Source organism: Psychromonas sp. B3M02 (assembly GCF_003318165.1).
In the GTDB taxonomy this organism is placed as follows: domain Bacteria; phylum Pseudomonadota; class Gammaproteobacteria; order Enterobacterales; family Psychromonadaceae; genus Psychromonas.
Genome location: NZ_QOCB01000060.1, coordinates 1 through 46,352 on the forward strand (window position 1 = coordinate 1; position 46,352 = coordinate 46,352).

The following is a 46,352-nucleotide window of genomic DNA, read 5'->3' on the forward strand; positions in this document are numbered from 1 at the left end:
TACTAGATACTAGATGCTAGATGCTAGATGCTAGATGCTAGATTGTGAAATTGGCTTTGTCCCTTAATTGGAAATATAACTAAACACGGTTATAAAACTCACTAGAAAAATGAATTCTTGTATTCAGTTACTCCCTTTTCTATAGACAATAACTCAGCCTATATTTTTATGTAAATAAACTGTAATTATTTTTGTTAATTTTGTTGCCTTATTGTAATTACAGCAACATTTTCCTGAATAACAATCTTTCACTGTTTAATTTCCCAGTAAATATAACTTCACATAACTTCTCCAGAAGCCTATTAAATAAGCACATTTGCGCTTACGCGTACAATCCCTTCTGAAAAGACAATAACCTTATTTTTCATAAATATGCTTGTTGTTTAAAAAACTAAAATTGTAATAACGCATTTATAAAACAACAAAATCGATTTATTCTTTGATCTGTTCTACCCTGATCAAGTTTCCTATGACTGTTTAAATTCTCACCATCCTTTTTAGATACAAACTAAAGTGTCAGTAAATTAATCAATTAAACTTATTTTTCAATCACATTCAATGCAATTGATTCGCTTTTTAAAGGTAAATTCGACACAATATAACGACATTAATTACGGGTAAATAATATGAATCAAGTATCACCAAGCCTTTTATGGCATGACTATGAAACCTTTGGCTTAAATCCAGGCACAGATCGTCCTTCACAGTTTGCCGGTATTCGCACCGATCTTGATTTAAATATTATTTCAGAACCTTATCAATGGTACTGCCGACCACCCAATGATTATTTACCTGCACCTGAAGCTTGTTTAGTCACCGGCATTACACCGCAATACGCACTTCAGCACGGTGAATTTGAAAACCAATTTATTTTTAATATTTTACAACAATTTCAACAGGCTAATACCTGTGTTGTGGGGTACAACAATATTCGTTTTGACGATGAAGTCACTCGCTTTACCTTGTATCGAAACTTTCATGATGCTTACCAAAGAGAATGGCAAAATGGTTGTTCACGTTGGGATATTATCGATATGGTAAGAGCGTGCTATGCCTTAAGACCTGAAGGTATTGAATGGGTATTTGATGAAAATGATGTTCCCTCTTTTAAGTTAGAGTTATTAACTAAAGCCAATGACATAGTGCATCAACAGGCACATGATGCAATGTCCGATGTTTACGCGACTATCGCCATGGCTAAATTGATCAAAGAAGCTCACCCTAAACTTTATGAATACTGCTTTAACTTAAGACAAAAGAATAAAGTAAAAGACGTATTAAAAATGGGAAGTTTTTCCCCTTTGGTACATATATCAGGCATGTTCCCAGCCTTACAAGGTTGTTGTTCTTATATTTTACCTATTGCACAACACCCCACTAACAGCAATGCAGTGATCGTAGTTGATTTAAATAAAGATTTATCGCAATTATTATCATTAGATATCGATCAAATTCAATCCTATTTGTATACCGCAACGGACAATTTACCAGAAGGAATCAATCGTCCACCGATTAAACTTATTCATATAAATAAATGCCCGATTGTTGCCAGTGCAAAAACCTTAACCGCTGAACGCGCAAAAGAGTTAGGGGTTGATGCGAAACAATGTCGCGAATCAATGAATTTATTCCTCGCTAATAAACAACTAGTAGAAAAACTAACCGCAGTTTTTGACACTGAAGTAAAAAGCACTGGGCAGCAACAACCAGAACAAAAACTGTATTCTGGTGGTTTTCCTTCGGCAAACGATAAAAAACAAGCCAAAGAGATCACCCAATTATCGCCACAACAGATAGAATCTTACCAAGTACACTTTGATGATCCTAACCTTGAAATGTTATGGCACCGCTATAAAGCGAGAAATTACCCACAAACCTTAACTAGCGAAGAGTCACAAAAATGGAATCGTCATCGTGAAGCGTATTTCATTGAAAATGTTGATAACTACATCGCTCGTTTAGAGATGCTTGCTATTGAACATCAACATAATGAAGAGAAGATTGCGATTTTACAAAAACTTGGACACTACTTAGAGTTTGTAACCAATAACTGATTAAAAAACAGCATACAAATTGCTAGAGAGATGATCTATTTTCTCTAGCAATACCACCTTTCACTTATAAACAAGTCATTTAAAATCAACAATCAATAAAACAAAAATGTAAATTCATTTAGTAAACAATTACTTTAAAAAAGTGTGATATTCCAACATATGGTAAAAACCTATATGGTATAACAAAATTTCACTTCCGCATTTTAAAACATTGGATATGCTATTAGCCTATCTATAAAAAACACCCAACCAATAGGAACAATATGATGAGTAAGATTTTTAGCGATAATTCACAAGCAATTGGTAACACTCCACTAGTACGTTTAAACAATGTAACTACAGGCAATGTATTTGCAAAAGTTGAAAGTCGCAACCCAAGCTTCAGCGTAAAATGTCGTATTGGTGCAAACATGATCTTAGCTGCTGAAAAAGACGGTACGTTAACAAAAGATGTTGAATTAGTTGAAGCAACTAGTGGTAATACAGGTATCGCGCTTGCTTTTGTTGCTGCAGCTCGAGGTTACAAAATCACCCTAACTATGCCTAACACAATGAGTGTTGAGCGTCGTAAACTATTAAAAGCATTGGGTGCAAATTTAGTACTTACTGATGGTGCTCTTGGTATGAAAGGTGCAATCAACAAAGCTGAAGAATTAGCTCAGTCTGAAACTAAAAAATACCTTGTAATGCGTCAATTCGAAAATCCAGCAAACCCTGAGGTTCACGTAGAGACAACTGGCCCAGAAATCTGGAATGATACAGACGGTGAAATCGATGTATTTGTTGCAGGTGTTGGTACAGGCGGTACTATTTCAGGTGTAAGTCGTTACATTAAAGAAATCCAAGGTAAAGCAATTACAAGTGTTGCCGTTGAACCTACAGATTCACCAGTCATTTCACAAACGTTAGCCGGTGAAGAAGTTAAACCTGGACCACACAAAATCCAAGGTATTGGTGCTGGCTTCATTCCTAAAAACTTAGATATGTCATTAATAGACCGTGCAGAGCAAGTAAGCAACGAAGATGCTATTGCAATGGCTCGTCGTTTAATGGAAGAAGAAGGTATTCTAGCCGGTATTTCTTCTGGTGCGGCAGTCGTTGCTGCAGCACGTTTAGCAGCAGAGCCGGAATACAAAGATAAGAACATCGTTGTTATTTTACCAAGCTCTGGTGAGCGTTACTTATCAACAGCTCTTTTTGCAGGTGTTTTTGAAGGTGAAAACTTCGCTTAATTTACCTCATAAATAGCTTAAAAAAGGTGCTTTTTAGCACCTTTTTTTATATCTAAATATTGGAAAAACTGAGCTTTGCTTAAAAAACACTCAAAAACAACAATAATACATAGTTTTCCCCTTTAAAGAGGAGAAAATCGTTGACCTAGTACGTCATATTTAGGATCATTAAATATGATATTGAACGTTTTAATAACGGGTATTTAAAGATAAGTAAGGTGAGAGAAAAACTTAATATTTAGTTAATCGCTATTATCAATTTTTTCTTTTATTCCTACCTCTCATTTTTAAAGTTTATACGCTGCATTTTAACAATTTCAATGTCGTTCAATAGCAATTTTTTTTTACATCAATTAAAATTTGCTATCATTACAAATTTAAATTTATTAAGGTGTTACCATGTATCAAAAAACAGTAACTATCACGGCTCCAAACGGTCTTCATACTCGCCCTGCAGCACAATTTGTTAAAGAAGCAAAATCATTTGCATCTGACATTTCTGTTGAAGTAGGTAGCAAATCTGCAAGTGCAAAAAGTCTTTTCAAACTACAAACTCTTGGTTTAACTCAAGGCACATCAGTGAACATTAAAGCTGAAGGCGCAGACGAGCAAAAAGCTGTTGATACGCTTGTTGAGTTAATGGCAACATTAGTTTAATACATATATCTTTCAATAAGATAAATATTTAGTAGTTTTAAGGATAGGTTATGATATCTGGCATACTGGCATCCCCTGGTATTACGTTTGCAAAAGCATTGTTATTACAAGAAGACGAAATTTCTCTCAATACTGAGAAAGTAAGCAATATTGAACATGAAATTACTCGATTTCTTGACGGCCGAGCAAAAACTTCAGCTCAACTAGAAGTAGTTAAGCAAAAAGCTCTTGAGACATTTGGTGAAGAGAAAGAAGCTATCTTTGAAGGGCATATAATGCTACTTGAAGATGAAGAGCTTGAAGAAGATATCATCACCTATATCAAGAAAAACAAAGCAACTGCCGACTTTGCTGTTAACGCAGTCGTGGAAGAAAATGCACAAATGTTACAAGAGTTAGACGACCCTTACTTGCGTGAACGTGCAGCTGACTTCCGTGACATCGGTAACCGTTTATTAAAGAACGTATTAGGCATTGACATTGTTAATCTAAGTGATATTTCAGAAGAGGTTGTGTTAATTGCAAATGATTTAACACCTTCTGAAACGGCACAAATTAACCTAGATAAAGTATTAGGCTTTATTACAGACATTGGTGGCCGTACTTCACATACGTCTATCATGGCTCGCTCACTAGAGATTCCAGCCATTGTTGGTACTAACGATATTACTCAAAAAGTAGAGAATGGCGACCTAGTTATTCTTGATGCTTTAAACAATAAAGTAATCATCAACCCAACTGATGCAGAAATGGAAGAAGCTAAAGCTGTACGTGAAGAGTTCTTACACGAAAAAGCTGAGCTAGCTAAATTAAAAGATTTACCAGCTACAACGACTGATGGTCATCAGGTTGAAGTTGGGGCAAACGTTGGTTCTGTAAAAGACACTGACGGTGCTAAGCGCAACGGCGCAGAATGTGTTGGTTTATACCGCACAGAATTCCTATTCATGGATAGAGATCAACTTCCTACTGAAGAAGAACAGTTCCTTGCTTACAAAGATGTTGTAGAAGCAATGGAAGGTAAAGCATGTATTATCCGTACTATGGATATCGGTGGTGATAAAGACCTACCTTACTTAGACTTACCAACGGAATTAAACCCATTTTTAGGATGGCGTGCAATCCGTATCTGTTTTGATCGTCCAGAGATCATGAATCCACAATTACGTGGTTTATTACGTGCTTCTGCCTTTGGTAAAATCCGTATCATGTTCCCAATGATCATCTCAGTTGAAGAAGTTCGTAAATTAAAAGCTATCCTAGAAACATTAAAAGCTGAATTAAGAGATGAGAATCTTGCTTTTGATGAAGAGATTGAGATTGGTGTAATGATCGAAACACCAGCGGCTTCTGCAATTGCGCACCACTTAATTAAAGAAGTAGATTTCTTCAGTATCGGTACTAACGATTTAACACAGTACACACTAGCTGTGGACCGTGGTAATGAATTAATTTCTGATCTTTACAACCCATTAACACCTTCTGTTTTAACTATCATTAAAACAGTAATCGATGCATCTCATGCAGCGGGTAAATGGACTGGTATGTGTGGTGAGTTAGCAGGTGATGAACGTGCAACTCTATTACTACTAGGTATGGGCTTAGATGAATTCTCAATGAGTTCAATTTCAATTCCTACGGTTAAGAAAGTTATCCGTAGCACTAGCTTTGCAGATGCCAAAGCGCTAGCTGATAAAGCATTATCAATGGCGACTGCGGGAGAGATAGAAGCCTTAGTTAACGACTTCAATAAAGCTAAAGGTATTAGTTAACTGATTGATAAGAAAGGTAGGTTATCGCTTACCTTTCTTTTTATTTTATAAAATTGGAGTTTAGTTATATGGGTTTTTTTGATTCTTTAAAAAAAGCAGTAAGCGGCAATACACAAACAGCAAACACCATTGATATTATTGCACCACTATCAGGTGAGATCATTGCTATTGAAGATGTGCCAGATGTCGTTTTTGCTGAAAAAATTGTTGGTGATGGCATTGCGATTCGCCCTACCGGAAATAAAATGGTTGCACCATGTGATGGTGAAATTGGTAAGATTTTCGAAACTAACCATGCCTTTTCACTAGAGTCTGCAGATGGTATTGAATTATTTGTTCACTTTGGTATTGATACAGTTGAGCTAAAAGGCGAAGGTTTTACTCGCGTTGCTCAAGAAGGTCAAAAAGTAAAAGCGGGTGATACTATCATCGAGTTCGATCTTGCTTTATTAACTGAAAAAGCTAAATCTATTTTAACGCCTGTTGTTATCTCTAACATGGATGAGATTAAAGAGTTACAGAAAATGTCTGGTACTGTTGAAGTAGCGTCAGATCCTGTGCTTAAAATCGTTAAATAATGATAAACAAGTTCCAATATAAAAAGTCGCTTAGGCGGCTTTTTTCATTTTAGCCCTCCTTGTTCTTAACTTCTCTTTCTTGTTACAATCATGCATCTTTTTATTTAATAATAGAAGCATTTCAATGACAACAACTATGTACGGTATCCCAAATTGCGATACTATTAAAAAAGCGCAAAAATGGCTTAAAGAAAACGACATTGCCTTCACCTTTCATGACTACCGTAAAGATGGGTTAGATGAAGATTTATTAGCTCAGTTTTATGCTGTTTCTTCTTGGGGTGAGCTGTTAAATAAACGTAGCACTAGCTATCGTGCACTAACGGAGCAACAAAAAGAGACCTTAGATGAAACAACAGTTAAAGCACTGTTCATCGATTCCCCTACTTTAATAAAACGTCCGCTAATCATTCATAACGGCGCTGCAATCGTCGGATTTAATGTTAAAAAATACCAATCTTTTTTTGCAGTATAAGGAAATACAATGAGCCATTCACCAGTCGTATCACTATTACAAGATTTAATCAGTCGTCGTTCAGTCACTCCTGAAGATGCAGGTTGCCAAGACCTTCTTATTTCACGTTTAGAAAAAATGGGTTTTGTATGTGAAACAATGGAATTTGAAGATACCTTAAACCTTTGGGCAAGACGTGGTACGGAAGCCCCCCTATTTTGTTTTGCAGGTCATACTGATGTGGTTCCACCGGGTCCAGAAAGTAAATGGAACACTCCGCCCTTCGAACCAACTATTGTTGATGGCATGTTGTATGGACGTGGTGCAGCAGACATGAAAAGTGGTATTGCTTGTTTCATGCTTGGCTTAGAAGCATTCATTGAAGAGCACCAAGAACATAAAGGCTCAATTGCGCTATTAATTACTAGTGATGAAGAAGGCCCTTTTATCAACGGTACAACACGTGTGATAGATGTATTAGAAGCGCGTAATGAGAAAATTGATTACTGTATCGTTGGTGAACCTTCAAGTACTAACCATGTAGGTGACATTATTAAAAATGGTCGTCGTGGTTCATTAACCGCTGATATCACTTTTAAAGGTACACAAGGACACGTTGCTTACCCGCATCTAGTTAATAACCCTATTCATTTAGCTGCCCCTGCTTTAACAGAGCTAGTACAAACAGAATGGGATAAAGGTAACCAGTACTTCCCTGCAACCAGTTTTCAAATTACTAACTTTAATTCAGGTACTGGTGCGAGTAATGTTGTTCCTGGTGATGCGGTTGTACAATGTAACTTCCGTTATTCAACTGAACTGACAGCGGACATGTTAACTGAAAAAGTGGAAGGGATATTAAATAAATCCGGTTTTGAATACGATATTAAATGGACTTATAACGGCCAACCATTTATTACGGAACCAGGTTCGCTAACAGATGCTGTTGCTGATGCTATTTTAGCAACAAACGGCATTACTACTGAGCTATCAACAAGTGGCGGTACATCCGATGCGCGCTTTATTGCGCCTACTGGCGCACAAGTGGTGGAACTAGGCCCAATTAATGCCACCATCCATAAAGTAAATGAATCAACTAACATTGCCCAATTAGATGAATTAGTTGATATCTTTAAGCTAACACTTAAAAACTTACTGGCATGAACCCATTAGAATTGACCGGACAAGCGCAAACTCATTTGGTTGAGTTTGCACCGAATAGGTTACTGCATAAGCAAGTCATCGCAGACTTTACAGCGTTACAAAGTAGCGCTAAAAGTGCAGGCTTTACGCTACATGTTGCTAGTGCTTTTCGTAGCTTTGAACGTCAATTACATATATGGAATAACAAATATTCCGGTGTTACTGCGATATTAGATCAGCTAGAAAAACCTATTGATATCAACAAAGTGAGCGAACGGGAAAAACTGTATCACCTGTTGCATTGGTCTGCCCTACCAAGTGCTAGTCGCCATCACTGGGGAACAGATATCGATGTATACGACCCGAGCTTATTACCACAGGGCCAATCATTGCAGTTGCAGAAAAGTGAGTATTTGAATGGTGGTTATTTTAGTGAGTTAACGGCTTGGTTAGGTGAGAATATTCAAGCATTCGGTTTTTGTCGTCCTTATCAAAAGGATCAAGGTGGAGTTGCTGAAGAGCCATGGCACTTAAGTTATTTTCCCATTGCAGAAAACTGTTTAGTACAACTAGATCTCGATTTAATTCGTGACACAATTCAATCTCATGAGATTTTAGGTAAAGAATTGATCCAACAAGAGTTAGCACATATCTATCAGCAGTATGTCTGCAATCTAACACCAAGATAAAAATCTAACTTATACCAATCACACTAAATAACTGATCTATTTTACTGGTTAAAATGACTTACTTCTTCGTTGTCATTTTTCCTGCGCAAAATTTAGCTCGCTTACTTAATGCAATTGGTATTACTTTAAAAGTAAAAAGCCAAGTACATGTATGTACTTGGCTTTATTTTTTAGAAACTATCCAACAAAAACTAGTCTTTAAAGTTATTAAACTGGAAACCCATTCCTAAATCACACTCTTTTACTAAGCGCATCGTTTGCTGAAGGTCATCACGTTTTTTACCGGTTACACGTAATTGATCACCTTGAATAGATACCTGTACTTTCATTTTGCTATCTTTAATGTGTTTTACTAACTTCTTAGCCGTTGGCTGATCAACACCTACTTTAAATTTCACATTTTGTGACCAGAATTTACCAGACTGCTCGTATTTATCAGGGTCCATAGAGCGAGTATCAACACCACGTTTTACTAAGTTAGCACGTAACATATCGCGCAATGCATTGATTTGCATTTCCGCTTCTGCTTCTAATTTAACCACTTCTTTGTTTAGTGTAATAGATGCTTTTACACCACGAAAATCATAACGAGTACCGAGTTCACGGCTAGTGTTATCAACGGCATTTTTAACTTCTACTAAATCAATTTCTGATACGATATCAAATGAAGGCATCTTTGTTCCCTTTTAAAACTATAAAATATTCTAGGGTATGAATTTACCAGAAAACGCAGTGATCATCTATGACTAAGCATTGCCATAGTGTGTTTTGTCTCTTGTAACTAAATCAGCAAATTAGCATAATAGATGTTTATGTTAATGATCATAGTCATTTAACGGTATAGGACACAGTATGATACAAATAATTGGTGCGGGTGCAATTGGTTGCTTATGGTTAGGCAAGTTATTACAAGCAGGTTACCCATGTCATATTGTATCGCGCTCGGTATTGTCTACAAACACTTTAACGCTCACAGACTTAATAGGTAAGTGTCACTCATTTAATGTCTCTCATGGCATGCAGTTACTGCACAAAACGGAGCAAGCACAACAAAGTAGTTTATTAGTGTGTGTTAAAGCACATCAGGTGCTTGCAGCACTGCTACAACAGCAAGCTTATATCAAACCACAACAAGCTATTATCTTAATGCATAATGGTTATGGTTGTGCGGAGCAAGTAGCTAAACACTTCCCTAATAACCCGATTATTTGTGCCACCACTGCCAATGCTAGTTTATTAACTGATGCTTTAACCATTACACATACTGGTGCGGGGCCAAGTTACTTTGGTTTTTATCCAGGTTACGAATCAAATAATAATCATCAACCAATGGAAGACCGATTAAACACCTATTTACACCCTCTGTTAGAGATTATGCCTGATACTCATATTAGTAATGAAATTATCGAGAAATGCTGGTTAAAGCTGATTATTAATGCCGTGATCAATCCACTGACGGCCATTCACCAGATCAAAAATGGGCAATTGCGTTGCACTGAATATGCACCGTTAATCCAGCCATTAGTATTAGAAGTCTTTGCTATTGCAGAAGCTGAACAATTAACCTTTGATTTAAATGAATTGCAGGAAACTGTAGCAAATGTGATTAAAGCTACCGCAGAAAATTATTCCTCAATGAATAGAGATATTCACTTTGGCCGACAAACAGAGATAGAGTTTATCAATGGTTACCTGATTAAAAAGGCGTTACAACATAATATTGAAACGCCAATTTTAAATGATTTATATGCGCAAGTTAGAGCGATGGAGAGTCACTAATTAATTGCTGTAAGTATTCATCCATACGAGTGCTTAATTTGTCTTGTAAACGCAATTTTAATAGATCTTTTTGCTTTGCTGAAACCTTAATAGGCCAACGTTTACGACTGATCACTTGACCATTTTCGCTAAGACTTAACTCATAACTACCACGTAGCCAATACCAAGACTCAATTAACGCAGGATTAGTTACATCTGCATAACCTGTTACTTCAATATTTGCATTATCAGTGACTTGAACGCCTAATGAAGAAAGGCCCGACTGAATTGCTTTTGCTTGAGACTCTGTATCAGCCTTTGCTGCGATAGCTAAAGCAGCTAGTTTTTGTTTAATTAATTGCTCAATTTTATCACTTGAAATATCTACTGGCACACCACTACCACTTATATATTGCAATTGAAAGTTTGCCATTTTACGCGTTATTTGAACATCTCGCGCTGAGCGTAACGCATTAATTGATGCAATTGCATTAGGTGCTTGATTAATACTGTAATCAATTAACTCAGCTGTTTTTTCATCTAGGGCAACGATCGATTCCGTTAAGTTTTGTGAAGCACTTAAACGATGTAATACCGCTAGTGCATAATACTCTCCGCTTGGGCTCAACCAGGTTTGTTTAATCTCAACACCTTGAATTGCTTGCTCTGTTTCGGTTTGAATATCACGTTGTAACGTACTTGAACTTTCCATGGTGACACCCAAAGCACTCTCTTGTTTAACTGCTTCGGTTAAGGTGCGGGTTTCAGCTCTGACGTTCACAGAGAATATCTCTAATAAATTAGCCACGGCATTTTTGCCTGCGCGAGTTCTATTAGAAGCTTGTCCTACCGCCGTTAAATATTGTGATTCAGGATATTCAGTTTGTGCATGATCTATCCATGTTGGGCGCTGATTGTCAGTTTGCGTTGAAGATGGTGTGGAGCAAGCGCTCAGTAAAAATACGCTAGATAATAGTGAAGCAAGTAAGGTGATCTTTTTCATGTAAACTCCTTAACAAAAGGCTAATCATTGCTGATAGTGCAATATTTTATTGGATAAATTAGTCGCTAAAATAACATGTTGATGCCCTTGCTGAAGACTCACTGAATTGTCGGCAGTCTTAGGGGGAGAAACAACAATATTATCTGAGTTAGTGTCTAAATAAGCAAATTGAATTGTCGCAGGTAACATATTCCAACTTCGCAAATCAGCGACTTCACTGATCAAAGTGGCAAAATTAAGCAAGGTACCGATTAATTGATCTTTCTTTTTGGCTTCCTCCACCACTTTATATTTTGCAATCGCTCTGGTGGTGGTGAGTAATAGAATAGAAGGATACTCTTTATCTAAATCCTCTCTAGCAATGTCATTAATATTTTCTGTAACTTGCGTATTTTTAATTTGTTGTCCGTCACCGACTTGTGCACTTACAGGGCGTGGCACACGTTCCGGGTAAGTTGGCATGGCAATACGGATCAGTTGTTGGCCATTAAAACTTGGCACAGTTAAACTCGCTTGAACTTTATTAGACACAACACCGTTAAAGTACAGTACAAATACTTGCCCCTTAGCCGTTTGATGCTCTGCTAAGCTTGGGTAGGCTTGACTATATTTATCATAAGCTTGGTCATTACCCATTTTTAAGCTCATTCTTAATAAACCTAACTTCAACCCTTCTGGCAAAGCGATATGACGTTTATTAAGTACCTCTTCAGCCAATTGATAGCTAATAAAGGCATTAGAGCGTTCATCTAATAACTCATAAATAATACCAGAAATAAGGTGGGTACTAGCCAGTTGACCACTCAAAGAGTCTTTATCAAAGAGTTTTTTCATGGCGACGTCGGCTTGTAACATTTCCACGCGCGCGCCACCTATATCTTGATTAAATAGATAACTCAAAGCCAACATATTATGCACCATGACACGATCAAGGGGATAACCACTATAACTTCTTAAGGTCTCATTAACCGTCCCTGCCCCGATATTTTCTGACACCGAAGTCGCTGCCAGAGATCCCATCTCTTTTTTAGCAATTAATAGTGCATCAATAGACTCAGGAAAGTGCCCAGATAATAACTGTAGGTAACCTATATTAAGATAATATTGCGCTATATCTCTATCGTCAGGTTTAGTTTCTTGTAATGCTGAGAGGATGGACTCTGGTGTTTGAAATTGTAAATCATCTGCAAGTCGATTGTTAGAGTGCTGAGCACAGCCGGAAAGTAAAAAGACAAAGACAAGTAACAATTTATACATAGTTATTCCATTTGATACAATAATAGGCTCATTACAGAGCCTATTATTGTATATAAACGTTACGGACGGATTTTACTGTTAGAGATAAGTTTTTTGATTTTCTTCTCACCAATCCACACTTTACGGTTATCCTTTAAGCTAATTAATTCAAGGTTGACTTGATAAAAACGCACCTGCGTAGTGCCATCTACATCAACAATGGTATTGATTTGACCTTGCATCATGAAATCTGCACCATACTCTTGCCCAGCTTCTTTACGTGTTACTTCTGATGCATTTAAGTCTTGATCTGCACGCTCATCACGAATTTCTTGACGACTTGAAGCACTTGCAACAAATTGTACTTCACCGGAATTAATTAATTCTCTCTCCATATTGGCAACAAAAGTATTGGTATTAATATGCTCATGGCTTAAATTTTTAATGCGGCCAACAATAACAGCAGGGTCTTTACCTTCACTGGTCACAAACTTAGTGATCCACGGTCTTGATAATGAATCTTGGATCATCTCTTCAGCCACTAACTGAGAGTCTGTATCGTTCCATGCACCACTTAAATCAACCTGTTCGCTTGCATCTAAACGCTCTACTGACGTTGAACAAGCAGTAAGCATTACACTACTCATTACCGCCAATAAAAGACTAGTATGTATTTTCATTGTAAACTCCACTTTGTAAAGAATAAAATAGTATCAATAACTTATCATAACTTAATAGATAAAGTTAATTTACTAACTTGCCTAATCTTTTTCCACCTAATAAATGTAAATGTATGTGATAGACCTCTTGCCCGCCATCATTATTACAGTTCATGATTAAGCGATAACCTGACTCCGCAATGCCCTCTTCTTTGGCTAACTTTTTAGCGACCGTATATAACTTCCCGATTAACACTTCATCTTCAACCTCGATATCATTAGCCGTTGCGATCAGTTTATTGGGAATAATCAAAATATGCACCGGTGCCTGCGGTGAAATATCACGAAAAGCAGTAACATACTGATCTTGGTATAACGTATCCGACGGGATCTCTTTATCAATTATTTTTCTAAATATTGTTTCTTCAGCCATCTTTAATCCTTAATCAATGTTTTTATCAATGGTGCTTGTTCATGGCCAATAACCACTGATCGTTATAGCTCGACAATCGCACCTTTACCAATGCCTTCATAGGCAAACACAGTGACCTTATTATCACCTTCTTCAGCTTTAATGGTTTCACAGATGAAGCGTGCTAACTCTTCTACCGTGGTATCATTGTTTAATACTTCACAGCGACTAGCAGGCATTAATAACTCAAAATACCCCTGCGGCGCATGATAAGCAGAACAATGAACTTCAGCAGTTGGTTTCTGTGTAATAAACGACAGGTCACTACGTTTAATCAGATCACTTTCACTGGCTAAATAGATATCTGTCCAACGCGCAGCCCATTGCTCAACCCATTGTTCGCTATATTGATCATTAATAAAAATATCAATTTTAGAACGATGACCATGTGCAATGCGTTGGCAATTACCATTATGTTTCTTTAAACCGTGAGTGTAATGGTAAAATGGCGTATTGATCACTTCTGGATGTAAAGTGATTTGCAGTCCAGATATATTCTCTGGTAATTTTTCTAGAATAACCTGCTCTAAATAACGCGCAATAAATGCCTCATTAATAACCTCACAATCAAGCAAACAGTATGCTTCATGTGGCGCCTTTACTTGAATAAGTTCAGCATCATTTAAATGGTAATCAACTTGAGTTCGCTCATCTTCTGCTTGCACTTTACAAGCAGCAGATAAACTTGGTACTAATAGTTTATGATCAACTTCAGCATCGATAATCGCTTTGATCTGTTTCTTCACCAAAGCAAAGTCTAAAATCATAGATTGTTCATTTAACTGCCCATCTAACACCACATCAACTTGATAGCTTTCCCCTACAAAACCACGAGTAGCCTCTAAGTAAGTTGAATCAATAACAGTTAAATCTCGTACAAATAATTTCATTCTTTTATCTCTTTTTTGCTTAATCCCCTTCGCAAGGGGAATACAAGCAGTGTAATCTATTAATGCTTAAAAAGGTGCTTTTCCATCATCCGTAACGGTTTCAGTGATCACCATTTCACCTGCATCAATCAATGCATCACGTTTTAATTGTTCGCGTAAATTAGGCGGAATGCCTTGAATAGTTAGCGTATCAGAAGCTTCATCATAAAGAATAGAAGAGCCTAAATGTTTTTGGTCGAAACTAATATTCATGCCGCCACCCGTTCCTACATATTTAGTTAACTTTCTAACTAAGGTTTTATCCGCAGGGAAGTTTTCCTCTAACTGATAATCTTCGCTGACAAAGTCATAGAAGCTACCTTCTAAATTTGAGGTTGATTGAAACTCTTCGGATAGGCTCGACAGATCAATGTCTTGCCCCTCTTTGATTTGCTCTTTACAGTAATTAAAAGTAACTTCGCGGACCTCTTGCTTTTGTTCTGTTGGCAGCTCTTGCTTTTCACAAAACTCTTCCACTGCTTTTAATAAACCTTCATTCTGCACTTTTGCATCAAACCCTTCTTTTGCGCCCATAAAGTCTAAGAAGAAATCAGAGACTTTACGACCAACACGCCCTTTAATAAAGGAAATATAACGATTAGCTTCTGGATCACGTTTTAATAAAGTAAGGTCAATACGAGCCACTAATTGGATTTTACTGGTTTCGATATGCTGACTAACTTGTAACTCTAAATTTTCATTAACACTAATCGATTGATTATTTTGAAGTAAAGCAACCAATAAGTAATCACTGGTTGTCCATGTGTATTTACTGATCAATAACACACCTTCTTCAGCAAAATCATGATCTTTTAACTCAGCAACTAATCGACCAGCAGCCTGTTGAGAAAAACCAACAAAATCCAATTCGCCGTTCATCTCTTCAGTTAACGCACGTTGGAATACTTGTGATTTTTCCCCTTCATCGGCAAAAAATGCAAACGCTTTGTTTGATTTACTCTGGTAGCTGCGGTGTAAATCCATGACCAACTGCTCAATTGACGGCGAAATAGGTAGCTCGCCTTCACGCATTTTGCATGATAAGACACCCTCACTATTGTAATTTAAAGAGTGTAAAATAATATTAGTAGCGGAAACGTTCATAGAAATATGACCTTGTGAGAAACGAATAAACTTAATTGGCAAATTATACACACCGCAATCCATCTTGAAACAGTAATTATTTGCTTAATTATCTGTGTAACTTTTCAAAATCGAGGAGTTAAGTCATTGGTATAATAATACGAGTGCGGTATCATAACGCAATTATCATTCCTTATATTAGAAGTTTATTATGCCAATTCAATCAAAGTACTCTAGCCAAAAAATCGAATCAATTCTGGATCAAGTAATGGATGTTTTACATGACAACGACGTCTCTGTAGATCTTAGCTTAATGATTTTAGGCAACAGTATTACTCATATCATTAATAGCCAAGTGCCTACAGCACAACGTCAAGCAATCAGCGACAAATTTGTTAAAGCATTAAGTGCTTCTATTAATTCAAAAGAAAAATAAAAAATATGGTTGAAACAGGTCATAAATTTCACGATAACGTCGCCAAAAATGTCACTTGGGCACATTGGTTTACGTTCTTTAATATTATTGCTATTTCTTTAATCAGCTTACGTTACATTGCGTATTCAGGGTTAGCTGATACTGGTTTGGGCATTACTTATCAGTTTATTAGTCTACTGGGGCATTTTAGCTTTCTTGCAGCTGTGGTGTTTGGAATATTATTATTCCCACTGGCGTTTTTAATATCGAATAATTTAATTTATCGCCTCGTTTCAATCATGATCGCCACTACTGCGATCACTTTTTTGATTGTTGATACACAGATATTTAGATTGTATGAATTCCACCTTAACCCATTAATTTGGCAATTCTTACAGAAACCCGAACAGGTTGAAGAGATTTACTCCATCAACTTGCACTATATTTCAATCCCAATTACTTTTGCTTTAGAAGCTTTTTTCTCGATGATTTTGTGGAAAAAAGTACGCATCATACACGCGAAACAGATAGGTAAACCGATCGCGCTCTTCCTGTTTGCGAGTTTTGTACTAAGCCACTTGGTTTATATTTGGGCCGATGCGACACAGTATCGTCCGATTACCCATCAGCGTTCTTTATACCCACTCTCTTATCCGATGACCGCTCGCACCTTCCTAACTAAACAAGGTTGGTTAAATGAAGATGCGATTCAAAAAAGTGAACTAAACGCTTTAGGTACTAACCCTAAAGTACTTAACTATCCTTTAAAACCATTAACTTATGCCTCTACTCCTAGCTTTAGCGCCGATTACAATATTTTGATTGTGAATGTTGAATCGTTACGTGCTGATATGCTTAATGATCATAATATGCCAAATTTACAGGCGATCAGTGAACAAGCAATTAATTTCAAAAATCACTTCAGTGGCGCTAATAATAGTGCTCAAGGTGTCTTTAGTTTGTTCTATGGTTTACCTAACAGTTACTGGGACCCAATCACTGATAATCATATTGCCCCTGTATTGATGGACAAAGTGGTTGAAAGTAACCGTTCTATCGGTTTGTTCTCTAGTATTGGTTTTGTTCACCCTGAGTTTTTACAAAGTAGCTTTAGCCACCTTAAACAGCAAGCTGACGTTTACTACTCTGATGCCACTAATAATAACCAAGTGATGCAACAGTGGGATGAATGGATTAAAACACAGCAGCAAAGCACACCTTGGTTCGCTTATGTTTATTTAGAGCAGCAGAATGATCATCTGTTTACGCAGCCTTCTATCAAAACAATACCTGAGCAAACAGAGCAATTAACATTGTATCAATCTCAAGTATTAGCCATAGATGAAAAGATACAAACCATAGTAGATAGTTTGAAAGCACAACAGGCTTATCAGAATACTATTATTATATTGACTGGAACCAATGGTCAGTCTTTTAAAGAGCAAAATAGTAATGACACATTAATCAGTGGCGCAAGTGTGCCAATGGTGATTGTATGGCCAAATAAACCGCCTCGTGCTGTTTACCATATGACCAGTCATGTCGATTTAGTGCCAACCTTAATGCAAGAGGTCTTTGCTGTAGACAACCCTAGTAATCAATTTAGTAGTGGCCATGACTTGTTTACTAAACAAGATCGTGACTTTATATTGTCAGGCGATAGTAAGAACTACATTATTTATGAAAACCGTAGAATTACTAAATTTTCGGGAAATGGCGACATTGATAGTATTGACTGGCAAGGTAATTACCTTGAACAAAATGCGGAAAGTGATGCTTTGAACATTACCCTGTTAATTGATGTACTTTCACGCTCAAGACGCTTTAATCAAAAATAAGTGTTTAGACAAATGAGCTATTTTACTTGTTAAAATGACTTAATAAAAAGCCGATAAAGCCGGAGAATTAACGCTCAACTTTATCGGCTTTTTCTATTTTATGAGTGCTTTAAAGAGTGGTTATTTAGCCACTTTTACTGTACTTGGGTCTATTCCGTATTGGCTGGCTAGATATTGTAAGTAACCTAAATCCTCGCACATACTTTTACCAGGCTCATCGGAAATTTTAGCAACAGGTTTACCATTAACCGTCACCATTTTAATGACAATGCTAAGCGGTTTATTACCAACATCATTCATCAAGTTAGTACCAATACCAAAAGACACTTTAATTCGTCCTCTAAAACGCTTCCAGATCTCTATCATTCTCGGGAAATCCAATGAATCGCTGAATACCAAGGTTTTGCTTAAAGGATCAATTTCCATCTTATGATATAAGTTAATTGCCTTTTCGCCCCACTCAAATGGGCAACCACTGTCATGTCGTAAACCATCGTAAAGTTTACCAAAATAAGGGTCATCGAAATCACGCATAAAAGAATCCATAGAGTAACAGTCTGTTAAGGCAATACCTAAACGACCACGATACTCTCTTACCCAGCCTTCTAAGGCGGCTTTTTGTGCGTCAGCTAAACGTGTGACTGCTTGCCAGCTTTGAAACCATTCATGCGCCATGGTGCCCATGGCAGGTAAATCTAATTTTCTAGCAAAATGCACACAACTTGTTCCAAGGAACTCACTAGGGAACTCTGTTTTTAATGTGCTTAATACTTCCTCTTGCCACGCTTTACTCGCTCGACGGCGTGTCCCAAAATCAATAAAGGTTAAGCCCGTTAAATCTTTTTCTGCTTTTAATAAAGCGATTTTGTCTGCGAGCTTTTCTCTCGCCACAAAGAGATCAAATCCGCCACAATTTATAAAAGTATGTAATTCACTAATAATAGAAAGTGCATAGATTTCAAATAAGCTAACATGCAACAAAGGGCCATCAAAACGCAGGTTAATATTTTTACCGTCGGAATGAAGCTGGATAAATTTCATGTTCAATTTAAAGATGCGCAGAAATTCAATAAAGTCTGGCTTGATAAAATGCATTTTGCTTAAGTAATCAAGTTCTTCATCAGTAAAAGATAAGGTGCAAAGGTGTTCAAGTTGGCGCTGTATTTCAGGAATTAAAACGGTTAAATCTAACCCTTCTTGGTTCCGACATGCAAATTTCCATTGCACATTGACCAGACGAAATTCTGCGGCATGATAAAAAGCTTGTAACATACTTATCTTATAAAAATCGATATCTGTTAAACTTTCAATCAACCAACGATCTATTTTTGTATTTTGCATTAACGCGCTAACTCCTGACTACTGGCGATAAATATTACGCCGATATCTTGCATCTCTTGATAGGCAGACTGAATAGAATCATCTGCAATTCCACGGCAAGCCGCTTTATTTAAAATCACTTTAAAGCCGGCTTTAACTAATTGTAAAACCGTTGTTTTCACGCAGTAATCCGTTGCTAGTCCACCAACAATCACGTCAGTCACTTTATTTTCCTTTAACCATTCAATGACACCTGTTCCCTGTTGATCACTTAGGTCGTGATAACAAGCGCCATAGGGGTGCATCTCTGGTTCAATACCTTTTTCTACCACAAAATCATATTCCGCTTCACTGGGTAACCCTGGGATCAGTGAATTACCTTTGGTTCCTACAACACAGTGAGCAGGCCATTTAATATCTAAATTGGGGTAATCACCTTCTACTGGTGTCATTATTTGATCTGGGGATGTGGCAATCCAAGGTGCCTCTGCGGGATGACAATCTTTGCTCACTACTCGGTATTGTGCGAACTCAGCCTGTGCATTTAATTGATCAGTAATAAAGTGCCCTTCTGCTACAGGCAACTCATCAGGACAAAGTGGTGTGAAACCACATTGTGGATCAACATCAAAACTTGCTGTAATAGATTTCTCAACTTTGACCATTTTCTTCTCCAATTTAAAATGATGTTAACAGCGAATATGGGTATGGAACGAGATACCTCTAGATAACCCTATACACACCTGTACTGTCAACTACAGGAACGTAAGAAGGTCTGTTTTTATGTCTATACGGTCATAAAACAAGCATCACTTGTCAAAACACCACTCTTTTATGACTTAAATTAATTTTTATGCGGGTTTCAGTAGCCTCTTTGCCGAACTTTTATTATTCTTAGGCAATTATTTACATAATGGATATTTTTATGGCGCTTAAGGCATAAATATAGCTATTTAATTACATTCAAGGATTTAAATGAGTACTGATACACAAGTGTCTAATCGATGGTCTAGTCGATACGCATATGTTTTAGCTGCAACAGGTGCAGCCGTAGGTTTAGGTAATATTTGGAAGTTCCCATACATAATGGGTGAAAATGGTGGCGGTGCTTTTGTACTTGTTTACTTAGCATGTATCCTATTAATTGGTATTCCAGTAATGATGGCAGAAGTTATCATTGGTAAACGTGGTCGCTCTACGCCAGCTAATGCAATTGCACATGTTGCAGCCGAATCTGGTCGCTCAACGCATTGGTCATTAATTGGTACAATCGGCGTTATTGCTGGTTTCCTTATTCTAAGCTTTTATGCAGTTATTGCTGGTTGGGCTGCAGCTTACGTATTCTTCTCTGGTTCAGGTGAATTCAGTGCAGCGGCGGCAAACCCCGCGACTAACGCTGATGTGATTGGCGCTTTATTCACTGAGTTAATTACTAGTGTGTCTCAATTGATGGTGTGGTCTACATTAACCCTGATTGCAGCTATCTATGTTATCTCTAAAGGAGTTAAAAAAGGGCTTGAAACGGCTATTACTTACCTAATGCCAGCGCTACTTATTTTATTGGTGGGCATCATGTTCTATTCTGCTGTTGTAGGTGATTTTGCAGCGGCCTTTGATTTCATGTTCCATGTTGATTTCTCACAACTTACCATTGAAGGTGCGTTAGTAGCATTAGGTCACGCCTTTTTCACTCTGAGCTTAGCAATGGGTATTATGATGACTTACGGTGCATACCTACCTAAAGGTGTGTCTATCGTTAAAACATCTATTACTATCGCTATTGCTGATACGGTTGTTGCGTTAATTGCTGGTTTAGCGATTTACCCTATCGTATTTGCTAATGGTTTAGAGCCAAGTGCAGGTCCTGGTTTATTATTCCAATCAATTCCACTAGCGTTTGGTTCAATGCCATTTGGTGACTTTGTTGGTACATTATTCTTTATCATGATTGTATTTGCAGCATTTACCTCGGTAATTGCACTATTAGAGTCTCCAACAGCCTACCTAGTTGAACGTCAAAACATGAGTCGTACTAAAGCAGCGACTGTTGCGGGCATTGGTATTTGGTTATTAAGCCTATGTACTATATTCTCATTTGCAGGCGCTGATTGGACTAAATTGTCATTTGGTATGGGCGGAGATATCTTTGAGTTCTTAGATTACTTAACTGCAAATATCTTACTACCATTAGGCGGTATCTTTATCTCTATCTTTGCTGGTTGGGTAATTAAACCACACATCTTACAAGAAGAGTTAAACCTAACGGGTACACCATTTGCCATTATTTTAGTGTTATTACGTTTTGTAGCACCAATCGGTATTCTATTAGTATTTGCCAATGCTATCGGCTTATTCTAAACCTTTATATTAATTAGCCTAATTAGGTTGATCCCCAAAAAAGCAACTCACTGAGTTGCTTTTTTTATCTTCACAATATTTGCTGAAATATAAATCACACATTAAAAGCAGTTTGATTTACAATGCTTTAACAATTTAATTTTTTAAGGAATAAAAATAATGGGATTGCTATCAAGTTTAACGTCGCTCTTTTCTGGCAATAATAATAACACTCCAGAAGCAGCACCCGTTGAAGAAAGCACTGAATATAAAGGTTTTACTATTACCCCAGCGCCAATCAGTGAAGGTGGACAATATCGTTTGTCAGCCGCAATTACGAAACAGCTTGATAACCAGTTACAAACACATACTTTTATTCGTTCAGATGTTGTTGCTAGCAGAGATGACTGTATTGAGATGACCATTAGAAAAGCCAAAATTGCCATTGACCAAATGGGCGATAGTATCTTTAGTTAATAACCTAATACACCTTAAAGGTAATGGATTGCATGTTAGGCATAACAACACTTGCTCTCCATTAACCGTTCATTTTCTGTTTCTGTGAGTGCTAGACTATGTTCTTCGAATCCTTACAATTTTCATTTTCTATTGTTGGCCCCATTTGTTTATTACTGTTTTTAGGCTGGTTTTTAAATAATACAGGCACCATTAATGACAGCTTTATTGAAGTAGGCTCTAAGTTAGTGTTTAAAGTCACTTTACCGACCTTACTGTTTCTTAGTATTGTTAAAATGGACCATCAAGCCCAAATTAATTTTAACCTAGTAGCGTATGGAATATCGGCTAATTTTATCTTCTTTTTATTGTGTATTATCGCGACTAAATACTGGGTAACTGAAAAAGAACACCATGGTGCCATTATTCAAGGTGCTTTTCGGAGCAATACGGCGATCATCGGTTTAGCTTACGTTAGCAATGTTTATGGCGAAGCAACATTAGGTTTAGCTGCTGTATATGTAGCCTCTCATACCATACTTTATAATATCCTATCGGTTATTATATTATCGCCGAAAAAAGAAGGATTTAGCTTCACAATGGTGTTTAGCATGATTAAGTCGATCCTAAAGAATCCTTTAATCATCAGTATCTTGTTAGGCTTGGTTTTCTTCTTAACTAACATCCCAGTACCTAATCTGATTGTCGATACCGGGCAATATTTTGCGGATATGACATTACCCGTTGCACTGCTTTGCACCGGAGCCAGTTTAAGTGTAGAAGCGTTAAAAAATAATAGCTTTAATTGTCGATTTTCAACTATGCTAAAAATTGTCGTTGGCCCTGTTTTAATCACGGCTGGAGCTTATTGCTTAGGTTATCAAGGAGAGTTATTAGGCTTAGTGTTCTTTATGTCTGCCGCACCAACAGCCGCCGCAAGTTATGTTATGGCAAGAGCAATGGGACACAGTGCAGAATTGGCAGCTAATATTATTGCCATGACTACCATAGGTTCACTGATAACCTGTAGTCTGGGTGTCTCGTTATTATATTGGTTACAATTAATGTAGCCAATATAAGCAGTTTGATATTAGCCTAAACGGCCAAAGAACGTCATACGAGCAGACTCAGATAAACTAATGTTGGGTTGAGTATTATAAGCAAGTACCACCAGCATACGGGTTTGCTCACCGATAGTTGGTGTTACTCTATGCATTGAATTCCTACCTCTAAACAATACCAACGCCCCAGGATCCATTGACAGGTTTTCAGTGATCACATTGCCATCTAAAATGTCCCCAGACATGACATAGTTCATATCACCATTATCCGCATCACGTACATCTTTTACATATTCAAAAACGCCCCCTTGTTGAGGGCTTTGCACCATTAAGGTAATAGCAAAAGAAGAGTTATCATAATGCCAACCTAGCTCCTGCCCTTCACCTGCATAGTGTAAATTAATGGAAGAGAGTGGATCAGCATATTCATACAAGGCTTGTTCACCCAATACTTCACATAAAAAGTCACGAAATTTAGGTGCTTGGTAAAGGCTATGTAACACCGAGCTTGTCGGTATTTGATCTGTGGTAATACAACCTTTAGAAGAAGTAACTTGACGATTTCTTGGGTGTGAATCGCTATAACTAGGATCAGTTTCAGTTAAATAAACGTTATGTTTATTGCCTGTATAATAAGCAATATGTTGATTATCTTTACCTTCTTGTTGCAATAACGAGATAACAGCAGGTTTTAAAAAATCTTTTATTACTAACGCACCATTCTCATCCAAGGTGCGCTTACAAGCCTTTCTAAATGTCGAATCATCTATTGGGCTAGTTGTTAAATCAATAATATCAGCTAATGCGAACTCCATTCTGCCCCTATCCTTTTCATTATTTATTACGATAACTATTTAACCAATTAATAGTCAGTAAATTTAGTATATAAACAACCACAGGTAATCATTGATTTTTTGCCTAAGATAATCTTAGGTTAGTTAACTATTTCACTTAATGGGATTAATTTATTATCAACCCCATTAATTAGGTTACCGACTAAGCGGTCAGTGTATTACTCTTTTGGTGGTCCTTGATTATCACCAGGGCCACCTTCCGGCCCCCTCTCTGGTCGCCCTTCTTCTCCCTCAAAATACCCAGTTTCTCCCATAAAACAACCAAATATCTGGTTTGTACCGGGTGCTGAAGCATGATAATGATAACCACGTATCGAATCTGTTTCGCCGCCACAGGCATCTAAACCGTCAGACTCAATACTGCCTTTATCTGTTTTTGCATAAATAGCATATCCATCTAGTGCATATCCGATCATCGCTGAGTGGCCATCTTCTTGAATACCAATTTCAGAGCATCCATTAGCGGAATGATAATGGTAACCTTCATGTGGGTTAGCATGTGCACCACAATCATCTAATACACCTAATGTATAAGAGCTTAAGATCATATCCAGTGGTGCTGGAGGACCAAATAACACACCATTTAAAGCAATGCCAGTGTTAGAGCGACCATTGATAGCGTTAGGTTCAGTCAGTGGCACTGGTACTTTAGGAATTAATACGGTTTTTTGAATGCCACCCTCTAAGTCTTCCAAAGAGCACGATAAGCAGAAATTATTAAACCCAGGAATAGGTCTAGGGTCACCAGCTACTTCACAACCTTTAGCACCATCAATCACGATGACTTCACCTGTATTGATATCATACATTTGCCATTTTTTGTCTTTGTATAAAGTCGACAAATTTTTAATAAATTCGCCATCAACTTGATAAACAGTGCCTTCACCATCAATCCATGTGCCCCCTTCTTCAGCACTCGATTCTATTGTAGGTGGGCAGTAAGGTCCTTCTGGAGATGAATCAGGATCGGCTGGAGCCCCTGCAATGGTGATCCGATAACAACTGGTTTCAGTTCCGCCACTTAAAGTACATTCAACGGTTTCAACATCTCCGACAATAGCACCATCGGCGAACAAACTTAAATCAACAGGTGCATTAATCAGCTGCTCACTGGCCTTTTGTTGTTCTTGAGAGGAGTCTGTTGTGGCATTATCTTTTATAAGGGAGTCTGGTTCAGAACAACCAGCAACTAAACTGGTAAGAATAATACTCAATATTAAGGTTAATTTAATCTGCATTAATGCACCTAAAATTTTGATAAAAAAGGTACATTAACACAATTTAAGTCAGTTAATTAAGCTGATTACTATTATTTAACCTTAAGCTTCTTTTTCAATTCTTTCAACTAGACTAGCTAGGAAAGTTTGATCTCTTCCTTGCTGTTTTGCTTGATACATGGCTTGGTCTGCTCGTATTAAAAAATCTTCTATTGACTCCTTAGCCTGATACACGGCTAACCCAGCGCTAAAGGTCAGCTTAGTTGCAGCACTTTCGTTTAGCTGGATACTGAGGTTTTGTAATTTATCGCGTAAGCTATTTGCAACTTGTGCAGCGCCAATTTCTCCGGATCCTGGCATCACAAAAATAAACTCTTCTCCACCAATACGACCGCAGAAATCAGTTTCTCTCCCTAAGGTTTTCATAGTTTTAGCAAACTCAGCTAACGCAATATCGCCAGCTGCATGTCCCCATTTATCATTGATATTTTTAAAGTGGTCTATATCAATTGAAATAATACTCAAATTATAATTGGCGCGCAGTGACATCAAAGCTTGTTCACCTAAACGCGCTAATGTTGCTCGCCTATTTAACAGACCAGTTAATTCATCCGTGCTAGCCAATAACATCAGCCTTTGCTCTGATTTTTTCTTATAGATGATATAACTTAATGTATCAGCCAATATCTCCATTAAAATATAATCATCTTTACAGAATGGCGCTGTGGGAGTGTGACTTGAAAAGTTTACTGTTCCATAAAGTTTGCCATCGACTTTAATCGGGCAGCCAATATAAGATTCTAGCTTAAAGTTTTGATAACAAGGATGGTATTTAATGTCACTTTCACCGGTAAAGTGAAAACCTACAGTTTGGCCTGCTTTCAGAGTATGGGTGCAATAGGTCCCCTCAATATCAAAATGAGTCTCCGGTTGTAGCTCATTATTCACATCAACACAACTCTCAACCACATAATCCTCGTCCATGATGTGCGATATGATTGCGATTTCAAAACCAAAATGGCGTAAACCAACCTCAAGTAATGAAGTCATTTGTTGATCATAGGAGGCATTTGTATCAGAAGTAATATTATGAATCTGTTGTAAAGTATCTAAAGACTGTTCTGCTGAGCGAGCTGATCGAATAAATGCAATATACCCAATCACTTCACCGGATAAGTCTCGCATGGCAGCACCAGTAGTTAATGCTAAAAATTGGTCTCCACCCTTTCGTTGATAAGTTACACGGTAGGTATCTGGCGCTGTATCATTCTTTAAGTTAAAACGTTTCTTACCTTGCTCAAAAAAATCTGCTTGATCAGCATAAAACATTTTTGTTTGGTGACCGTACAACTCCTGTTGCGAATAACCAAAAAGCTTCACAAACGCGTTATTTACATAAACCATTTCTCTATTGGTATTAGCCACAACAAGCGCCTCTGAGAAACCATCAAACATTGCTGTCAATAAGTTGAGTTGTAAGCTATCTGCTTTTAAATTAACTCCATTTAATGGCCTATTTTGTTGTTGACCACTTTTATGCTCTTCCATAAATAGACCTTAACTAATATTCAAGTTTATGTTTTAACAAATAATATCGACAATCATTAACTAAACTAAGCCTTCTTGAAGCATCATTTTTTGCACTGCATCACGCTTTAACATGCTTTGATAATGTTTATTCACATTCGGCCAATCTTGAGCTCGGCTTGTGTAACGACGACTCCAATAAGCGACCATAAACAGATGAAAATCAGCGCCGCTTAACTGTTCTCCTAATAACCAAGGCCCATCACCTTCTAAAGCTTGATCAATTACTTTCCAACACCTTGCGAGTTCTTCACTTGCTTTGTCGACGACCTGTTGTAAATTAGTGTCACCATTTACAAATTGTTCTGGATGTGCCCATCGATTCGCCGCTTCTTGCAATGTATTAGACATCCACGACATATATTGATAAAAAACTCCACGCTTTGAGCTCATTAAATCAGGCGATAATCCTGACTTTGGATATTGGTCCAATACATACATTAAAATAGCAGAGGATTCATAAATAACCTCCCCTTTATGCACGAGTGTCGGCACCTTACCATTAGGATTAATTGCTAGGTATTCAGGCGATTTTTGCATATTTTTCGCTAGGTCAATTTCAATTAAGTCATAATTAACAGCTAACTCTTCAAAAATCGCATGGATCGCCATATTAGCGCCTCCTTTATCCCAATATAAAGTAAAAATAATTGCTTCCTATGTTGTTTTAATTACGCGGTTTTATCTTTGTAGAAATAGCTTGCCATTTCGCAAAGATTTTTATGAATAACAAATTCTTATATAACCCTTAAAGCTATCACTTTTTCTACACAAAATTTAAGCCCATTATGTATAGCGTTGCGCTTATTCAATTCAACTGTGATACTCACCACTGTCAATTGATCATATCATTTTAACAGTCATATAAAAAATCGTACTGTCCCTAACCTTCTCATTTAGCAGTCATATCGATAACTAATCATTAATAAATAAACAGCACAAATAAAGATAGTACCTATTATTGACTATTCAATCTATTTAAGGATTTTAGTTATCATTTAAGCTATTTGTTATTAAAAAACATGATTAATAGCTGAAATTCCCTTAAAATTAGCGCAGTTCAATAGAACGTATTTTAAATGTAATTGTCTGCTACAAATAGGTTTTACGCATTGCCGTAATTAACAGATCTATTAATTAGTTAACATCATTTTTAACCATTAAAATTTTATAAATCTAAAGTTGTATTGGAGTTCAATGTCACACCATATCGAAGACTTACTAGCACAGTGGAAGCAATTTCCAAAGGATGACTGGGTGCTAGCGGTGATCACTAATATTCAAGGTTCTTCCTACCGTAAAACCGGTGCCATGATGTTATTTCATGCCCTAGGAAAAAGTATTGGTTTAGTCAGTGGTGGTTGTTTAGAGGGTGACTTACTTCGTCATGCACAACGTTCACTACAACAAGACCAAGCCATTAATGTGACTTACGATGCCAGCGATGAGAGTGATGCCAGTCATCAACTAGGTTGTGGCGGTATTGTTGATTTATTATTAATCCCTGTAACACCTAACAATAACTACTTGCATTTAGAAACGCTTAGACAGCAATTACAGCATGGTCAATGTGAATTTTATATTCCTTTGGTGAAAACCGGAACGCCATCAACATCAGTAAACACACAAGTTGTGCCTACTAATGCGCAAATTCATGACCCCAAAGCATCGTTCATTAACCCATCAGATTCACAGGTTAAGACACTCGCTATCCCATTTAGACCACGCTTTCATTTAGCAATTTTTGGCGGTGGCTTAGATGCACAGCCATTAGCTAAGTTAGCGTTACAATTAGGTTGGACTGTCTCTGTTTTTGATCAACGTAGTAGTTATGCTCATCCCATTAATTTTGTTGATACAAAGATAATTAAAGACCCTATTTCATCATTACCTTCATCGGTGCTTAACAAGGTTGATGCTGTTGTAGTGATGCAACATAATTTAGGGTTAGATGCGTTAGCCATAAAATTGATTGCCAGTAACAGTACCGCTTACATTGCTCTACTTGGCCCTCGTCATCGCAGAGATCAAGTATTTGCTAAAGCAAATGTGAGCTTATCGGACTTTTCAGGTTACTTTTCAGCACCAGCTGGTTTTGATATCGGAGGAGAATTACCTGAGTCTATTGCATTAAGTATTTTAGCCGAGTCCCACGCCCTATTACATGGTAAGTTACCCCTGCATGAATAAAGTTTTAAACCATAATAGCATTACCTTACTATTATTAGCGGCGGGCCAGAGTCGTCGTTTTAATGGTGTTAAATTAGCGCAGCCAATCACGGATTTAAGCATTGATGGCAGCACAGCAAAAACTCAGCCATTATTGCTACACAGTCTAGATAAACTCAATGCGCTATCTACTTATCTCGATACCTTAAAGATACAAAACCAAGTCGTCATTGTGCTTGGGCATCATCAACAAACACTGCAACAGCTACTCCCTAAAGGCACTAAGATCATCATTAATGAAGATAGTGACCGTGGTTTATCAAGTTCTATCAAAACCGCACTGCAAGCTACTGAACAAGCCCAAGCTAACAACCTTTTAATTACTTTGGCCGACCATATTGGGATCAGTTATTCAGATTATCAGCAACTAGTGCAATTATGGCTAAAAACCCAGAACAACGTTTGCGCTTATTATCAAGAGAAGTTAGCAGCTCCGGCTATCTTTAAGCACACGCACTTTCTAGCTTTAGGTGAGTTACAAGGAGATAAAGGAGCAAAACCACTATTAAAAAAACTAGCTGCAAGCAACGAATTAACCACCTTATTCTTAGCTAATGGTATTTATGATATTGATACTGAGAAAGATCTATTAACTTGGCAGAAACAGTTTTACTAAAGATAGAGACTAAAAAAAGGTGCTATGCCAAAAATACAAAAGACAATCAAAGTACGTGTTGTTAAGTACTTAATAGCAATACTTTAACAACTCGTTATCTTTAGTTTTTAAGCTTGATTAAGCGCTGCTCTTAAATGCTTTGGTTTCATCGGTAGTTTACGTAATCTCACACCCACCGCATTATAAATGGCATTAGCAATCGCAGGTGCAACCGGTGTTACAGCAGGTTCGCCTAAACCAGAAGGTGGATATTGATTAACTATAAACTCAATTTTAACCTCTGGCGCTTGTGCTAAACGTAATGGCGTATAGGTATCAAAGTTAGCATCTTTATACTGACCATTAAGTAATTCAGTCCCTTCATACAAAGCCATTGAAAGCCCCCATAAAGCCGCACCTTGGCATTGTGCTTCAGCGCCATTAGGATCAACAATAATACCTGCATCAATGGCAATCACTAACTTTTCTACGTCTACTAAGCCATTAGCTTTGTCCACTTTAACCTGAACACCACAGGCTACCCAAGTTGGCATATCACGCTCTTGACCAAAGGTAGAAGCAATACCTAAACCGCTATTTTCCGGTTGTTCACTGCCCCATCCGATCAGCTCTCCGGCTTTTTTGAGCACAGCAGCTTGTCTTGCAGCACCACCTTCAGCAACTGGAGTTGAGCCGGCATTACGACCTTCTGCAATCAACATATCTAATCTAAATTGTAATGGATCTTTACCGGCATGATGCGCTGCTTCATCCATAAAACTTTCAACTGCCCAACCTGTCCAACCTGGACCTACAGAGCGTAACCACCCCGGTCTAAAGGCAGCCATTGCTAGATCATTAGAGATTGCTCGAACCTTTTGTGCACCTACTTGATACCAATGGTCTGCACCAGCAATCGAGAACGGGTCATAAGGTTCATCATTAACACCTTTAGGCATAAAACCAGGTGCCAAGGCTTGAGTTGGCCAACCTGCAGCGGCATGATGTTCCATACCAATAACAGATTTATTGTTATCGAAGGCCATTTTTAACTGCTGTACTGATGCTGAACGTGCACTATCAAACTGTGTATCTTGCGCACGAGTCAATATCATTTTAACAGGTACACCACCCATGGCTTTTGATGCTAAGGCAGCAGGCACGGTATAATCACCATTTAAACGACGACCAAAACCACCACCTAACATGTAACTACGCAGTACGATGTTTTCTTGATCTTCGCCTAATGCTTTAGCTAACACAGGTAAAGTCAGTGATTGCCACTGACAACCAGAATGTACTTCCCACACACCATCAGGATTGTTAAAGACTAAAGCGTTCAGTGGTTCCATTTGCGCATGTAATACGGTATCAGTAATATATTGTTCAGATATATTGCTACTTGCTTTAGCAAAAGCACTATCTGTATCGACATTGCCAGTATCTAAAATACTACCTTTACTTTGATCACTAATCAGGGTTTTACCATGATTAATAATATCCGCTTCTGACACCTTAGTTGTTGCACCAGCGTCCCAAGTAACTTTAACCAGTTTTGACGCCTTTTGCGCAGCCATAAAGCTGCTAGCAATAACCATTAACCAACCTTCCACACTGTCACTAGGATCATCCAAAATAATGGTTTTTTGGTAACCTTTAACTTGTTGTGCTGCCGTATCATCGACGCTGGCTACTTTCGAGCCATAACGAGTGGGTGGCAAAATTGGGTTGGCATAAACCATGCCATCTACTTTTGCATCGATACCATAAATAGATTTACCATTGGTTTTGTTAGCAATATCTAATGAGGTAACTTGCTTACCCACCAGCTTAAGATCTTGATTAGGTTTAAGCGGTAAGGTTTTTAATTCATCTTCTGTAAATTGACGCGTTAAACCTAGTTCTACTAATTTACCGTAACTTATTTCACCTTTATTAGACACAACTTTACCGTCTATTGCTTGACATTGTGCAGCAGGAATTCCCCACTTTTTAGCAGCAGACTCAATTAAGGCAATACGCCCTGCCGCGCCCGCTTTACGATACACAGGCCAACTTTGCGAGACAGACCAGCTACCACCCGTTGCCATAAAGCCCCAGCGCGGGTCACTATCTACATGAATAATTTCAATATCATCCCATGACGCTTCCAGCTCATCTGCTAAAATACGCGCAATGGCAGTACCAACATGTTGGCCCATTTCAGAGCGAATAATGTTGACTTTAATTTTGCCAGCCGTGTCGATGGAGTACCATAACGAAGGTTCATAAACATCCCCTTCACTTGGTAAAACTTTGCCGTCAGGAGACGCAGGGTTCATTGCCGCTAATAGGTGTCGTGGGAAGCCAAAACTCATGCCCACGGAGGTCATCGCAATTAAAAAACCACGACGAGTAATGCCACCAGATTTACCTCTAGATATTCTGCTCATCATTACCCTCCTTAATAGTATTAGCTGCTTCATGAATCGCATCACGGATACGAATATAGGTCATACAGCGACATAAATTACCGCCCATCACCGCATCAATATCTTTATCCGATGGATTTGGAATATCCTTTAATAAAGCGGCTGCCTGCATAATCTGCCCAGATTGACAATAACCACACTGCGGCACTTGAATTTTCTTCCAAGAGATCTGTAACGGATGATCGTCTTTTTCAGCGAGTCCTTCTATGGTAGTGATTTCAGCACCTTCAACCGAGGAAACCGGCGTGATACAAGAGCGTGTTGCACGTCCGCCGACATGTACCGTACAGGCACCACAAGTACCAATACCACAACCGAACTTGGTGCCGGTCATCTCTAATTCGTCACGTATAACCCACAATAGAGGAGTATCGCTTTCAACATCGGCGCTTTTTGCTTCGCCGTTTAATATAAATTTTGCCATGATGACGTCTCCAGTGAATTAATGCTCAAATCGAGGTTGGTTACGAATCTCACCTACTTGCTCAAGCAATTTAGGCCAACTCTCTTCCCCTGCTGCTTGACGTAAATAAGCAGCTATCGATGCAATATCTTGATCACTTAATGCATCTCTGAAGCCAGGCATAACTACACCATGGATACCTTGGTCACTGCGTACACCGTCCAACATAATATTTACTAGGTTAGTGGGTTTATCGAGATGAGTAGACGAGCCTAAAGTAATTAAAGGACGCCCTTTTACGATCGTTTCACTGCTGTAATGGCAAGCTTGACAAGTAGTAGCATACAGTCGAGCGCCTTGATCAATACGTAAATCGGCTTGTTCATGCTGTGCTGCAATCGCAGACTTTAAAGACTCACTGGTGCTTGGGTCGATACTTTGATCTGTTCCATTTTCTGCAGCAAAGTAAACACTAATCGCTTCAATATCACTATTAGGTAAAGCAGATAAACCTTTGTGCATCACTGGTGCCATTGGCCCTGCTGCACTGCCATGATAAGGCGAATTACCCGTTGTTAAGTATTCATAAAAGTCTTGAGCTCGCCAAGGGATCGGCGACGTACTGGTATCAGTTAATGACGGAGCAATCCAACCATCAATCGCTGCACCTTGATACATTTTTTCGTACTGTTCACCACCTAATGCGTTACGAGGAGTATGACAGGCACCACAATGCGCTACACCTTCTGCAAGGTAAGCACCACGGTTCCATTGCTCTGACTTATCAGTATTCTCAACAAATGGTTCAGTATCAGCAAATAATAGTTTCCAACCTGCTTGTAGTGCTCGGATATTGAGAGGGAATGGAATGCCGTTGTCTTTCTTTTCTTGCTCAACAGCCGAGATTGAGGTCATGATATAAGCGTAAATCGCATTAATATCTTGATCGCTCATTTTGTTGAAGTGTTCATAGGGGAAAGCAGGTAATAGATGATGACCATCACGACTCACACCAGTGCGCATAGCGCGCATAAATGCCTCTTCAGACCAACTACCAATACCCGTTTTAACATCCGGCGTGATATTACTAGAATAAATGGTGCCAAACTCAGTATGCATCTCATAGTTACCTGCATATTCTTCACCACCTGGTGGTGTATGACAGGTACTACAATATCCAGCAGATGCTAAGATCTTACCTTGAGCAATAACTTCTGGGGAGTAATCCTTGGTCAACGGCGGGGTAACGGGATCAATCGATGAGTTCCAAGCATATAAACTAAATAAACCTAAACCCAACAACGATGCTCCGCCAATGCCTATTACGATGCGTTTCAACATAATGCACAGCCTTTTTTTGAATTTAATAGTGATAAGGAGTTAATTTTCAAGCGCACTCTCCCTGTTTGGCTTTGTAAGACAGCAGTAATGTCATCAGTATTTTGTCCAGAAATACCGGCCATTAGCCATTAGTGTTTTAAATATTTGTTGTTAAAAAGAAGTGATCAAATAGAACACTTAAACAAACATGGGCACATAAAAACAATAAATTACAAACATAGTATAATGGTAGTGTTAATAAAATGTGAAAGCAACCTCTGAGAATCATATAAACGCTAGCCGCCTGCTTATTAGACAGAATAAGTTGTACACTTGCCCATCGTAACGAATATAACCTTAATACTGCGCAAAAAAGTAAATCAAACCGGTATTTACAAAGGCCTGAGTTACATTACTTTCAATAACTCGTTAATGTGCCACATATTTTCCTGAGCTCCCTATCACTAGTAGTATTGCCTAGTCATTGAGTTAACTGTCTAGTATCAGATATCAGCTGAGGGCAATTACCCTGAACTAAGGTTAAATAAGTCACTCCCTGTTATCTTACTGATAATATGTGTAAGCTTATATTAGAGAACACCTATTTATAGTAGATAACCAAGTCGAGCAGACTAATATCTTCTGACAAACCGAACGACTCCAACCCGTTCGGTTTTTTATTAGGTGAAATTGATACTACCGATGTCTACCAATGTGATGATTTAACCTGCTATTTATTATAATTAGCTTTTCACAACTCGGTATTAATATAAGGAATATATAACAGTGGCTAACAGCAATAGATTTGATTTAACCGATACGACATTAACCATGAAAGCAGTAGTAACAACGGGTAATGGTGGCTATGACAAATTAGATTATAGAGATGTCCCTGTACCAACACCTAGCGCTGGAGAAGTGCTGGTACAAGTCCTCGCCGCAGGTGTTAATAACACAGAGATCAATACTCGTTTAGGTTGGTACTCTTCAAAAGTAACACAAGGCACTGAAAACTTAACCAGCAATGAAGATGAGATGAGCGACGCAGCAGAAACAGCTGATGGCGGCTGGAATGACGCAACCCCTTTCCCATTTATTCAAGGTACAGACTGTTGTGGTCGTGTGATTGCCGTCGGTGAAGGTATTGACTCAGCATTAATTGGTCAGCGTATTTTAATCCGCTCTTGTATTCGTTCAAACGGTTGGGATTCATTAGAAAACATCTGGATGGCTTCTGACTTTGATGGTGCATTTGCTCAATTTGTTAACATCGCCGCTTCTGAAGTATTCCCTGTTGACTGTGATTGGAGTGATGCTGAATTGGGGACTATCCCTTGTGCTTACGGCACTGCAGAAAACATGATTCATCGCGCAGGTGTTGATCAAAACTCGCATGTGTTAGTGGCGGGAGCATCTGGTGGTGTGGGTTCTGCCGTAGTACAACTATGTAAGCGCCGTGGAGCAAAAGTGACGGCGATTGCTGGTAAAAGTAAAATTGAGCAAGTTAATGCATTAGGCGCCGACACTGTTATTGAGCGTAATGACAGTGTTTTAAGCATTTTAGGTGAAAAATCAGTAGACGTGGTTATCGATAACGTAGCTGGTGATGCATTCCCAGAAATGACTGAGGTCTTAAAACGTGGTGGACGTTATGCTTCTTCAGGTGCTATTGCGGGTCCGATGGTCAACTTAGATATGCGTACTATGTACCTTAAAGATCTGACCTTAATAGGCTGTACAGCATGGGATGAACCTGTATTCCCAAATCTTATTGGTTACATTGAACGTGGTGAAATTAAGCCATTATTAGCTAAAAGCTTCCCGTTATCTGAGATTGAACAAGCACAACGTGAGTTCACCGAAAAACATCATGTGGGTAAATTTGTATTGTTACCACCAGCAATGACAGAGCAGCAAAAAAGTCATTTTTAATTAAACAATATTTTTACTGCCCATCAGCCCTGCTTTATCAATCATAATAAAGCAGGTTATCGGAGAACACACATCACTACGCTAAGTAGCAACCTGAGGTACACATGTTTTCAACTTTTAAAGCGACTATCTGCAAAGCTTTTAAACGTCTAGACACCATCAAAAATGAGAACCCCAATCTCAATCAACAAACTTGGTTTGAGATACAACCCTGCTCCACAATCAATATGTTTGGCAAACAGGTTGTTATCACCCAACCTAGCTCCTCTTTTCTCGTTTATCTTCTAGGTGTGTTAACAACTGCAGTAGGCATCTATTACCTCGCTATTGAAGATGGTCATATGTCACGTATCTTATGGGGCTGGTCTTTGATTCTTTGGGGTGTTGGTGCATTGATTGCGGGCACCAGTTATCAAGCCTTTGGTTACCAATTGAAATGCCAAAATCGCTCGGTTTGTCGTTGGACAAGTTGGTGGGAAGTGATTTACATGATGTTTCAGCAAGTCAGTATGAACGTGATGTTAGTGGCCGTTTGTTACTCTTGCACTCAGGGAGAGCTACTCACCGCTTCTATTATTTATGCTGTCGCCTGTAGCATTATCTACATCATACTCACTTTTATTGGTGGATTTAAACCAATTAAATCCTGGATCACCTTTGAGCGTATGGTATGGTTTTGTGCTCCTATTATGTTCTTTTTCATGGGCCTTAATGGCTGGCGCTATTTCACCTTAGGCACAGCGGTTGATCTAGCCTTACTTGGATCTTGGGCTTTAATCTGGTTAACCATGATCTTATTCTGGATATACGATTATCTAGGATGGACAAACAAGCTCTGGGAAGCAAAACGCATTTGGTTCTCTGAAAACGATGTATTACATGTTGTTTTAATTATTTGGGCTATTTACCTGATTCCAATGGCAGAATATATTGTAGATCTGTAAGCTATTATATAAATCTAAATCTTATTTATAAGTAATTTGATACTGATAGGGATGTTTTATCGCTCAATCAACACTATTCGTTATAGGATCGATTCAATGAATAGTGCACTCTCACTTGGAGAATATGATGAAATCAGTCAAACCCATTGATAGAAAGCAAGTAAGACCCACTGACGCTTACATCGAAGATAACATGGAGCCAAAATCAATCGCATTCAGTAGCATCACTGTGGTGCAACAAATGATGGATGCCGATGCAAATATCGCCGGTAATGTACACGGTGGTTCAATCATGAAACTAGTGGATAACACAGCTTGTATGGTAGGCATGCGACACACAGGCGGTAATGCGGTGACTGCCTCTTTAGACCGTCTGGATTTCCACTCGCCTGTTTATGTCGGTGATATTCTTCGCATCAAAGCCAGTGTTAACTATGTTGGCTCAACCTCAATGGAAATAGGCGCTCGAGTTGAAGCTGAAGCGGTATTAACCGGAGAAGTTCGTCATACCGCCTCTGCGTATTTAACCTTTGTTTCACTTGGTCCAGATAGTAAACCACGTCAAATACCTAAAATAATTTGTGAAACAGACAGAGAAAAAGCACGTTTTGCGGCAGCCTTGGTACGTAAAAAGAAACGTTCAGAAGCGATTAAAGAATCACGTGCGCAACGTGAATTAAGCCTTCAAAAATCATAATCTAATTTGTAGAGTATACACCCCTTCCACTAGAGCATTTGGCGTATAGTACGCGCCAAATATTCCTTCTTACATTTTTATTTTTCCCCAGTAAATTAGTATTATTCCCAAAAAATATAAACTGATTATCAATATCGATTAAATGTTAGTAATTAATCTTAAATTTTTACCATGAATAGCGGATGCTGAAATTTAAAAATAGCAATCAGGTCTTGTTAAACAATCACACTGCATTTTTAACATGTAGATGAGATTAATCTTAAAGCGTTGAACGTTAACTGAATAATTCGATTATTTAGTATCACTATTCGCTATTTTTAAAACTAACTTTAAAGGCAATTTTATAATGATAAACCTGAAATCTTTCATGATCGGTTTGGTAATTTCAACGGGCTTCCTTTCCAATGTAGTTAATGCAACAACCACAAAACAACAAGATAAAATAACACCTAAAGTAATTTTCTTTGACGTTAATGAAACACTGCTAGACTTGGGTAACGTTGGGAAGTCAGTATCCGCAGCGCTAGGTGGGCGAGATGAATTAGTCCCATTTTGGTTCACGACCATGCTCCATTATTCATTGGTGAGTAATGAAACAGGCGAGTACCACAGCTTCGCAGAGATAGGTATAGCCTCATTAGAGATGATAGCCAATCAACAAAACATTGAGTTAACTCCAGAGCAAGCAAAAACAGCTGTATTAACGCCCTTTAGAGATCTTGCACCTCACGCAGATGTAGTAGAAGGCTTAACAAGAATTCGAGCACTGGGTTATAAGATGATCACATTAACTAACTCTTCAGATGCGGGTATTGCAGCACAATTGAAAAACTCAGGATTAGCGCAATACTTCGATGGTTCATTAACAGTACAAAACTTACAAACCTTTAAGCCTGATTTAAAAGTGTACCAGTGGGCAGAAAAAGAGATGGATGTTGCACCTGAAGATGCGATGTTAATTGCAGCACATGCTTGGGATATTGCCGGTGCCGATAAAGTAGGTTGGAAAACGGCTTATATTCTTCGCCCTGGTAAAGCGCTTTACCCATTAGCAAACACGCCTAGCTTAACTGGAAAAGATTTAATTGAAATTGCAGCACAGTTAGAAGCAGACGCTAAATAGATTGACTGGTTTGAGTTATTGCATCAAAAACATTGATGATGTAGTAAAAGAATTTGTAATCGATAGCAATATCGGTTAATCCTACTTAAGGACTACATCACTGATTATAGTGATGTAGTCCTTATTATTAGTGTAGTACCTATAGCCGTTAAGTCTGTTTTACTAGCGCATTCGTTTGACGGTAGGTTTCCTGTATCACCCAAGCATCATTGGTGGCACGATGTCGCTGTATTTTAGTTTGAACGATAATTTTGTCCTTGGTTTCATGCCATATTTTCATCTGATGTTCCGACAAAATCATCTCTAATGGGCTAACATCAAATTTCATTTCTACACCAGACGCATGAAACAAACGAATCAACCAAGGTTTATCCACTACCCAACCATCAGAATATAAGGTCATTCCGGCCAATATTTCATTGAGTTGATGTGCCACTTCAACAACAGGTTTACCATAACGTTTTAATGTTTCACGAGAAATATTATGCACCTGCTCAGCTTCTTCATTCCAATAATCCCAATCTTTTGAAGGTGAGATTAACGTACAAAATTTTGTTCCATCACTTAATACCAACCCCACTTCAATGGGGTAACTTTCACCTCCAAAACCAGAGGCTTCAATATCAATAATATTAGGGCATCCTTTAGGTTGCATAAAGTATCCTATTACATGTGGAGAGTTTATTTATATTAGTCATTTTGTTGCAGCATCTCTTGTTGTCGCATTGGCATTGAATCTATGGTCGAGATTAGCTCCGTTATATCCAATTGTTGTGCGCGCAATTTAATGCCGCCATCTTTACCAATCAATAAAACCCGATATTTATTCAGAGGAAACGTGTCTTTTGTGCGCTCAACAAATTGCATAGATATCCCGCCCTGATAATTGCTGATCACCTGTGTATCTTGAACAATAAACCATACAAGATCCCGATCGATAACAGCCTCTTTATACTTGGCGAATAACTGTTGATTACGTTTATCATCGTCGCTTGATAACAATAAAATAACGCGATTTTTCCACATTAATTCACTGATATTATTTAAATTTTCCGCTTGTGCTTCGCAACTAGTGGTTGTCAACATAACTAGCAGCAGTAATATATATTGCATAATGATACTCACTTTTAATTAGGTTTATATTTACGACTGACCTCATAACGTCTCTTTACCTCGTTAACAATAATCCAATAATAATGAACAGCAACAGCGTACTCATACCTTGCCAAAACACCACGGGTTTACGCTCTATTAAAGGTGCTCGCCCTTTTGCTAAAAACTGCTTGCTTGGATGCCTTAAATCATAGATAAATTCAGATAACACTGAATAACGATGCTTAGGCTCAACTTGTAAAGCCCGTTGCAAAGTATCATCAATCCACAAAGGTAATTCTGTATCAGCAGTAATAATAGGTCGATACCTTAACTTGCGTTGCGCGGATAGGCTCCTAGCCTGTGTTATTTCTGCCTTGTAAGGAAATTTTCCCGATAACATCTGGTAGGTGATAACTGCAATGGAATAGATATCCGACGCCGCAGTCCCCCACTCACCTAAAAAATATTCTGGCGCAGAATAACGCAAAGTACCGCGTAACATTTGCTCCTGTTCAACATAACTAACACCAGCAATATAGGTAGAGCCAAAATCAATAATTTTTACCGTATTATCACTATCGATCATAATATTTTGTGGGCGTAAATCTTGATGAATCATCTCCTGACGATGAAAGGCTTGCACTCCTTTCACTACCTGCTCAATAATATTACGCACAACTTCCAAGCTAGGGGTTGGGTTATCGATGATCCACTGTTGCAGTGATTTCCCTTCAATATATTCACTAACAAGGTATACAAAATTTTGCTTGCGATTAGCGTTAATGGCTTTAGCCACATATGGGTTATTAATGCGCTTTGCAACCCATTGCTCTAACATAAAATGTTCAAGATATTGTTCATCAGTGCGCATTTCCACTGAGGGTGTTTTAATCACAGCCTGTTTTTGTGTCGTCAGATCTTTAGCTAAAAATACATGACTACGGCTGCTTATATATAACTCCCGTAATATTTGATAACCATCAAATTCCATTCTTGGTGCTAAATTGGGTGGCATCGGCAGTTGTGTTAACTGATGTACTTCATCTAATTGATAATCGGGTATACTATTTACTCGTACAATTTGAACGCTTAAATTATCATTACTGCCGGCAGCCATTGCTTGCACAATAACCTCGTTCGCTGCCTCAGCTAAGTTCGACTTTTGTTGAATAATCTTTGATATTTTATAACCATCAATAAACTCGAATACACCATCGGTAGCGAGTATAAACAGATCGTCTTTTTGTATTTGCAAACTTGTATAATCGATGGGTAAGGTTTTATCAATTCCTAATGCACGTGTTAAATAACTAACCTCATCGGATACACGTAGACGATGATCTTCAGTAAATTGTTCTAATTGTTCACCCGATAACCGATAGATGCGACTATCGCCAGAATGGAATATATGTGCCGTATTAGATTTTAAGATTAATGCACTAAAGGTACAGACATAGCCTTTATTCTTATCAAAACGGTTAGGGCTATCTAAGGTTTGTGCATGTAACCACGAGTTAATTGATTTAAGGACAGTTTGCCCCGAACTTTTAACTGACCAAGTATCAGCTGTACAATAATAATCAGCTAAAAAACTTGAAACTGCTGTTTTACTAGCGATTTGACTCACTTGACTGGAGCTGATGCCATCGGCGATAGCCAGCACCACTCCTTTTGTGCTTAACAAAGGCTCGTTAGGTATTAAGTGTCCAATGTGATCTTGGTTAATTGCTTTAATGCCTTTATCACTTGCACTACCAATACTCACACTCAATGGTAATCCCACAATACCTCCTGTACCCAACAGCCTAAGTTAAACACTTGATGCAATTAACGCATTACACGTTGTGCTGATGTTTTCACGTGTGTGTAATAAAGTGGTAAGCCAACTAAACATAAGCCACCCACTAAATTACCCAATACGGTTGGTAACTCATTCCATAACAGATAATCAGTAACAGTGAAGTCACCCCCCATGATCATTGAAAAAGGAAATAGGAACATATTTACAATTGAGTGCTCAAATCCCATATAAAAGAACAGCATAATTGGCATCCACATTGCCGCCATTTTACTCCCTGCAGAAGTTGAGATCATAGCGCCCACGACGCCCATTGACACCATCCAGTTACATAACATGCCACGGATAAAGATAGTAAACCAACCACCAACGCCATGGGCTTGATAACCTAAGGTTCTCGACTCACCAATGGTAGCGACTTTTGCAGCAATCGCACCACCATCTGTCCCATAACCTAAGGTTAGGATAAATGACATCATAAATGCCACGGTGATCGCACCAAAAAAGTTACCAATAAATACCAGTCCCCAATTACGCATAACACCAGAGAAGGTCACTCCTGGTCGTTTGTCTAATAACGATAAAGGAACCAAAGTAAACACACCGGTAAGCAGATCAAATTTCATTAAATAGAGCATGATAAAGCCGACAGGGAATAAACAGGCGCCAAGAATTGCACTGCCGGTTTTAGTGGCCACGGTTATCGCAAAAACAGCCGCTAAAGCGAGAATAGCCCCCGCCATAAAAGCCCTGATCAAGGTATCTTTCGTGGACATATAAACTTTAGATTCACCTGCATCGACCATTTTAGTAACAAATTCACTGGGTTCTAAATATGACATAACTACCTTTCCTTAGATTAATTAAAAAACAACCACTTACGTTAATACAAAGCACAAACAATGCCACAAACTAAACCATTGATTTATAGCTCATTTTTTTAACGCTATATTTTTAATTCACTAATTTTATACATTTAAAAGTATAATAATTTATAATTGCACCAAAATAGAGCGCTAAAATTCAAACGTTAATTTCTAATAACACAAATAACTTACTAGCGACTTAATACTGACATGTCGGTAAAATTTACCTAGCATTCAGTTTATTCATTAAATCAACCTATTAGGTTACCTGCCTATAAAAAGTACGTTTTCAGCCTGTATGCCTATTGCTAGGTAGTTTTTATGTTAGCTAACAATCTCTAACTCACATAAAACAACCTGTCGGAAAAGTTTACAAAAAGTATCATAAAGAAAAATAACTCGAATATAACAACAACTTATAAATTGGTATGTTACTTGCTAATTCCTAGTCGCTGTTGTGACAGATAAACAATGGCATAGGCATTAATAATTGATTTAAAAGGATTTTTAAAATGAAAAAACGACTGGGTCTAACCACCCTCTTATTTGCAATGAATGCTAATGCAGCATTAATTAACTTTGAGAGCACAAGTGCAAGTAATAGCGGCGCGCTTATTAACTACGATAATGTTGTCACTCCCACTTCCATTGTAGGCGATGCGATTTTTACATTAAATGTTAATGGCGATTTCAACTCTAACTATGAATATGCGGATCTAGTATTGAATGGATTTAGTTTAGGACGTATTTTAGATAGTAATACAAGCAATGATTTATTTAATTTTACCAATGATGTCGGTAATCAGTCTATCTCGACCATCACAGGAACAGCGACAATCTCAGAGAGCGTTTTCTCGTCATTAATAAGTGATGGTTTTCTTGATTTCTCTTTTGATGCCAGTTCAAGTGTGAATTGTTGCGGTACGATCAATGAACTATCTGGAACAATATCTTTCACTGAATCAACATCAATCCCAGAGCCGGCTCCACTTATGTTATTAGGACTGGGTTTATTAGGTTTTGCAAAATTAAGAAAGAAAAAGTAGTTTTATTCAGTAAAACTTAGTCCCTAACTAGGTCACTATTGACGATAGTTGGGGACTATATTTAATGTTCGACAAATTGATGGCAAAATAGGTTTATTATAACAAGCGCGCCACTTTATCCTTATTCACATCTGTAGCAGTATTCGCTATGGTTTGTACATTGTCGTCGTCAAGATCAACCCTATTACCTGTGTGCTCGAAAATAGCTTGTTGAATTTTTTCATTAGTCATTTCACCTTCAATTTTCACAATATTATTGTTTTCTTTTCCATTTGAAGCAGAGCCTCCCGGCAAGTAAATAGTGCCATTACTAAAATCCACTGCGAAGGCAATCACACCAGGCACTAAAAAAAACAATAAGCCAATGGCATTTAGAGCAACGATACTGGCATCCAGTTGCCCAGCGCTTTGCCCTTTTCTCTCTGGTTTAAGGATTGTGCCACAACCTGACAATTGAATACTTAACCCCACTATTAATGGTAATGCAATGCGCTTTTGTATTTTTATATTCATAATATTCCTTTGAAATTGTGCTTTGTTTGATGACTTTTTTGAATATGTAATAAGTTAATCAATGCCAGATTAACCTCGTATACCCATTAAGACATAAAAGTGAAATTGAAGTTCATTTTGCTAACCGTAAGAGCCCAAGTAATAATTTACTAAGTCTCCCTTAAACCAGTTAACAAACAATAAAGCAAAAAATTCACTTAATAATGCTTATTGCATATCAATTATATAATAGGTTTACTAATGGTTAATTAGTAAACAAAAATTCAGTAATGAAAAATATTTTGAATAAATAACCGCCAGTCATTCTAAAAATCAACAACCTCGAATACATCGATGTGATATTGATCACATAATGTTCAATAAAAACTCGTATGATAAAAAGGAATCGCTTGATAGGCAAATGATATGATCTACTTTATAGTAAGTTCAATTAGGTTGGTTTCACTTAACATATTTAATAATTCAGTTTTTTATACTGCTTAAGGAAATAAAACAGCATAAAACTCTTTTTAATCAATTAAAAAGATTGAATTTTAGTTAATGAAACTAAACAAAAGCACATACACTATTAAGTAGCACAAGGATTTGTTCTAAAACAATAAAACTACAAGGAAGTAAATATGAAAAAAATTAGAGATGTCTTATCTGTCTTTTTATTAGCATTTAGCACCACCGCTTTTGCTGAAGAGACCAACTCATTTAGCCAAGCAATCGCAAGCCTGAGTGAATCTGTTGATGGATTCTTCAATGATTATACCGGCTGGTTTGTCGGCTTAATTTTTAAAAGCGTTCCAGTTGGCGACGCAAACTTTCCTCTTATCGTAGGCTGGTTATTAATTGCAGCTATCATTTTTACTCTTTATTTTGGTTTTATACAGTTTAGAAAAGCTGGTTTGGCTATCGATATTGTTAAAGGTAAATATACGGATCCTAATTCAAAAGAAGAAGGTGAAGTATCTCACTTCCAAGCATTAACAACGGCATTATCAGGTACTGTTGGCCTGGGTAACATTGCTGGTGTAGGTGCTGCACTTGCTATCGGTGGACCTGGTGCAACATTCTGGATGATTTTATGTGGCTTACTAGGTATGGCTTCTAAGTTCTGTGAATGTACATTAGGTGTAAAATACAGAACTATCTTACCATCAGGTGCAGTTTCAGGTGGTCCAATGTACTACTTGAGCCAAGGTTTAGGTGAGAAAGGATTAGGTGGTTTAGGTAAAGCGTTAGCAATTGGTTTCGCATTAATGTGTATTTTAGGTTCATTGGGTGGCGGTAACATGTTCCAAGCTAACCAAGCACACGCAATGTTAACTTACGCATTTGATGTACCAAGTGAATACGGCATTATTACAGGTGTAGTATTAGCAGCATTAGTATTCTCTGTAATTGTAGGTGGTATGCCTTCAATCGCTTCTGTAACTGAGAAAGTAGTTCCTTGGATGGCAGCGTTATACGTTGGTATGGCTTTAATCGTTATTGGTGCAAATATCGGTCAAGTTGGTCCAGCATTCGCAGCAATCTTTGAAGGTGCCTTTACTGGTGCAGGTGTTGTTGGTGGTTTTGTTGGCGCATTAATCCAAGGTTTAAAACGTGCAACCTTCTCTAATGAAGCGGGTGTAGGTTCGGCGGCTATTGCTCACTCTGCAGTAAAAACAAAAGAACCAGTCACAGAAGGTTTAGTGTCATTACTAGAACCATTTGTAGATACTGTTGTAATTTGTACTATGACAGCATTAGTTATCACTATTGCTGGTCTAAACGTTGCACCATTTGACGGTAGTGGCTTAACAGGTGTAACACTAACAGCGGCTTCATTTACTGAAACAGCAGGTGTATTTAAATACCTACTAGCATTGGCTGTAGTTATGTTTGCTTTCTCTACTATGATCTCATGGTCATACTACGGTCTAAAAGCTTGGACTTACCTGTTTGGTGAAGGTAAAGGTACTGAATTAGTGTTTAAACTTATGTTCTGTGTCTTTGTTGTAGTCGGCGCAACTATTCAGTTTGGGGCGGTAATCGACTTCTCTGATGCAGCTATCTTTGCAATGTCTATCTTTAACATTATTGGCCTATACTTCTTAATGCCAGTGGTTAAGAAAGAGCTACATTCATTTATTGCACGTGTTAAATCAGGTGAAATAAAAAGGTACGATACAAAATAATCCTAATTAACATTTAATATGCGACATATTCGTCGCATTAAATAAAAAGCTCACTTCGGTGAGTTTTTTTGTATATGATATTCGCTATATGATAGTCATATTGATGACATAACGGCTACCATCTTTACATAAAGGCATAATACCAATCATAGTAAGTAACTGATCTATTTTACTTGTTAAAACAACTTATTTTTTCGTTGTAAGTTTCGTATAAGGAACAACCATTTACATCAACTTACGCCTCTAACTAAGCCATTTTTCCGGCGCAAAATTTAGATCAGTTATTTAATACAATTGGTATTAGCGGGTTAACCGGCTTACTGGCTTTAGCAACGACCACTTCAGTGT

Annotated in this window: 43 protein-coding genes; 22 read left to right on the plus strand and 21 right to left on the minus strand. The window is 38.0% G+C overall.

Going from position 1 to position 46,352, the window contains the following annotated elements:
- Nucleotides 1-626: 626 nt before the first annotated feature.
- The 8 genes from sbcB (at nucleotide 627) to DS885_RS07385 (ending at nucleotide 8,579) form a co-directional block, all read left to right on the plus strand.
- Nucleotides 627-2,054, plus strand: coding sequence for an exodeoxyribonuclease I (gene sbcB, locus DS885_RS07350; RefSeq protein WP_113818786.1), 1,428 nt, complete (start codon nucleotides 627-629; stop codon nucleotides 2,052-2,054).
- 266 nt (nucleotides 2,055-2,320) lie between these two features.
- Complete coding sequence (gene cysK, locus DS885_RS07355; protein ID WP_113818787.1) at nucleotides 2,321-3,286, plus strand: cysteine synthase A; 966 nt, start codon at nucleotides 2,321-2,323, stop codon at nucleotides 3,284-3,286.
- Nucleotides 3,287-3,685: 399 nt separating this feature from the next.
- On the plus strand, nucleotides 3,686-3,943 hold the full coding sequence (locus DS885_RS07360) for an HPr family phosphocarrier protein (protein ID WP_113818788.1): 258 nt from the start codon (nucleotides 3,686-3,688) through the stop codon (nucleotides 3,941-3,943).
- Between the two features lie 50 nt (nucleotides 3,944-3,993).
- Nucleotides 3,994-5,715 carry a phosphoenolpyruvate-protein phosphotransferase PtsI gene (gene ptsI, locus DS885_RS07365; protein ID WP_113818789.1) on the plus strand — a complete coding sequence of 574 codons (1,722 nt, stop codon included), beginning with the start codon at nucleotides 3,994-3,996 and terminating at the stop codon, nucleotides 5,713-5,715.
- A 68-nt stretch (nucleotides 5,716-5,783) separates the two neighbouring features.
- On the plus strand, nucleotides 5,784-6,293 hold the full coding sequence (gene crr / locus DS885_RS07370) for a PTS glucose transporter subunit IIA (protein ID WP_113818790.1): 510 nt from the start codon (nucleotides 5,784-5,786) through the stop codon (nucleotides 6,291-6,293).
- A 124-nt stretch (nucleotides 6,294-6,417) separates the two neighbouring features.
- Nucleotides 6,418-6,768, plus strand: a complete 351-nt coding sequence (locus tag DS885_RS07375) for an ArsC family reductase (RefSeq protein ID WP_113818791.1) — start codon at nucleotides 6,418-6,420, stop codon at nucleotides 6,766-6,768.
- A 9-nt stretch (nucleotides 6,769-6,777) separates the two neighbouring features.
- Nucleotides 6,778-7,911, plus strand: coding sequence for a succinyl-diaminopimelate desuccinylase (gene dapE, locus DS885_RS07380; RefSeq protein ID WP_113818792.1), 1,134 nt, complete (start codon nucleotides 6,778-6,780; stop codon nucleotides 7,909-7,911).
- Nucleotides 7,908-8,579, plus strand: a complete 672-nt coding sequence (locus tag DS885_RS07385; protein ID WP_113818793.1) for a M15 family metallopeptidase — start codon at nucleotides 7,908-7,910, stop codon at nucleotides 8,577-8,579. Before dapE ends, DS885_RS07385 begins: the two co-directional genes overlap by 4 nt.
- Before the next feature lie 191 nt (nucleotides 8,580-8,770).
- Here the strand turns inward: DS885_RS07385 and DS885_RS07390 are convergent, their stop codons facing one another.
- Nucleotides 8,771-9,253, minus strand: coding sequence for a YajQ family cyclic di-GMP-binding protein (locus tag DS885_RS07390; RefSeq protein WP_113818794.1), 483 nt, complete (start codon nucleotides 9,251-9,253; stop codon nucleotides 8,771-8,773).
- A 178-nt stretch (nucleotides 9,254-9,431) separates the two neighbouring features.
- On the opposite strand from DS885_RS07390, the gene DS885_RS07395 reads away from it, so the two are divergent.
- A complete protein-coding gene (locus DS885_RS07395; RefSeq protein ID WP_113818795.1) occupies nucleotides 9,432-10,358 on the plus strand; it encodes a ketopantoate reductase family protein in 927 nt (308 codons plus the stop codon).
- On the opposite strand, the gene DS885_RS07400 is transcribed toward DS885_RS07395, so the two are convergent.
- From DS885_RS07400 to yejK, 6 genes are all read right to left on the minus strand, one after another.
- Nucleotides 10,336-11,340: an LPP20 family lipoprotein gene (locus DS885_RS07400; RefSeq protein WP_113818796.1), complete on the minus strand. Its 1,005-nt coding sequence runs from the start codon at nucleotides 11,338-11,340 to the stop codon at nucleotides 10,336-10,338. The genes DS885_RS07395 and DS885_RS07400 overlap by 23 nt on opposite strands.
- A 24-nt stretch (nucleotides 11,341-11,364) precedes the next feature.
- The gene (locus DS885_RS07405; RefSeq protein ID WP_113818797.1) at nucleotides 11,365-12,597 is read right to left on the minus strand and encodes a COG3014 family protein; all 1,233 of its coding nucleotides are present in this window, start codon (nucleotides 12,595-12,597) and stop codon (nucleotides 11,365-11,367) included.
- Nucleotides 12,598-12,656: 59 nt separating this feature from the next.
- A complete protein-coding gene (locus DS885_RS07410; RefSeq protein ID WP_113818798.1) occupies nucleotides 12,657-13,256 on the minus strand; it encodes a penicillin-binding protein activator LpoB in 600 nt (199 codons plus the stop codon).
- A 64-nt stretch (nucleotides 13,257-13,320) separates the two neighbouring features.
- The gene (locus DS885_RS07415) at nucleotides 13,321-13,668 is read right to left on the minus strand and encodes an HIT domain-containing protein (RefSeq protein WP_113818799.1); all 348 of its coding nucleotides are present in this window, start codon (nucleotides 13,666-13,668) and stop codon (nucleotides 13,321-13,323) included.
- Between the two features lie 62 nt (nucleotides 13,669-13,730).
- A complete protein-coding gene (locus DS885_RS07420) occupies nucleotides 13,731-14,597 on the minus strand; it encodes a 6-carboxytetrahydropterin synthase (RefSeq protein WP_113818800.1) in 867 nt (288 codons plus the stop codon).
- A gap of 66 nt (nucleotides 14,598-14,663) precedes the next feature.
- Nucleotides 14,664-15,740: a nucleoid-associated protein YejK gene (yejK, locus tag DS885_RS07425; RefSeq protein WP_113818826.1), complete on the minus strand. Its 1,077-nt coding sequence runs from the start codon at nucleotides 15,738-15,740 to the stop codon at nucleotides 14,664-14,666.
- Between the two features lie 190 nt (nucleotides 15,741-15,930).
- Here yejK and DS885_RS07430 point away from each other — a divergent pair, with 190 nt between their 5' ends.
- Nucleotides 15,931-16,155 carry a DUF1414 domain-containing protein gene (locus tag DS885_RS07430; protein ID WP_113818801.1) on the plus strand — a complete coding sequence of 75 codons (225 nt, stop codon included), beginning with the start codon at nucleotides 15,931-15,933 and terminating at the stop codon, nucleotides 16,153-16,155.
- 5 nt (nucleotides 16,156-16,160) lie between these two features.
- A complete protein-coding gene (locus tag DS885_RS07435; protein WP_113818802.1) occupies nucleotides 16,161-17,972 on the plus strand; it encodes a DUF3413 domain-containing protein in 1,812 nt (603 codons plus the stop codon).
- A 120-nt stretch (nucleotides 17,973-18,092) separates the two neighbouring features.
- Here DS885_RS07435 and pncB read toward each other — a convergent pair whose 3' ends face one another.
- Nucleotides 18,093-19,313 carry a nicotinate phosphoribosyltransferase gene (pncB, locus tag DS885_RS07440; protein ID WP_113818803.1) on the minus strand — a complete coding sequence of 407 codons (1,221 nt, stop codon included), beginning with the start codon at nucleotides 19,311-19,313 and terminating at the stop codon, nucleotides 18,093-18,095.
- The gene (locus DS885_RS07445; RefSeq protein WP_113818804.1) at nucleotides 19,313-19,957 is read right to left on the minus strand and encodes an isochorismatase family protein; all 645 of its coding nucleotides are present in this window, start codon (nucleotides 19,955-19,957) and stop codon (nucleotides 19,313-19,315) included. The genes pncB and DS885_RS07445 overlap by 1 nt, the downstream gene beginning before the upstream one ends.
- A gap of 310 nt (nucleotides 19,958-20,267) precedes the next feature.
- Here DS885_RS07445 and DS885_RS07450 point away from each other — a divergent pair, with 310 nt between their 5' ends.
- The 3 genes from DS885_RS07450 to DS885_RS07460 all read left to right on the plus strand — a co-directional run bounded on the left by DS885_RS07450 (nucleotide 20,268) and on the right by DS885_RS07460 (nucleotide 23,155).
- The gene (locus DS885_RS07450; RefSeq protein WP_113818805.1) at nucleotides 20,268-21,650 is read left to right on the plus strand and encodes a sodium-dependent transporter; all 1,383 of its coding nucleotides are present in this window, start codon (nucleotides 20,268-20,270) and stop codon (nucleotides 21,648-21,650) included.
- 159 nt (nucleotides 21,651-21,809) lie between these two features.
- The gene (locus tag DS885_RS07455) at nucleotides 21,810-22,106 is read left to right on the plus strand and encodes an HlyU family transcriptional regulator (RefSeq protein WP_113818806.1); all 297 of its coding nucleotides are present in this window, start codon (nucleotides 21,810-21,812) and stop codon (nucleotides 22,104-22,106) included.
- Between the two features lie 98 nt (nucleotides 22,107-22,204).
- Nucleotides 22,205-23,155 carry an AEC family transporter gene (locus DS885_RS07460; protein ID WP_113818807.1) on the plus strand — a complete coding sequence of 317 codons (951 nt, stop codon included), beginning with the start codon at nucleotides 22,205-22,207 and terminating at the stop codon, nucleotides 23,153-23,155.
- A 20-nt stretch (nucleotides 23,156-23,175) separates the two neighbouring features.
- Here DS885_RS07460 and DS885_RS07465 read toward each other — a convergent pair whose 3' ends face one another.
- The 4 genes from DS885_RS07465 to DS885_RS07480 all read right to left on the minus strand — a co-directional run bounded on the left by DS885_RS07465 (nucleotide 23,176) and on the right by DS885_RS07480 (nucleotide 27,455).
- Nucleotides 23,176-23,961 (minus strand): HalD/BesD family halogenase, encoded by a 786-nt coding sequence (locus DS885_RS07465; RefSeq protein ID WP_113818808.1) that lies wholly within the window; start codon nucleotides 23,959-23,961, stop codon nucleotides 23,176-23,178.
- Nucleotides 23,962-24,158: 197 nt separating this feature from the next.
- On the minus strand, nucleotides 24,159-25,238 hold the full coding sequence (locus tag DS885_RS07470; RefSeq protein WP_113818809.1) for a YHYH protein: 1,080 nt from the start codon (nucleotides 25,236-25,238) through the stop codon (nucleotides 24,159-24,161).
- A gap of 81 nt (nucleotides 25,239-25,319) precedes the next feature.
- A complete protein-coding gene (locus DS885_RS07475; protein WP_113818810.1) occupies nucleotides 25,320-26,765 on the minus strand; it encodes a sensor domain-containing diguanylate cyclase in 1,446 nt (481 codons plus the stop codon).
- 60 nt (nucleotides 26,766-26,825) lie between these two features.
- Nucleotides 26,826-27,455 carry a glutathione S-transferase family protein gene (locus DS885_RS07480; RefSeq protein WP_258546866.1) on the minus strand — a complete coding sequence of 210 codons (630 nt, stop codon included), beginning with the start codon at nucleotides 27,453-27,455 and terminating at the stop codon, nucleotides 26,826-26,828.
- Nucleotides 27,456-28,001: 546 nt separating this feature from the next.
- Here DS885_RS07480 and DS885_RS07485 point away from each other — a divergent pair.
- Complete coding sequence (locus DS885_RS07485) at nucleotides 28,002-28,994, plus strand: XdhC family protein (protein ID WP_113818812.1); 993 nt, start codon at nucleotides 28,002-28,004, stop codon at nucleotides 28,992-28,994.
- Nucleotides 28,987-29,649 carry a nucleotidyltransferase family protein gene (locus tag DS885_RS07490; RefSeq protein ID WP_181817727.1) on the plus strand — a complete coding sequence of 221 codons (663 nt, stop codon included), beginning with the start codon at nucleotides 28,987-28,989 and terminating at the stop codon, nucleotides 29,647-29,649. Before DS885_RS07485 ends, DS885_RS07490 begins: the two co-directional genes overlap by 8 nt.
- 107 nt (nucleotides 29,650-29,756) lie before the next feature.
- Here the strand turns inward: DS885_RS07490 and DS885_RS07495 are convergent, their stop codons facing one another.
- From DS885_RS07495 to DS885_RS07505, 3 genes are read right to left on the minus strand one after another with little or no spacing between them, the layout of a single operon-like run.
- On the minus strand, nucleotides 29,757-32,060 hold the full coding sequence (locus tag DS885_RS07495) for a xanthine dehydrogenase family protein molybdopterin-binding subunit (protein WP_113818814.1): 2,304 nt from the start codon (nucleotides 32,058-32,060) through the stop codon (nucleotides 29,757-29,759).
- On the minus strand, nucleotides 32,044-32,523 hold the full coding sequence (locus DS885_RS07500) for a (2Fe-2S)-binding protein (RefSeq protein WP_181817728.1): 480 nt from the start codon (nucleotides 32,521-32,523) through the stop codon (nucleotides 32,044-32,046). The genes DS885_RS07495 and DS885_RS07500 overlap by 17 nt, the downstream gene beginning before the upstream one ends.
- Before the next feature lie 18 nt (nucleotides 32,524-32,541).
- Nucleotides 32,542-33,843, minus strand: a complete 1,302-nt coding sequence (locus DS885_RS07505; RefSeq protein ID WP_113818816.1) for a cytochrome c — start codon at nucleotides 33,841-33,843, stop codon at nucleotides 32,542-32,544.
- Between the two features lie 810 nt (nucleotides 33,844-34,653).
- Here DS885_RS07505 and DS885_RS07510 point away from each other — a divergent pair.
- The 4 genes from DS885_RS07510 (at nucleotide 34,654) to DS885_RS07525 (ending at nucleotide 38,518) form a co-directional block, all read left to right on the plus strand.
- The gene (locus DS885_RS07510; RefSeq protein ID WP_113818827.1) at nucleotides 34,654-35,754 is read left to right on the plus strand and encodes an alcohol dehydrogenase family protein; all 1,101 of its coding nucleotides are present in this window, start codon (nucleotides 34,654-34,656) and stop codon (nucleotides 35,752-35,754) included.
- 104 nt (nucleotides 35,755-35,858) lie between these two features.
- Nucleotides 35,859-36,698 carry a hypothetical protein gene (locus DS885_RS07515; RefSeq protein WP_113818817.1) on the plus strand — a complete coding sequence of 280 codons (840 nt, stop codon included), beginning with the start codon at nucleotides 35,859-35,861 and terminating at the stop codon, nucleotides 36,696-36,698.
- A gap of 127 nt (nucleotides 36,699-36,825) precedes the next feature.
- Nucleotides 36,826-37,395, plus strand: a complete 570-nt coding sequence (locus DS885_RS07520; RefSeq protein ID WP_220149666.1) for an acyl-CoA thioesterase — start codon at nucleotides 36,826-36,828, stop codon at nucleotides 37,393-37,395.
- Nucleotides 37,396-37,741: 346 nt separating this feature from the next.
- A complete protein-coding gene (locus DS885_RS07525) occupies nucleotides 37,742-38,518 on the plus strand; it encodes a haloacid dehalogenase type II (protein WP_113818818.1) in 777 nt (258 codons plus the stop codon).
- Nucleotides 38,519-38,666: 148 nt separating this feature from the next.
- Here the strand turns inward: DS885_RS07525 and DS885_RS07530 are convergent, their stop codons facing one another.
- Genes DS885_RS07530 through DS885_RS07545 form a run of 4 tightly spaced genes read right to left on the minus strand, consistent with a single transcriptional unit; the run spans nucleotide 38,667 to nucleotide 42,253 of the window.
- A complete protein-coding gene (locus tag DS885_RS07530) occupies nucleotides 38,667-39,173 on the minus strand; it encodes a hypothetical protein (RefSeq protein WP_113818819.1) in 507 nt (168 codons plus the stop codon).
- Nucleotides 39,174-39,208: 35 nt separating this feature from the next.
- Nucleotides 39,209-39,631 (minus strand): DUF4174 domain-containing protein, encoded by a 423-nt coding sequence (locus DS885_RS07535; protein WP_113818820.1) that lies wholly within the window; start codon nucleotides 39,629-39,631, stop codon nucleotides 39,209-39,211.
- A gap of 55 nt (nucleotides 39,632-39,686) precedes the next feature.
- The gene (locus tag DS885_RS07540; RefSeq protein WP_113818821.1) at nucleotides 39,687-41,396 is read right to left on the minus strand and encodes a bifunctional protein-serine/threonine kinase/phosphatase; all 1,710 of its coding nucleotides are present in this window, start codon (nucleotides 41,394-41,396) and stop codon (nucleotides 39,687-39,689) included.
- Between the two features lie 44 nt (nucleotides 41,397-41,440).
- The gene (locus DS885_RS07545) at nucleotides 41,441-42,253 is read right to left on the minus strand and encodes a formate/nitrite transporter family protein (RefSeq protein ID WP_113818822.1); all 813 of its coding nucleotides are present in this window, start codon (nucleotides 42,251-42,253) and stop codon (nucleotides 41,441-41,443) included.
- A 536-nt stretch (nucleotides 42,254-42,789) separates the two neighbouring features.
- On the opposite strand from DS885_RS07545, the gene DS885_RS07550 reads away from it, so the two are divergent.
- Nucleotides 42,790-43,323, plus strand: a complete 534-nt coding sequence (locus DS885_RS07550; protein ID WP_113818823.1) for a PEP-CTERM sorting domain-containing protein — start codon at nucleotides 42,790-42,792, stop codon at nucleotides 43,321-43,323.
- 96 nt (nucleotides 43,324-43,419) lie between these two features.
- Here the strand turns inward: DS885_RS07550 and DS885_RS07555 are convergent, their stop codons facing one another.
- Complete coding sequence (locus DS885_RS07555) at nucleotides 43,420-43,836, minus strand: hypothetical protein (RefSeq protein ID WP_113818824.1); 417 nt, start codon at nucleotides 43,834-43,836, stop codon at nucleotides 43,420-43,422.
- Between the two features lie 620 nt (nucleotides 43,837-44,456).
- On the opposite strand from DS885_RS07555, the gene DS885_RS07560 reads away from it, so the two are divergent.
- On the plus strand, nucleotides 44,457-46,004 hold the full coding sequence (locus tag DS885_RS07560) for an alanine/glycine:cation symporter family protein (protein WP_113818825.1): 1,548 nt from the start codon (nucleotides 44,457-44,459) through the stop codon (nucleotides 46,002-46,004).
- The last annotated feature ends 348 nt before the right edge of the window (nucleotides 46,005-46,352 follow it).

Bases quoted from the DNA above. Each gene is read 5' to 3' on its own strand.
- DS885_RS07395 (WP_113818795.1), top strand. From the start codon at position 9,432: ATGATACAAATAATTGGTGCGGGTGCAATTGGTTGCTTATGGTTAGGC.
- DS885_RS07550 (WP_113818823.1), top strand. From the start codon at position 42,790: ATGAAAAAACGACTGGGTCTAACCACCCTCTTATTTGCAATGAATGCT.
- DS885_RS07405 (WP_113818797.1), bottom strand. From the start codon at position 12,597: ATGTATAAATTGTTACTTGTCTTTGTCTTTTTACTTTCCGGCTGTGCT.
- sbcB (WP_113818786.1), top strand. From the start codon at position 627: ATGAATCAAGTATCACCAAGCCTTTTATGGCATGACTATGAAACCTTT.
- DS885_RS07415 (WP_113818799.1), bottom strand. From the start codon at position 13,668: ATGGCTGAAGAAACAATATTTAGAAAAATAATTGATAAAGAGATCCCG.
- DS885_RS07465 (WP_113818808.1), bottom strand. From the start codon at position 23,961: ATGGAGTTCGCATTAGCTGATATTATTGATTTAACAACTAGCCCAATA.
- DS885_RS07515 (WP_113818817.1), top strand. From the start codon at position 35,859: ATGTTTTCAACTTTTAAAGCGACTATCTGCAAAGCTTTTAAACGTCTA.
- DS885_RS07420 (WP_113818800.1), bottom strand. From the start codon at position 14,597: ATGAAATTATTTGTACGAGATTTAACTGTTATTGATTCAACTTACTTA.
- yejK (WP_113818826.1), bottom strand. From the start codon at position 15,740: ATGAACGTTTCCGCTACTAATATTATTTTACACTCTTTAAATTACAAT.
- DS885_RS07460 (WP_113818807.1), top strand. From the start codon at position 22,205: ATGTTCTTCGAATCCTTACAATTTTCATTTTCTATTGTTGGCCCCATT.
- DS885_RS07495 (WP_113818814.1), bottom strand. From the start codon at position 32,060: ATGAGCAGAATATCTAGAGGTAAATCTGGTGGCATTACTCGTCGTGGT.
- DS885_RS07360 (WP_113818788.1), top strand. From the start codon at position 3,686: ATGTATCAAAAAACAGTAACTATCACGGCTCCAAACGGTCTTCATACT.
- DS885_RS07470 (WP_113818809.1), bottom strand. From the start codon at position 25,238: ATGCAGATTAAATTAACCTTAATATTGAGTATTATTCTTACCAGTTTA.
- dapE (WP_113818792.1), top strand. From the start codon at position 6,778: ATGAGCCATTCACCAGTCGTATCACTATTACAAGATTTAATCAGTCGT.
- DS885_RS07510 (WP_113818827.1), top strand. From the start codon at position 34,654: ATGAAAGCAGTAGTAACAACGGGTAATGGTGGCTATGACAAATTAGAT.
- DS885_RS07410 (WP_113818798.1), bottom strand. From the start codon at position 13,256: ATGAAAATACATACTAGTCTTTTATTGGCGGTAATGAGTAGTGTAATG.
- DS885_RS07390 (WP_113818794.1), bottom strand. From the start codon at position 9,253: ATGCCTTCATTTGATATCGTATCAGAAATTGATTTAGTAGAAGTTAAA.
- DS885_RS07475 (WP_113818810.1), bottom strand. From the start codon at position 26,765: ATGGAAGAGCATAAAAGTGGTCAACAACAAAATAGGCCATTAAATGGA.
- DS885_RS07485 (WP_113818812.1), top strand. From the start codon at position 28,002: ATGTCACACCATATCGAAGACTTACTAGCACAGTGGAAGCAATTTCCA.
- DS885_RS07435 (WP_113818802.1), top strand. From the start codon at position 16,161: ATGGTTGAAACAGGTCATAAATTTCACGATAACGTCGCCAAAAATGTC.
- DS885_RS07555 (WP_113818824.1), bottom strand. From the start codon at position 43,836: ATGAATATAAAAATACAAAAGCGCATTGCATTACCATTAATAGTGGGG.
- DS885_RS07505 (WP_113818816.1), bottom strand. From the start codon at position 33,843: ATGTTGAAACGCATCGTAATAGGCATTGGCGGAGCATCGTTGTTGGGT.
- DS885_RS07385 (WP_113818793.1), top strand. From the start codon at position 7,908: ATGAACCCATTAGAATTGACCGGACAAGCGCAAACTCATTTGGTTGAG.
- DS885_RS07375 (WP_113818791.1), top strand. From the start codon at position 6,418: ATGACAACAACTATGTACGGTATCCCAAATTGCGATACTATTAAAAAA.
- DS885_RS07560 (WP_113818825.1), top strand. From the start codon at position 44,457: ATGAAAAAAATTAGAGATGTCTTATCTGTCTTTTTATTAGCATTTAGC.
- ptsI (WP_113818789.1), top strand. From the start codon at position 3,994: ATGATATCTGGCATACTGGCATCCCCTGGTATTACGTTTGCAAAAGCA.
- DS885_RS07530 (WP_113818819.1), bottom strand. From the start codon at position 39,173: ATGCAACCTAAAGGATGCCCTAATATTATTGATATTGAAGCCTCTGGT.
- DS885_RS07535 (WP_113818820.1), bottom strand. From the start codon at position 39,631: ATGCAATATATATTACTGCTGCTAGTTATGTTGACAACCACTAGTTGC.
- DS885_RS07500 (WP_181817728.1), bottom strand. From the start codon at position 32,523: ATGGCAAAATTTATATTAAACGGCGAAGCAAAAAGCGCCGATGTTGAA.
- cysK (WP_113818787.1), top strand. From the start codon at position 2,321: ATGAGTAAGATTTTTAGCGATAATTCACAAGCAATTGGTAACACTCCA.
- DS885_RS07545 (WP_113818822.1), bottom strand. From the start codon at position 42,253: ATGTCATATTTAGAACCCAGTGAATTTGTTACTAAAATGGTCGATGCA.
- DS885_RS07525 (WP_113818818.1), top strand. From the start codon at position 37,742: ATGATAAACCTGAAATCTTTCATGATCGGTTTGGTAATTTCAACGGGC.
- DS885_RS07400 (WP_113818796.1), bottom strand. From the start codon at position 11,340: ATGAAAAAGATCACCTTACTTGCTTCACTATTATCTAGCGTATTTTTA.
- crr (WP_113818790.1), top strand. From the start codon at position 5,784: ATGGGTTTTTTTGATTCTTTAAAAAAAGCAGTAAGCGGCAATACACAA.
- DS885_RS07490 (WP_181817727.1), top strand. From the start codon at position 28,987: ATGAATAAAGTTTTAAACCATAATAGCATTACCTTACTATTATTAGCG.
- DS885_RS07450 (WP_113818805.1), top strand. From the start codon at position 20,268: ATGAGTACTGATACACAAGTGTCTAATCGATGGTCTAGTCGATACGCA.
- DS885_RS07430 (WP_113818801.1), top strand. From the start codon at position 15,931: ATGCCAATTCAATCAAAGTACTCTAGCCAAAAAATCGAATCAATTCTG.
- DS885_RS07455 (WP_113818806.1), top strand. From the start codon at position 21,810: ATGGGATTGCTATCAAGTTTAACGTCGCTCTTTTCTGGCAATAATAAT.
- pncB (WP_113818803.1), bottom strand. From the start codon at position 19,313: ATGCAAAATACAAAAATAGATCGTTGGTTGATTGAAAGTTTAACAGAT.
- DS885_RS07520 (WP_220149666.1), top strand. From the start codon at position 36,826: ATGAAATCAGTCAAACCCATTGATAGAAAGCAAGTAAGACCCACTGAC.
- DS885_RS07445 (WP_113818804.1), bottom strand. From the start codon at position 19,957: ATGGTCAAAGTTGAGAAATCTATTACAGCAAGTTTTGATGTTGATCCA.